Genomic DNA, 55940 nt, shown 5'->3' with positions numbered 1-55940 from the left:
CTTCCGGAAAGCGCCGTGATCACGGCCTGCGGCGCCGCCACACCACCACCACATCACACCGGAAAAATCCCGGAAAAGAAACGCCCACGGCATTGCGGCCAACACGCTGACGCAATTGACTGGGCTTCACAATGTGACGACTTTCGCTGTACAAAGGAAACCAGAGGAAAGCGGCATTGCCTCTCAACAGCCGTAAAGTCGGTATCTCCGCACGTCAGGGCGGCGATACCGCAGGAAAGGACCGATATCCGTGGCTCAACGCGTAGTGGTCACGCTCTTCGACGACATCGACGGAGGCGAAGCGGCGGAAACGGTCATGTTCGGCCTCGACGGTAAGACGTACGAGATCGACCTCAATGCAGCCAACGCAAAGAAACTGCGCAAGGCACTCGCCCCGTACGTGGCGGCCGGCCGCAAGCGCTCCGGCGGAGGCGGGGCCGGTGCGGGCGGGGGCTCGGGCGCGGGCAAGGCGCGGACCGCGCGCTCGACCTCGTACACGCACACCTCCCTCGAGCCCGACCCGGCGGCGGTACGCGCCTGGGCGCAGGCCCACAAGATGGACGTGCCGGCCCGGGGCCGCATCCCCAAGCGGGTGTACGAGGCCTTCCGCGAGGCGAGCTGAGACCGCCCGACGATCTTCGACTTGCGCGACACCCCGGGTGATCCGCTAGAGTCTGGATCACGCCGAGGGGCGAGGCCGGAAAAAGGCCCCACCTCACGGAGCGTGCGGGTGTAGTTCAGTAGTAGAACATCCCCCTTCCAGGGGGAAGGCGCAGTGTGCGATTCCTGTCACCCGCTCTCCATCACGTACCAACCACTCCGGTGGATCAGGTACAGTGGTGTTCGCACCGCCCGGTGAAAGCCGGTCGGGAGCACTGCGGACGTGGCTCAGTTGGTAGAGCATCACCTTGCCAAGGTGAGGGTCGCGAGTTCGAATCTCGTCGTCCGCTCAGAGTACGAAGGCCCCGGTCATCACGACCGGGGCCTTCGGCGTGTATTGGCCCAAGGGCCGGCCCGATGACATTTGTCATCGGGGACCGGTGACAGCGCGGCCTGCCGCCACGCGTCGTGCGGCGACAGCCTTGAGGCATGACCACCCACGTGATTGAGGCGGAGGACCTCCAACGCCGGTACGCCGGCGGCTTCGAGGCTGTGAAGGGGATCACCTTCTCCGTGACACGCGGCGAGATCTTCGCCCTGCTCGGCACGAACGGCGCCGGCAAGACCTCCACCGTCGAGCTGCTGGAGGGCCTCGCGGCCCCGAGCGGCGGCCGCGTGCGGGTCCTCGGCCACGACCCGTACCGCGAACGGCCCGCCGTACGCCCGCGGATCGGCATGATGCTCCAGGAAGGCGGCTTCCCCTCCGACCTGACGGTCGCCGAGACCATACGGATGTGGTCGGGGTGCACCAGTGGGGCCCGGCCGGCAGCGGAAGCGCTGGAGATGGTGGGCATGTCCGCCCGCTCCCGCGTACGCGTCAAGCAGCTGTCGGGCGGTGAGCGGCGGCGGCTCGACCTGGCGCTGGCGCTGCTCGGGCGGCCCGAGGTCCTGTTCCTCGACGAGCCGACGACCGGGCTGGACGCCGAAGGGCGGCGCGCAACCTGGGAGTTGGTGCGGGCGCTGCGCGAGGACGGCACCACCGTGCTGCTGACCACGCACTACCTGGAGGAGGCCGAGACGCTGGCGGACCGGCTCGCGATCCTGCACGAGGGGCGGATCGTGACGTCCGGCACCCCGGCGGAGGTCACCGCCTCCCGGCCGGCCCGCATCCGCTTCGTCCTGCCCGACGGCGTGCCCGCCGGGCGGCTGCCGCTGTCCCTCCTCGCGGCCGCCGAGGGACGGCGGGTCGAGATCCGGACGCACGCGCTGCAGGACGCGCTCGGCGAACTGCTGCTGTGGGCGCGGGAGAACGACGTACGGCTGGAAGGGCTGGACGCCCGGTCGGCCTCGCTGGAGGAGGCCTTCCTCGAGATCGCCTCGCGTAACGCTTCGCAGGGCTCCGGGCGGGACGCCTCAATGGAGAAGGTGGGTGCGTGACATGACCTCGATGACCGACCGCATGGGGGCCCTGGGGCGGGCCGAGCTGACGCTGCTCGTACGCAACCGGTACGCCCTCTTCGTCGCCCTCGGCATGCCGCTGCTCATGGTCGGCTTCATGCGCGGCTCGCTCGACCAGGTCGGCCTGGAGAAGACCGGCATGAGCGCGCTCGAAGCCTCGCTGAGCGGCGTCATCGTGATGGCGCTGCTGCTCGTCGTGTATCTCAACCTCGTCTCGGCGTACGTGGCGCGGCGCGAGGAGCTGGTGCTCAAGCGGCTGCGTACGGGCGAGGCGTCGGACCGGGAGATCCTCGCCGGGACCGCGCTGCCGGCGGCGGTGCTCGCGGTGGCGCAGTGCGCGCTGATGGTGGCGGCCGGGGCGGCGTTCCTCGACGTGCGGGCTCCGCAGCGGCCCGATCTCCTGGTGCTGGGAACGCTGTTGGGGGTGGTGCTGCTGGCGGGGCTCGCGGCGGCGACGGCCGGGTTCACCAGGACCGTGGAGAGCGCGCAGATCACGACGATGCCGCTGTTCGTGGTGTCGTCGATCGGGTCCGGGCTCTTCCTGCCGCTGGAGGTGTTCCCGGAGAACGTGGCCTCGGTGTGCGAACTGCTGCCGCTGACCGGCGTGATGACGCTCGTACGTGCCGGATGGCTGGGCGGCGGTGACGCGGGCGAGCTGGCCGGTGCGGCCGCCGCGGCGCTGGTCTGGATCGCCGTCTCGGTGTTTGCTGTGCGGCGGTGGTTCCGCTGGGAGCCGCGGCGCTGACGGCTCGCTGAGAGCTCGCTGGGGGGACGCATGAAGCTGACGGGGTGGTGGAGCCGGCGCAGCAATCCGGAGAAGGTCGAGCTCTACACCCGCTGGTCGTACCACACCTTCGCCCTGATCGAGGTCCTCTCCGTCGGGCTGGGGATGCTCAGCGGGACGCCGAACCCGTTGGGCGGCTGGCTGTTCCTGCTGGTGATCGGGCACTCCGTCCTGGGCGGTGTGCTCGCCTCCCGGGCCCTCGACTGGACCGTGGGGCGGCGGGCGCGCCCGGACCGGCTGATGACGGCGCACGGCGTCCTCTCGTGCCTGCTCGCGGTGGGCGCGCTGGCCCTGCGGCGGTTCGGCGTCCTGGAGGACACGGAGGCCGCCGGATACCTGGTGGCGGGGGTGCTGGGCTTCGGCATCGGCGGGCTGGTGCTGGGCCTGACGAGGGTGCGGCACATGCTGTACCTGGTCCTGGCGGCTTCGATGGGCACCGGGCTGGTCGCGTACGCGCTCGGGATGCCGCTCGCGGAAGTCGTCGGCTTCTCGGTGGGGAGCGCGATCGCCGGGCTGCTGCTGGCCTTCACCAGCGGCTTCTCGGGGTGGCTGCTGCGCGCGGTGTGGGAGCTGGACGCGGCGCGCGAGCTCCAGGCCCGGCTGGCGGTGGCGGAGGAGCGGCTGCGGTTCGGGCGCGACCTGCACGACGTGATGGGCCGCAACCTCGCGGTGATCGCGCTCAAGAGCGAGCTGGCCGTGCAGTTGGCGCGGCGCGGCGTGACCGAGCAGGCGGTGGAGCAGATGGCGGAGGTCCAGCGCATCGCGCAGGACTCGCAGCGAGAGGTACGGGACGTGGTGCGCGGCTACCGGGAGGCGGACCTGCACACCGAACTGGACGGCGCGCGCAGCGTCTTGGCGGCGGCCGGGATCACCTGTGGGGTCAGGGTGGAGGCGGCGGACACGGCGCTCCCGGCGCGGGCGCAGTCGGCGCTGGCGTGGGTCGTACGGGGGGCCACGACGAACGTGCTGCGGCACGGGGACGCGCGGCACTGCACGGTGGTGGTGGGCGCGGAGGAGGACTACGCGGTGCTGGTGGTCGAGAACGACGGAGCGGGGGCGGGGCCGGGTGCGGGGCCGGGTGCCGACGCCGTGGGGACCGGATCCGGGCTGGCGGGCCTCCGGGAGCGGCTCACCGCGCTGGACGGCACGCTGGACGCCGGCTGGGTGCGGGGCGGCCGGTTCCGGGTGACGGCCCGGGTGCCGGCGGTCGCGGGCCCTCCGAAGGAGACCTCGAAGGAGACCGCGGAAGAAACCCCGGAGGAGACCACGGAGGAGACCACGGAGGGAACCCCGAAGGAGGTGCCCGCACAGTGACCGGGGAACCGACAGGGGCGCCCGTGCGCGTGCTGCTCGCCGATGACGAGCACCTGATACGCGGCGCGCTGGCCGCGCTGCTCGGCCTGGAGGACGATCTCGTGGTGGTCGCCGAGGCGGCGTCCGGCCCCGAGGCGCTCGCCATGGCGCTGGCCCACCGGCCCGACGTGGCGGTGCTGGACCTCCAGATGCCGGGCGCCGACGGTGTGAAGGTCGCCACATCGCTGCGCACCGGGCTCCCGGCCTGCCGGACCATGATCGTCACGAGTCACGGCCGCCCGGGGCACCTGAAGCGGGCGCTCGCGGCGGGGGTGCGCGGCTTCGTGCCGAAGACCGTCAGCGCCCAGCGGCTCGCCGAGATCATCCGTACCGTCCACGCCGGGAACCGGTACGTGGACCCGGAGTTGGCGGCCGACGCGATCTCCGCCGGGGACTCGCCGCTGACCGCGCGCGAGGCCGAGGTGCTGGAGCTCGCGGCGGACGGGGCGCCGGTCGCGGAGATCGCGGAGCGGGCGTCGCTGTCACCGGGGACCGTACGGAACTACCTCTCCTCCGCCGCCTCGAAGCTGGGGGCCGAGAACCGTCATACGGCGGTGCGTCTCGCACGCGAGCGAGGTTGGGTATAGTGGTTCCGCGCGACAGCGCATGCGGACGTAGCTCAGTTGGTAGAGCGCAACCTTGCCAAGGTTGAGGTCGCGAGTTCGAGCCTCGTCGTCCGCTCCACAGTGAAAGCCCCCGGCCGGTCGGCCGGGGGCTTTCGCGTACTCACGCCCAGGTGGTGCCGGTCAGCCGCTCGTACGCCTCGATGTACTTGCCGCGCGTCGCCGCCACGACCTCTCCCGGGAGGGCGGGGGGCGGGCGCTCGCTCGTGCGGTCCCAGCCGGAGGCCGGAGAGGTCAGCCAGTCCCGTACGTACTGCTTGTCGTACGAGGGCTGGGCGTGACCCGGCTCCCAGGAGTCGGCGGGCCAGAAGCGGGAGGAGTCCGGGGTCAGGACCTCGTCGGCGAGGACCAGGCCGCCGTTCCCGTCGTGGCCGAACTCGAACTTGGTGTCGGCGAGGATGATGCCCCGGTCGCGGGCGATGTCGCGGGCGCGGGAGTAGACGGCGAGCGTCGTCTGGCGCAGCTGGGCGGCGGTCTCCGCGCCGACCTGGCGGGCGACCTCCTCGTACGACACGTTCTCGTCGTGGTCGCCGACGGCCGCCTTGGTGGCGGGCGTGAAGATCGGCGCGGGGAGTTCGGAGCCGTCGGTGAGGCCCTCGGGGAGCGCGAGGCCGCAGACCGTGCGGCTCTCGACGTACTCGGTGAGGCCCGAGCCGGTGAGGTAGCCGCGGGCCACGCACTCGACGGGGATCATGCGCAGGGACGTGCAGACGAGGGTGCGGCCGGCCCAGTCGGCGGGGGCGCCGGGCGGGAGCTCGGTCGACAGCACGTGGTTCGGGATCAGGTCGGCGAGCTGGTCGAACCACCACAGCGACAGCTGGGTGAGGACGCGGCCCTTGTCCGGGATCTCGGTGGGGAGCACCCAGTCGTACGCGGAGATGCGGTCGCTGGCGACCATGACGAGGTCGCCCGCCTCGTTCTGGTACAGGTCGCGCACCTTGCCGGTGTGCAGATGTACCAGGCCCGGGACCTCTACTGGTTCGGGCTTTTCGACGAATCCGGACACGGTTCCTCCCCGTGGTTCTGTCCCAACGCTCCGATTGTCCCGCATGCGGAGGCGCCGGCCTCGGCCAGGGGGTTCAAGGGGCTTTCAGGGGGCTTTCAGGGGGCTGTTTAGTCCCGTTTGCAGATCCGGTCCAGGAGGTTGGCCGTGGCGCGCTGGATGCGGAGGTCGACATGACCCGGGCGGTCCAGGGCCGGTGACCAGGCGAAGGTGCCCGAGGCGAAGACGAGGGCGCCGGAAGGGGCGCGGTAGAGGGAGGTCTCCTGGTGGCGCAGGGAGCCCCCGCGGTCCCGGTACGGGGAGTGGGCGAGCAGGATGCGGCGCTGGTGCTCGGGGAGGGCGGTGCGCGGGAAGTACCGGTCGGCCTCGCCGGCGACGAGGCCCGGCAACTCGTCGCCCTCGCCCGCGCCGGTGGCCTCCCAGAGCCAGTGGTCGGCGTTGCGCACGACCATGGGGTGGGGCTCGGGCACGTGGCCCGCGTACTGGATGCCGAGGAGCTGCTGCTCGGGACGGTCCACCTCGCGCCAGAGGGCCGGTTTGCCCGGGCCGCGGCGTTTTCGGCAGGTGAGGAGGCGGTCGGGGACGCCGGAGGGCGACGGGCCGAGCTCGACCTGCCAGTACATGGTGTTGGCGGAGAGGAAGACGAGCGAGGTGCCGTGGTCGCGCGCGGACTCGACGGTACGGCGCATGGGGACCGACCAGTACTCGTCGTGGCCCGGGAAGACCAGGCCCCGGTAGCGGGTCGGGTCGACGCGGCCGGCGTGCAGGTCGCGGGCGTCGGCGTAGGCGAGGTCGTAGCCGTACCGTTCGGCCCAGCGGATGAAGTCGTAGGCGTGGCCGACGTGGAGCGGGAGGCCGGCCCCGGCGTACGGGCGGTCGAAGGAGACGGTCGTCGCCGCGTCCTCCTCGCCGAGCAGGCGGCCGTCCTCGTCCCAGGCGTGGTAGAGGCTGGCGCCCGTGCGGCCGTCCTCGGGGTAGAGGTTGTACGCCTGCCAGGTGATGTCGGGGAGGAGCAGGAGCAGGTCGGCGGGGTGCTGGTCGCGGACCGTGAAGGGGATGTGGGAGCGGTAGCGGCCGTCGACGGTGGTCAGGACGGCGACGTACGCGCCGATCGACCAGTACGACGGCACCTGGAGGCGCCAGGAGAGCCACCAGTGGTGGCAGGAGACCGTGCGGTCGGCGGTGAGCGGGTCGGGCTGGACGATGCCGGGCAGGCGCGGACTGGTGGCGATCTTCGAGGCGCCGTCCCCGGCGTAGTGACCGATGCGATAGATGTCGACCGAGAACGGCTGGGGCGGGTCCACGGTGATGTGGAAGTCGATCGCCTCGCCGGGCGCGACCGCGCCGGTGGAGGCGAAGCCCTTGATCTGGCGGTGTACGTCGTCGGCGGAGCGCGGTCCGCCGTGGCCGCCGCGCGCGAGGGCGGGGTCGGCGTACCAGGGGACGACCTGGCCGGTGTCTCCGATGTACTGCTCGCTGCCGCGGAGCCAGGGCAGCGGGCCCTGACCGAACGGATCGGTCACGGCGTGGGCGGCCGCTCCCGATTCCCACCGCCGGATCTGTTCCGCCCCCATGGTGCGCCCCTCCCTTGAGTCCCCCGCGGTCCGATGATCGATTCGTGCACCGCTCGTGCGGTGGCTGTCAGTGCCGGTCCCCAGCACATCACATAACGCACGCAGTCCGTCACCGTTCGTCGTTAATTGGCGGGAACGGAGCACGGCATTCCGGTCTTACGGGGGTGATCCGGGCGCTGCTATGGGGGCGTGTGAGCGGGGTGGGTGCCGTCAGGCGAGGCGGACGGGCTTCTCGGGACGTACGCCCACGGCGGCGAGCCAGGCGCGCAGGGGCTCGGGGTCGGCGTCCTCCACGAGCGTGAGGACCGGCCCGGCGAGGTCGGCGCGCCGCTTGCCGTCGACGAGCAGGGCGGGCCCGTCCAGCCAGTCGAGACCGGGCGCGGCACCCGCCGTGTCGACGGCGGCGCAGCAGACCATGGCCGTGACGTGATCGACGAGCAACTCCCGCCCGCTGCGGGGCGGCTGGAGCGGGAACAGCGGCAGCTGTTCGCCGCCGGCCGTCGGCCAGCCGAGCACGAGCTCGGCGGAGGCGGAGGGGGAGGCCGAGGCGGAGGCGGGCGGTGCGGATCCCGGAGGGGGCGCGAGGGAGGCCGCGGGCGCGGGCGCGTCCGGTGCCTCGGGACCGCGCGGGGTCGGAGCCTCGGGGTCGGCGTCCGCCGCGACACCGGGCGACCCGGCGGCACCTGTGGCACCGGCAGTACCTGCGGCGCCGACGGGATCCGGCCAGGCAGCAACGGCCTCGGGGGCGGGGCCCTCGGGACCGGCCACCGAAGAAGCGGCCGGTGGATTCACGCCGGCGGCACCGGCGGCACCGGCGGTATCCGGCCACGCGGCCGCAGTGGCAGGCGCGGGCGCGGGCCCAGTCGCGGGCTCGGGTGACCGGGGGGCGGCCTCCTCGGCGGCGAGGGCCGCGGTGATGGCCTCCGCCAGGGGGTCGGCGGTCTGCGGGGCCGTGAGGTGGTCGAGGACGCGCTCCAGCGAGGGCTCGGTGGCCCCGCGGCGGACGCCCAGGCCGTCCAGGGCGCGGTGCAGGCGGGCCGCCTCGGTGCGCCACTTGCGGTCGACGACCTCGTCCGGGTACTGCTGCCAGTCCACCGGGGCCCAGTCGGGGCCCGCCATCGCGGGACCGCCGTGGAAGAGGCGGGCGGCGAGCAGCGAGGCGGCCTCGTCGACGAGCCCCGGCTCCTCCAGCAGGTCGCACGCGGGCCGCTCGCCCAGCCGGGAGGCGAACCCCTCGGCGAGCCGGTCGCGCCGCGACAGCTCGGTGAGCGCGGAGACCACGCCCGCGTCCAGCCGGCACGGCCAGCGGCCCATGCGCCACGCGGGCAGCGCGACCCGCGTCAGCAGCCGGTCCCAGCCCGCGTAGGCGAGCCCGACCTGCTCCTGGGCGACGATCCGCAGACCGTAGTCCACCGCCTGTGCACGCTCGGACGCGGCGGACGCGACACCCCGCTCCATCTCCGCGACGTGCGCCTGGCACCCCCGCAGCAGCAGCCGGGCGGCCGCCCCGACGAACCGCGCCCCCGCCCTCCGTACCGGATCGAGCCCCGGCCGGCCCGCGACCGCGACGGCCGCGTCCAGGCCGCGCACGAAACGGCGCGCCGCGGCTATGTCGGGGTGCGCCGACGGCCCCGTACCGGCCACGACCGGCGCCAGCACCGCCCGCAGCTCGGCCACGCGCATCCACCACAGGAAGGGCGAGCCGATGACGAGGACGGGCGCCGTGCCCTGACGGTGGGCGCCGGGTATGCCGTGCGCCCGGTGCGTACGGTCCTCGAGCCAGCTGTCGCAGTCGGGGGTCAGCGCTATCGCGGAGGGCACGGGCACCTCCAGCCGCCCGGCCAGGTCCTCGACGAGCCGGTACAGATCGGGTGCCGACTCCTCCGCGATCTCCACCGTCGGACTCAGCGCGGGCCGGGCCCGGGTGATCACGGCGCCGACGGCCACGGCCGCGAGCAGCACGATCACGGCGACGGCCGTCACCACCCAGCGCACCGCGTCCCAGCCGTCGGCGGTCAGGTGTCCGGTGGCGCTCCCGGCCCACAGGACGACCGCGAGGGCCGCGGGCAGCAGCGCGACGGCCACGGCGCGGCCGCGGAGGCGCAGCACGGCGAGGGCACGGGCGCGTGCGGCCCGCGCACCCCGCTCCTCACCCATTCCGGCATCGGACATGGACATGGCCGTACGTCACCCCCTCCTGCCCTGCGGCGGACTGCCCTGCGGTGGCGTTGCTCACTCCCCCACTGTGGCACCCGCCACTGACATCGCAATGCCGGTGGGCCAAGTGCCGGAACGCCTGCGCGGCACCCTAGTTGGGGTGTCGGCAGGCGTCATCCGGATGGCCCAGCCGTCACTCGATGGAATGGCTTTGGGCAAAGGTGTGGACGGCGCGGGCCGTCCCGGGGTTCACTGCGCGGTTACTCCCCGGCCGGGTGTTCGGCGGCCTTGCGTGCGATGTCCGTGCGGTGCTGCGCGCCCTCCAGACGGATGCGCCCGACCGCCGCGTACGCCCGCTCGCGCGCCTGCGCCAGGTCCTTGCCGGTCGCGGTGACCGACAGCACGCGCCCACCGGCGCTCACGACGGCGTCCCCGTCCCGCTTGGTCCCGGCGTGCAGGACGTACGCGTGCGGCGCGTCCTCGGCCGCGACCTCGTCCAGGCCCTCGATCACGTCGCCGGTACGCGGCGTGCCGGGGTAGTTGTGCGCGGCGACGACCACGGTGACGGCGGCGTCGTCGCGCCAGTTCAGCGGCGGCTCGGCGTCGAGGGTGCCCTGGGCGGCGTTCAGCAGGACGCCCGCCAGCGGCGTCTTGAGGCGGGCCAGCACGACCTGCGTCTCGGGGTCGCCGAAGCGGGCGTTGAACTCGATGACGCGGACGCCGCGCGAGGTCATGGCGAGGCCCGCGTACAGCAGCCCGGCGAAGGGCGTGCCGCGGCGGCGCAGCTCGTCGACGGTGGGCTGGAGGACGGTCGCCATGACGTCGTCGACCAGCTTGGGGTCGGCCCAGGGCAGCGGCGAGTACGCGCCCATGCCGCCGGTGTTCGGGCCCTCGTCGCCGTCGAGGGCTCGCTTGAAGTCCTGCGCGGGGGTGAGCGGCAGGACGGTGCGGCCGTCGGTGATCGCGAAGAGGGAGACCTCGGGGCCGTCGAGGTACTCCTCGATGACGACGCGGTCGCAGGAGAGCGCGTGCGCGCGGGCCTGCTCGATGTCGCTCGTGACGACGACGCCCTTGCCGGCCGCGAGACCGTCGTCCTTGACGACGTACGGAGCGCCGAAGGCGTCGAGCGCCGCGTCGATCTCGTCGGGCGTGGTGCAGACGTACGAACGGGCCGTGGGCACACCGGCGGCGGCCATCACGTCCTTGGCGAACGCCTTGGAGCCCTCCAGCTGGGCGGCCTCCTTGGAGGGGCCGAAGCAGGGGATGCCGGCCGCCCGTACGGCGTCGGCGACACCGGCGACGAGCGGCGCCTCCGGGCCGACGACGACCAGGTCGGCCTCCAGGCCGGTGGCGAGGCGGGCCACGGCGGCGCCGTCGAGGGCGTCCACCTGGTGGAGCTCGGCGACCTCCGCGATTCCGGCGTTGCCGGGCGCGCAGTGCAGAGCGGTGACGTCGGGATCGAGCGAGAGGGAGCGGCACAGGGCGTGTTCGCGGGCGCCGCCGCCGATGACGAGGACCTTCACGCCAGCCAGGGTAGCCCGCGGGGGCGGGTGCCCCTTGTGCGGGATGCCGAGGCCACCCCTCCTACTCGTTCGTATATTCCTCCACCACGGTGGCGCCGAGCTCGCGGACGATCAGCTCGTGGCCGGAGAGGGCCGAGTCGACGAGGTCGGGATCGTCGTCCTCCGGCATGTCATCCTCGGGCGCGACCTGCCGCGGCGCGGATGGGGACTCGGCGGCCCGCTGGGGCTGGGCCGAGGGCGTCTGCGACCGGGAAGCCGAGGCGGCCGGCCCCTGCGACGACTGCTGTACGGGGCGGGGGGAGGGCGCCTGCGGGGCGGGCGCGGCGGGGCCTGGCGCCTGGGGCGGGCGGCTGCCGTAGCCGCCGCCACCGCCTACGCCGCCACCGCCCGTGCCGCTGCCGCCGCCGTACGCCGGCGGGGGCGTGGCGCCGCCCGACGGGTCGATGATCGCCTCGATCTTCCACTGGACGTGGAACTGCTCGGCGAGCGCCTGCTTGAGCACGTCCTCGCTGCCGCTGCTCGCGAAGTTGTCCCGGGCGCCGGCGTTGAGGAAGCCGAGCTGGAGGGTGGTGCCGTCGAACCCGGCGACCTGGGCGTTCTGGCTCAGGAGGATCCAGGTGAAGCGGCGGCGGTTCTTGACCGCCTCCAGGATGTCGGGCCACATGTTCCGCACCTGGGCGGCGCCCTGGGCCGAGCCTCCGGGCGCGGCCGCGGGTGCGGGGGCCGGGGCGGGCGCGGGGGCCGGAGCCGCCGGGGCGGCGGCCTCGGACTGCGGCGGGGCCGTCTGAGCCGTGGGCCAGCCGCCGGGGCGCCGGGCCTCGCCCTGCGAACCGGGCGCGGAGGCGGTCGGCCAGGCGCCGGGCCGCGCGCCGGACTCCCGGGAGCCGGGGGCCGCGGCGGAGGGCCAGGCACCGGGACGGGCCTCGGCGGGGGGCTGCGGGGCGGGGGCGGGCGCGGGGGTAGGCGTGGGCGCGGGGGCGGGGGCGGCCTCCGCCGCCACAGGGGCGGGAGGAGCGGCGGGCGCGTCGCCGCGCACCGCCGCACGGGCGGCGGCGGGCCCGCCGCCCGGGGGCACCGGGGCGACCGGAGCGGCCGGGACCACCGGGGCGGCCTGGACATGGGCCTCGGGGCCGGGCACGTACCCCATGGCGGGCCCGGGCCCGCTCGGCTGGAAGGCGGTGGGGGGCACGACGGAGCCCCGCTCGAGCCGGTCGAGCCGGGCCATCATCGAGCGCTCGTCGCTGAACGCGGCCGGCAGCAGCACGCGCGCGCAGATCAGCTCCAGCTGCAGCCGCGGCGAGGTGGCGCCGCGCATCTCGGTGAGCCCGGTGTTGACGATGTCCGCCGCGCGGCTGAGCTCGGCGGCCCCGAACACGGAGGCCTGCGCCTGCATGCGCTCGACCACATCGGCCGGCCCGTCGATGAGCCCCTTCTCCGCGGCGTCCGGCACGGCGGCCAGGATCACCAGGTCGCGCAGCCGCTCCAGCAGATCGGCGACGAACCGCCGCGGGTCGTTGCCGCCCTCGATGACCCGGTCCACGACCTCGAACGCCGCGGCGCCGTCACCGGACGCGAAGGCGTCCACGACCGCGTCGAGGAGCGAGGCGTCGGTGTAACCGAGGAGGGCGGTCGCCATGGCATAGGTCACACCCTCCTCCGTGGCGCCGGCCAGCAGCTGGTCCATCACGGACATCGAGTCACGTACGGACCCGGCCCCCGCCCGCACGACCAGCGGCAGGACGCCGTCGTCGACGGGGATCTGCTCCTTGCCGCACACCTCGGCGAGATAGTCCCGCAGGGTCCCGGGCGGTACGAGCCGGAACGGATAGTGGTGCGTCCGCGAACGGATCGTCCCGATGACCTTCTCGGGCTCGGTCGTCGCGAAGATGAACTTGAGGTGCTCCGGAGGCTCCTCGACCACCTTCAGCAGGGCGTTGAAGCCCGCCGGGGTGACCATGTGGGCCTCGTCGATGATGTAGATCTTGTACCGGCTGCTCGCCGGCCCGAAGAAGGCCTTTTCCCGCAGGTCACGGGCGTCGTCCACGCCACCGTGCGAGGCGGCGTCGATCTCGATGACGTCGATCGACCCCGGCCCGTTCCGCGCGAGGTCCCGGCAGGACTGGCACTCCCCGCAAGGCGTGGGCGTGGGCCCCTGCTCGCAGTTCAGGCAGCGGGCGAGGATGCGCGCACTGGTCGTCTTGCCACATCCCCGCGGCCCGCTGAACAGGTACGCGTGGTTGACCCGGTTGTTCCGCAGGGCCTGCTGCAGCGGGTCGGTGACATGCTCCTGCCCGATGACCTCGGCGAAGGTCTCGGGACGATAGCGGCGGTACAGCGCAAGGGACGACACCCTTACGACGATATCGGGCCCCACCGACAACCGGCCCGCCCCGCGAAGCCCGCGACAAGCCCGGGACCCGCACACGCAAGCGCCCCCCACGCACCCGCCAGAGCCGACCTACCCTTGCTGCCTTCCGGCCCTGGGGGAGTTCAGTCAGATAGCGCCACGTGAGGGGCTGCGCCCAGCCTACCCGATCCCACGGGCCTGCGGGCCACCCCGGGGGTGCCTCCGGGCGGGGCGCGCGGGGGTTCCGGGATCGGGTTCGCGAGCACTCCTCAACGTCTTGTATTGTTTGCGGCGGAGGATTCGCCTAGAGGCCTAGGGCGCACGCTTGGAAAGCGTGTTGGGGGCAACCCCTCACGAGTTCGAATCTCGTATCCTCCGCCAGTGCCTCACCGGGCACGTTGTCGAAGGGCCCCGCAGCTTGCTGCGGGGCCCTTCGACGTTGTGCGTCCCGGTCTCGGTTTCCGCCTCGGTTCTCGTACAACCACTCGACCCCCTCCTGAGTCTGATCATGCACGGCAGTCCCGTTTCCGCCTTCTCATGGGGGTTCACCTTGCAGGTCCGCTCCACCGGCGCCCGTCTCGCCGCGGCCGTCACGGCCGTCCTCGCCGTCACGGCCCTCGGCGCCGGCACGCTGGCCACCGCCCCGGTCGCCTTCGCCGCCGCTCCGGGCTCCGTCCCCGGCGCCTTCTCCGGCTCCGGGTCGGCCGAGGCGGCCGACGCCCTTCCCGTCTACCCGGAGGGCACCGACCTCGGAGGTGTGGGCACCTCCGGTTTCCTCACCTACTCGTTCGCGCAGGACGGCGACCGTGAGCTGCTCTGGACGCCGTTCGACGGCGGTGCCCCGACCCCGCTGCAGGAGCCCGAGGGCGGCGGTTGGACCATCGGCGCCGACGACGTGGTCGTCCTCGGTGACGCCAACTGGTCCGCCCGGATGCGTACGCTCACCCTGCGCGACATGGCCACCCCCTCCGCCCCGGGCGTCGGCATCGACCTCGGCGCGCTGAACGGCAACTACGTGGCCGTGCTGAGCCCGACGAGCGTCCTCGCGCAGCTGACGAAGGACGACGGCACGGCGGAGCTGCACGTCGTGACCAAGGACGGCGCCTCGACGACCACCCGCAAGGTGGCCGGGCTGCCCGCGGACGCCACCGACTTCTTCGGTTCGAGGGTCCGGGACGGTTCCGTCCTGGTCGGGTACGAGACCGGTCCGGCGGACGCGCGGACCGGCGGACGGGCCATGGTCGACGTGGCCGCCGGGACGGTGACCGCGACCTACGCGGCCGCGGAGTCCGGGATCGGCTACGGCGGCCTGGAGTTCTCCGCTTCGCACGTGAGCTGGTACGAGTACGAGGCCGGCACCGGCGGGCTCATCCGGTCCGTCGACCGCGCGTCGGGCGAGGTGAAGCGGACCGTCCTGGGCGCCCACACCGCCGAGTGGTACACCTCGCTCGTGGGCGACTGGCTGGTCTACGGCAACCCCACGACGCCGGTCAAGGCCGTCTCCCTGAGCACCGGCGAGACCCGCGACCTCCTGGACTCCGGCTCCTCGTCGATGGCCGCCGGCGACGGCACCGCCGTGGTGCACGGCGCGCGAGCCGCCGACGGCGAAGGGCTGTTCCGGATCGCGGCCGGAACGGACGGCGCCCCGACGGTCACCAAGGTGGCGGCGACCGGCACCCCCGTCGCCGCCGGTGTGAAGATCGAGCAGATCCACATCCCCGAGGTGGCGTACCTCGACAAGACCGGCGGGAAGGTGACGCTGGGCTGGACGCTGTCGCGCCGCGACGCCTACCTGGACGTCACGCTCACGCACACCGTCACGGGCAAGGAGTTCCGGCAGCGTGTGAACGCCCCGGCCACCGGCACCCTCTTCAGCTACACCTGGGACGGCATCATCGGCGGAGTGGACGCGCCCAACGGCACGTACGCGGTGGAGGCCGAGGCGACGCCGCTCGACGGCGTCGGGGAGTCCGCCTACGAGGGCTTCCTCATGGCGGTCGCCCGGACGGCCAACCCCCACGACTACACCAACAACGGCTCCACCGACGTCCTCGCCCGGGACTCCGCCGGCGTGCTGTGGCGCGACGACCTGCTGGACCGGCCGGTCAACGGCCAGGTCAAGCCCGCCCAGCGCACGCGGATCGGCGCGGGCTGGCAGACGTACAAGCAGATCGAGGCCGTCGGCAACATCGCCGGGAACGAGGTCGGCGACCTGGTCGCCCTCGACGGCTCGGGTGTGCTCTGGCACTACCTCGGCAAGGGCGACGGCACCTTCACAAGCCGCGCCCGCGTCGGCGGCGGCTGGGGCATCTACAACAAGCTCACCGGCGGCTCGGACCTGAACGGCGACGGCCGCGCCGACCTCCTCGCCACGGACACCGCCGGCGTGCTGTGGTTCTACAAGGGCACGGGCTCCGCCACCGCCCCCTTCGCCGCCCGCGTGCGCGTCGGCGGCGGCTGGGGCGTCTACAACCAGCTCACCGCCGTCGGGAACATCGCCGGTACGGCCGCCGGTGACCTGGTCGCCCGCGACACCGCCGGAGTCCTCTGGCTGTACCAGGGCAACGGCAGCGGCGGCTTCTCCACCCGCGTGCGCGTCGGCAGCGGCTGGGGTGCCTTCACCCAGCTCGTCGGCGCCGGTGACGTCGACAGCGACGGGCGCCCGGACCTGATCGCGTACGGGGCGGGCGGCACGTACGTCTACCGCTCGACGGGCTCCACCACCGCGGTCTTCAGCCGTCAGGCGACGTCGCTGTACGCGGGCGAGGGCTCCAAGTTCAACAACATCGCATAACCGTTCGGCTTCCCGCACCGGCACAGAGGGCCGGACCGCTCCTGCGGTCCGGCCCTCTGGCGTGTGCCCGGCGGCAAAAGACCGGCGGTTAAAACACCGGTGGGGGGCCGGAGAGGTCCGGCCCCCCACCGGGGGTTCAGCTGGTGGCGCGGACGGCTCAGCCGTTCGCGTCGGCCTTGCGGCGGCGGACGACGATCATCGCGCCGGCGCCCAGGGCCACCGCGACGCCGCCCGCGAGGGCGATCTGCGGCATGGCCGAGGAGGAGCCCGTCTTGGCGAGGCTGCCCGTGGTGGTGGACACCGGCTGGGTGGACGTCACGCCCTGCGGCGTCGCGGCCGGAGTGCGCGGGGTGGTCCCGCTGGGCTTGGCGTCGTCGACCTTGCCCGGCTTGGTGCCCGCGGCCGCGATCGTGAAGGGGTACTCCTCGAGCTCCGGGGTGCCGCCGCAGGTGTCGTCGTCGTTGTAGTAGTCACCGGCGGCCAGGGCGATGCCCTCGCCTGCCGGGGCCTTGGAGTCGACGGTCAGGCGCAGCTTGATGTCGGCGTGGGTGCCGGCCTTCAGCGGGCTGATGGCGTCGATGTCGCCGAAGCCGTCGACGGTGTGCCACGTGGGGGAGGCGGTCGAGGACCACTGCAGGCGCAGCAGGTCGTCGATCGACTCCTCACCGGACGTGTCCATGGCGTGGACGCCGACGAGCGGGTACACCTCGTCCATCGTCTTGTCGGTGCCGTTGGTGACACGCAGGGTGAAGTTCACCGTCGTACCGGCGACGACCTTGGACGGCAGGCCGGTCACCACGGTGGTGAGCTCCGGCTCGGGGACGCAGTACCCCGAGTCGTCGTCATCCTCGTCGCCCTCGTCGCCCTCGTCGCCTTCGTCGCCCTCCTCCGCCTTGGCGTCGGCGAGCGCCTTGTCGGCGGCCTCCTTCGCCTTCAGGGCGTCGGCGGTGGCCTTCTGGGCCTGGCCGTAGACGCGGACCGCAGCGACCCGGGCGTCGTCCGCCGCCTCGTCGGCAGCCTCGGCCTTGGCGTCGGCGGCGGTCTTGGCCTCCGCGGCCGCCTTGGCCGCGGTCTCCGCGTCGTCGACGGCCTTCTGGGCGGCCGCCTTCTCCTCGTCCGTGGCCTCGGCGGGCAGCGCCTGCTGCTTGGCCTTGGCGTCGGCGAGGGCCTGGTCGGCGGCGGTCTTCGCGGCGGCGGCGGCCTCCGCCTCCTTCGCGGCGGCCTGGGCGGCGACGGCGTGCGGAGCGGTGTCCGACAGCGCCGCCTCCACGGCGGCGTAGGCGGCCTTCTCCGCGGCGACGGCGGCGTCGTACGCCTTCTGCGCCTCGGCGGCGGCCTTCTCCAGCTCCGCGATGGAGGCCTTGGCAGGCTTGGACTGCGACGCCGTCGGCTTGCTGTCGGCGTACGCGGGGGTGACGGACAGCATCACGACGGGCGTCGTCACGGCAGCGGCGACAGCCGTTGCGAGAATGCGTCGGATCTTCACTAGAGCCCTTTTCTGGGTCCGAAAGAGTGGGAGCGGCCACGGCGGGGTGGAGCTCACGCAGCGCGGCCGACGATGGGGTGATCGTATGACCGCGATAAAGGGGCGGACAGCTCAATTCCCTGGGGATTTCCGGCCGGACACGGCCCCGGCGACAGACATAGAAGGGCAACGGGGGCAGTTGCCCACGTTTCCGTGATTTCTCTGTGACTCATGTCACCAAGCGGGCTGGCCGGAGCCGGGATCCCCTGTGAGAGTGGCCCTGAGGGGGCGGCACCGCATCCGAGGAGCGACGGCATGAAGTACCTGGTCATGGTGCAGGGCTCGCAGGCGGACTACGAGGCGATGAACGGCGATGCCTCCGAGCGGTATCCCGCGTGGACCGAGGACGACGTCCAGACGATGTTCGCCTTCATGGAGAAGCTCAACGAGGCCCTCGTCCGCTCGGGCGAGATGCTGGACGGGCAGGGCCTGGCCGAGCCCGCCCGCACCCGCTTCGTCACGGCGGGCGAGGACGGGCGGCCGGTGGTCAGTGACGCTCCGTACGACCGGACCGAGACGCTGATCGCCGGCTACTGGGTGCTCGACTGCGACAGCCTCGACCGCGTCACCGAGATCGCCGCGCGCATCGCCCAGTGCCCCGTGCCCGAGGGCTCGCCCGACTATCCGGTCGTCATCCGGCCCATCCTGGAGAGCGGCCGCGACATCTGAACCCCCTCCTTCCCGGCCGTCAGTGCGCGTGCACGCCCGTCATCCGCGGCTTCGCCCGGGGTACGAGCACGAGGGCGACGACCGCGCTCGCCGCGCCCACCGCCGCGCAGACGGCGAACGCGGTGGCGAAGCCACCCGCCGTGCCGCCCTCGATGCCCGCCGCGGCGACGGTCGACAGCACCGCGACCCCGACCGAACCGCCCACCTCGTGGAAGGTGTTGACGACGCCCGACGCCAGCCCGGCCTCGTGGTGGCCCGTCAGCGCGAGCGCCGTGGCCGTGGCGGTGACGAAGACGGCCCCGATGCCGAACGACGCGACGACCAGCCCCGGCAGCAGCCCCGCGTACACGCTCGGACGGTCACCGAGCCAGGTCGGCGGTACGCACCCGGCGGCGGCGATCAGCAGCCCCGCGACGGCCGTCGGCCTGCTGCCGAGCCGCCCCACCAGCCGCGACCCGAGGTGCGCGCCCAGTCCGGTGGCGAGGGCGACCGGCAGGAAGACGAGCCCGGTGCGCAGGGCGCTGAACCCCCGCACGTGCTGGAGGTAGACCGAGCCGAGGAAGAAGAAACCGATCAGCAGGGCGGTCGCGACCAGCATCAGGAACGCCCCCGCGACCACCGGCCGCCGCGCGAACATCCGCAGGTCCATCAGCGGCGCCCGGCTCGCCCGCTCGACAGCGGCGAACGCCCCGTACAACGCGACCGACCCGAGCAGCGGCACCAGCGTGGCGGCCGCGCCCCAGCCGGAGTCGCCGGCCTCGACCAGGCCGTAGATCAGGGCGCCGGTACCGGCGGTGACGAGCAGCGCGCCCGGCAGGTCCATCCGCGCGGACCGAGACGACCAGGCCGGCCGGGACGGGCGGGGCGGGCGCGGCGGTACGACGGCGGGCAGCGCCACCAGCAGGGCCAGGCCCACCGGGACGTTGACGTAGAAGACCCACGGCCAGCCCGGCCCGTCCGTCAGGGCGCCGCCGAGCAGCACCCCGGCGGCGGACCCGGTGCCGCCGATCGCCGCCCACACGCCGAGCGCCTTGTTCCGCTCGGCGCCGTGGAAGGTGGTGGTCACGAGGGCCAGCGCGGCGGGCGAGAGCACGGCCGCGCCGACGCCCTGCGCGACGCGCCCGCCGATCAGCGCCACGGCGCTCTCCGCGAGCCCGGTGGCCAGGGACGCGGCGGTGAAGAGCGCCAGCCCGGCGAGGAGCGTGCGGCGGGCGCCGAGGGCGTCGGCGAGCCGGCCGCCGAGCAGCATGAGGCCGCCGAAGCACAGCGTGTACGCGGTGACGACCCAGGTCAGGGTCGTCCGCTCCAGGCGCAGATCGGCGGCCATGTCGGGCAGCGCGACGTTCACGACGGTGACGTCGAGGATCAGCATGAACTGCGCCAGGCAGATCAGCGCCAGGGCGGCCCAGCGGCGCGGGTGCGGCACCTCGTGCGACGCCCCGTGCGCGGCCCCGTCCGGTGCCCCGCCCGGCGCCTCGTGCGCGGCCCCGTGCCGCGACGCCTCGTGGGCGGCCCGGTCCGACGGCGGGTCGGCGTGCGAAGGAGAAGAGGTATGCGTCATGAAGTGAACTGTACGGTTCGGTTCATATGAACTCAACAGTTCAGTTGAACTCGTCCGTACACTTCCCGGTGCTAGCCTCACCGCATGCCAGCCGACGCCAAGCAGCCCCCCACCGGCCCGCGCGCCGCCCGCAAGCGGCAGGCCATCGTCGAGGCCGCCCGCGTGCTCTTCCTGCGCGAGGGCTTCGGCGTCGGCATGGACGCCATCGCCGCCGAGGCGGGCGTGTCCAAGGTGACCGTCTACAACCACTTCGGCAGCAAGGAAGCGCTCTTCACCGCCGTCATCGCGGGCGCGCTGGACGAGACCCTCGACGACGACTCCTCCGCCGCCCTCGCCCGGCTGGCCGACACCGAGGACGCCGGCGACCTGCGCACCGCCTTCCTCGACGCCGCGCGCGCCTGGGTCCACGCCGTCCGCGCCAACCAGGACGTCGCCGCCCTGCGCACCCTCGTCGCCACCGAGCTCCACCGCTTCCCGCAGCTCGGCGAGGCCTGGCGCACCCGCGGCCCGGCCGGCCACCACCCCGCCGTCGCCGACGCGCTGCGCACGCTGGCCGACCGGGGCCGGCTCGCCGTCCCGGACCTGGAGGCGGCGGTGGTCCAGCTGTACGCGCTGCTGGTCTTCCCGCACATGGTGTTCGGCCAGTACGGCGCCGACCTCGACGACGACCTGACGGAACGGCTCCTCACGAGCGGCGTCGACATGTTCCTGGCGTACTACGGCACCTGACGGCGCCTGCCCCCGCCCGTACGCCGTACTCCGTACGCCGTAAGCCACACCCGCCGTGCGGCCGCCACGCCCGGGCGGGATCATCGGGCCATGACGATCACCATCCGCCTGGCCCAGCAGCCGGAGGCCGACGAACTGCTGGCCCGCAGCCCCCTCGCCGCGCTCGTCGGGATGCTGCTCGACCAGCAAGTGCCCATGGAGTGGGCGTTCTCCGGCCCGTACACGATCGCCCGACGGCTGGGCGCCGAGGACCTCGACGCGCACGAGATCGCCGCGTACGACCCGGAGGAGTTCGTCGCGCTGCTGTCCGCCAAGCCGGCCGTGCACCGCTACCCCGGCTCGATGGCCAAGCGCGTGCAGCAGCTGTGCCAGTACCTGGTGGACGAGTACGACGGTGACGCGAGCGCCGTCTGGTCGGACGCCGCCACCGGCCGGGAACTGCTCGACCGGCTCCTCGCACTGCCCGGTTTCGGCAAGCAGAAGGCGCAGATCTTCCTGGCCCTGCTCGGCAAGCAGTACGGCGTACGGCCTGAGGGGTGGCGGGAGGCGGCGGGGGCTTACGGCGAGGAGGGCTCGTACCGTTCGGCGGCCGACATCACCGGGCCGGAGTCGCTCGCCAAGGTGCGCGCGTACAAGCAGGAGGTCAAGCGCGCGGCCAAGACCGCCAAGACCGCGACCGCCAAGACCGCCAAGACCGCCAAGACCGCCAAGACCGCCAAGACCGCCAAGACGACCGGAACTTCGGAGGCGGAGTGACATGTTCCGCAGCGAATCGTACGGAATAGCCAGTGAGTTGCGGCACATCTGTTCACAGATGGGGCGGAGATCGCTAGCTTCCCTTCCACCTCGTTCGTACCGGGAAGGACCTCTGTGAACGCAACCCCTCGCAGAGCCGTGGCCACCCTGGCCGCAGCCGCACTCGCGACCCCGCTCCTGCTGGCCTCCGCCTCCCCCGCTTCCGCCGGCCGCCCCACGCCCGACGCCGCCGCCGCCAAGGACGCCGCCAAGCTGTCCAAGAAGCTGGTCAGGGAGGCGTCCGCCAAGGACGCCTACAAGCACCTGCAGATGTTCCAGCGCATAGCCGACTCGGCCGGGGGCCACCGCGCCGCCGGCTCGCTCGGGCATGACGCCTCCGCGGCGTACGTGTACCAGCAGCTGAAGAAGGCCGGATACCAGGTCGAGTACCAGAAGTTCGACTTCGTCTACACCGAGACGCAGGCCGAGAAGCTCGCGGTCGTCTCGCCCTCGCCCCGCACCGTCGACATCAAGGCGATGACGTACACCGCCTCGACGCCCGTCGGCGGCATCAAGGCGGCCGTGGCCGCCGTCCCGGCCCCGGCGAGCGACACGACGCCCGGCTGTGAGCCCACCGACTACGCGACCGGCACCTTCACCGGCAAGATCGCCCTGATCAAGCGCGGCGGCTGCACCTTCGCCGACAAGCAGACCCAGGCCGCCGCGGCGGGCGCGGTCGGCGCGATCATCTACAACAACACCGAGGGCGCCATGTCCGGCACCCTGGGCGACCCGGCCGTCGGCAAGATCCCGACCGGCGGCGTCACCAAGGCGGACGGCGAGAAGCTCGCCGCCGACGCCGCCGCCGGGCCGGTGGAGGTGAACTTCGAGATCCGCCAGCTCCGCGAGACGCGCTCCACCAACAACGTCATCGCCGAGACGCAGCGCGGCAACGCCGCCAACACCGTGATGCTCGGCGCCCACCTCGACTCGGTGACCGCCGGCCCCGGCATCAACGACAACGGCTCCGGCTCCGCCGGTCTGCTCGACGTCGCCCTGAAGTTCGCCAAGTCCAAGGAGAAGGACCGCACCACCAACAAGGTGCGCTTCGCCTGGTGGTCGGCGGAGGAGAACGGCCTGCTCGGCTCCGAGCACTACGTCGAGCAGCTCAGCGAGCTCGACCGCAAGGAGATCAAGCTCTATCTGAACTTCGACATGATCGCCTCGCCGAACTACGGCCTGTTCGTGTACGACGGCGACAACTCCGACGGCGTCGGCGCGCCCGCCGGCCCGACCGGTTCCGCGCAGATCGAGCGCGACATCAACGAGTTCATGGACAAGCAGGGCCGCCCCCACGAGGGCACCGACTTCACCGGCCGCTCCGACTACGGCCCGTTCATCGCGGTCGGCATCCCCTCCGGCGGTACGTTCACGGGCGCCGAGGGCACCAAGACGGCCAAGCAGGCGGAGAAGTTCGGCGGCACGGCGGGGGTCGCGTACGACGCCTGCTACCACGCCGCGTGCGACGACATCGACAACGTCAACATGACGGCGTTCGACGCCAACATCGACGTCATCGCCCACAGCGTGGGTACGTACGCCCACGACCTCAGCTCGCTGCGCAAGCCGGTCGAGTTCGTCCCGACCGACGGTGACGCGGGCAGCGGCGGCGGCCTGCACGAGGACCACGACCACGAGGTGACGGAGTAACCCTCCGGCCGAGGCACCGCACCGAGCCCCCGCGTCCGCGCGGGGGCTCGGCTCGTGCCGGGTCGCGTTTTTCGGCACCACATCGGCCCCACGTGGCTGCGCCCGGCACCGCTCGCCCGGTAGGCTTTCCGTGTGATCTTCAAGCGCATCGGCAACGGGCGGCCGTACCCCGACCACGGCCGGGAATCCACCCGCGCGTGGGCGGACGTCGCGCCGCGCCCGGTCCGCCTCGACCAGCTGGTGACCACCAAGGGCCAGCTGGATCTGGAGACGCTCCTCGCCGAGGACTCGACGTTCTACGGCGACCTCTTCGCGCACGTCGTGAAGTGGCAGGGCGACCTCTACCTCGAGGACGGACTGCACCGCGCCGTACGCGCGGCCCTCCAGCAGCGTCAGGTCCTGCACGCGCGCGTGCTGGAGCTCGACTGAGCCTTCCGCCCCCCTGGGCCCTCAGTCTTTCGGGGGTATTCCCACCCATCCGGCCGCATCGGTTGATCGTTTAGTAGGCATAGTCACCGGGTCGCATTACGCTGCGCCCATGAGCATGCTCACTCCCCCGGGTATGGGCGGAAAGTACCGCATCACGGGTAACGCCTACCCGCGCATGCGCCGCCCCCGTCGCCGCAGCCGGATCGTGCTCGCGGCGGTCGCCGCGGTGGTCACCCTCGGCCTGGCCGGCTGGGGAACGCTCCAGCTCATCGAGGTCTTCGGTGGCGGTGGCCCCGGCGCCGACGGCAGGAAACGCACCACGGCGGCCGGCGCCGCCTGCAAGCCGGACAAGAGCCCCGCCGCGGTGGTGCGGGTGCCGCTCCAGCCGGCCCAGATCACGGTGAACGTCTACAACGCGACCCCGCGCGCGGGCCTGGCCAAGACGACCGCCGACGAGCTCAAGAAGCGGGGCTTCGCCATCGGCAAGGTGGGCAACGCGCCGACGGCGTACGACAAGAAGGTGCCGGGCGCGGGCCTCCTGTTGGGTGCCGCGGACGCCACCAAGGGCGCCTTCCCGGTCCTCGGTACGCAGCTGAAGGGCGCGGTGCTGAGGACGGACGCCCGCCAGACGGCGGATGTCGACCTGATCATCGGTACGGCGTTCACGGCGCTGACGCCCCCGCAGGACGCCACCGCCGCGCTCACCGCCCTGTCCCGCCCCGCCCCGGCCCCCTCCGGCTGCCCGGCGTAGGACCGGGTCCGGCTGCCCGGCACGCGTCGCGCCACCGCGCGAGCCGGGACGAGCCGGAGGGACGAGCCGGGACGAGCCGGAGGGACGAGCCCCGGGCCGCGAAGGTCAGTCGGCGGTGCCGTACATCCGGTCACCGGCGTCGCCGAGGCCCGGCACGATGTAGCCGTGCTCGTTGAGCCGCTCGTCGACCGAGGCGGTGACGACGGTGACCGGCGTGCCCGCCAGCTCGCGCTCCATCACCTCGACGCCCTCCGGCGCCGCCAGCAGGACGACCGCCGTCACATCGTCGGCGCCGCGCTTGATCAGCTCCTGGATCGCGGCGACCAGCGTGCCGCCGGTGGCCAGCATCGGGTCGAGGACGTACACCTGGCGGCCGGAGAGGTCCTCCGGCATCCGGGTCGCGTACGTCGACGCCTCCAGCGTCTCCTCGTTGCGGATCATGCCGAGGAAGCCGACCTCGGCGGTGGGCAGCAGCCGCACCATGCCGTCGAGCATGCCCAGACCGGCCCGGAGGATCGGCACGACCAGCGGCTTCGGGCTCGACAGCTTCACGCCGGTCGTCCGGGTCACGGGGGTCTCGATGTCGACCTGCTCCGTGCGCACGTCCCGGGTGGCCTCGTACGCGAGCAGGGTGACCAGCTCGTCGGCGAGCCGCCGGAAGGTCGGGGAGTCGGTGCGCTTGTCGCGCAGCGTGGTGAGTTTGTGCGCCACCAGCGGGTGGTCGACGACGTGGATCCGCATGGACTCCACAGTAGCCCGCACTGGCATCAACCCCGTCCGTGGAGGGAAGGTGGGGAGGTCAGGACGTCAGACACCTGGGGGTGGTGGTCGCGATGCCGGACCCGGTAGAGCCGGAAGGACCGGAACAGCCCGACGCCCCGGACGACGGCGACGACGCGCGCGGGAAGAGGGACGAGACCGACGCCGAGCGACGCCGTCGCCGCGCCCAGTTCCTCCGCGAACTGAACGAGGCCAAAGCCCTGCGCGACCGCGTGCAGCCGCGCCGCGCGAGGGCCGCCAGGATGCGTCAGGCGATGCGGATGCGGACCTTCCGCTGGTGATGCCTGGTGACACGGACCGGCGATCGGGCTCAGACTGGTGCACGACGCAAGAGCGGAACACCTCTCCTGAAGCCCTCGTATCTGCCACGATGCCGAGTGGGCGGGGCATTCAGGAGCGTGCCGCCCGATCGTCACACCTCTGATCAGTGGGAGAGTCACGGTGTACTTCGCCGCACTGCTCGCGCGCACCGAAGACGGGTGGGAAGCGAGCGACACAGAGCTCGACGATGTGGAGACCTTGTCGGATCTGACCGAGCTTGCCCGCGAGGCCTCGGTGGACGACGACACAGTGCTCGTCTTCATCGAGCAGGAGGACGCATGGTTCGGCATCGTCCGCGTGGAGGGTGAGGACGACCCTCGCATCTTCGTCTCGGACGGCGCGGCCGCCGCCCGTTCCTCGTACGGGGAGATCCTCACCAAGGAACTGCTCGGCGACGAACTGGACGACGACACCCCCGACCTGGACGCGCTGGACCTCGACGGCACCGAGGACGGCGAACCGGACGAGGACGAGGACGAGGAGGAAACGGAGCCCGCGGGCGAGACCGTGCCGGCCGAGCCGCTCGGCGACCTGCTGATCCTGGACGATCTGGGCATGTCCGAGAAGGAGCTGCTGAAGCTCGGCACCGACGCGCTGTCCGACATCGCGGACGCGCTCGGCGCCGCGGAGGTCCTGGAGGCGGTCCGCTAGTGCGGCCCCCGCACCACCCCGCGACGACCATGACGACCGTTCCCGACCACGGCTCCGACCACGGCCCCGACCACGGCCCCGATCCGGATCCCGTACGGGAGCCGTGGCGGAGCGCCATGCGCCGGGCGCTGGAGGAGGCCGAGCGCGCCGCGCTGGCCGGCGATGTACCGGTCGGCGCGGTCGTGCTGTCCCCGGACGGCACGGAGCTCGCCGCCGGCCACAACGAGCGTGAGCTGACCGGCGATCCGACGGCGCACGCCGAGGTCGTGGCGCTCCGCCGGGCGGCCGAGCGGCTCGGGGAGTGGCGGCTGCCCGGGTGCACGCTCGTCGTCACGCTGGAGCCCTGCGTGATGTGCGCCGGCGCGCTGGTGCAGTCGCGCGTGGAGCGGGTGGTGTTCGGGGCGCTGGACGAGAAGGCCGGCGCGGTCGGCTCGCTCTGGGACCTCGTACGCGACCGACGGCTCAACCACCGGCCCGAAGTGGTCCACGGGGTGCTGGCGGACGAGTGCGCGGCGCTGCTGACGCGCTTCTTCCGCGACCGCTGAGGAGTCGTCGGCGCAGCCGTCGACGGGATCGTGGCGCGACCGCCGACGCACCACCAACGCGCCGCCGACGACGGTCCCGGCTATCGATTTCAGCGAACCGGCACCCTTGGGCTAAGCTCTCTCTCGGTAGCGTGTCCGAGCGGCCGAAGGAGCTCGCCTCGAAAGCGAGTGTGGCGCAAGTCACCGAGGGTTCAAATCCCTCCGCTACCGCTCTCTTGTGAAGGGCCCCGTGCGCAGGACGCGCCGGGGCCCTTCCTCATGCGCTCGGTTAGACTCACCCGACCACCGGGACGATCACAGGGGAAGACGGGGGACACCGGGCCGATGGCGCAAGCGAAGAAGGTTACGCTCTACATCCTCGTCGTCTTCGTCCTGTACTCGATCATCAACTCTCCCGAGCGCTCCGGCGAACTCGTGAAGGTAGGGTTCGAAGGCATTTCGAGCGCCGCCCAGGGTGTCGGCGACTTCATGACCGAGCTCATCAAGTAGGAGTCCGCTGTGATCCGCCACCTGGTCCTGTTCAAGCTCAACGACGGCGTGCAGCGCGACGAACCGCGTGTGGTCGAGGGCGTGAAGGCGTTCGAGGAGCTCGGCGGACTCATCCCCGAGCTGAAGGTCTGGGAGTGCGCCTGGAACATCACCGACCGGCCGATCGCGTACGACTACGCCATCAACTCGGCGGTCGAGGACACGGACGCGCTGAAGCGGTACATCGAGCACCCGGCTCACCAGGCGGCCGCCGGCCAGTGGCGTGAGTTCGCCACCTGGGTGATCGCCGACTACGAGTTCTGAGTCCGCCGCAGCCCCGCGCCTTCGCGGCACCGCGCTTTCCGAGCCCCGCACCGGTCACTTCCGGTGCGGGGCTTGCCGTATGCCCCCACGCCGCCCCCCACAACACGGGGTTATCAGGTGCTTGCACACAGTGGACATGTCTTGTGATGCTATGACCGCTTTTGACGGATCGGTTGACCGTACTTGATCGCAAAGGGGTGGCGTGAACGTGCCGGCCAGTACGACGCCTCACCAGGTGCCGCCCCAGAACGAGTCGAGCGAGTCCGAGCCCCGCCCCCGCCCGTCGGGGCGGGCCGCCGACACCCGCGCACTCACCCAGGTGCTCTTCGCCCAGCTGAAGGAGCTGGAGCCGGGCACACCGGAGCACAACCGGGTGCGCGGGGCGCTCATCGAGGCGAACCTCCCCCTGGTGCGGTACGCCGCCGCCCGCTTCCGGTCCCGCAACGAGCCGATGGAGGACGTCGTCCAGGTCGGCACGATCGGGCTGATCAACGCGATCGACCGCTTCGACCCGGACCGGGGCGTGCAGTTCCCGACGTTCGCGATGCCGACCGTCGTCGGCGAGATCAAGCGGTACTTCCGCGACAACGTACGCACCGTCCACGTGCCGCGCCGGCTGCACGAGCTGTGGGTGCAGGTGAACGGCGCGACCGAGGACCTGACGACCGCTCACGGGCGCTCCCCGACGACCGCCGAGATCGCCGAGCGGCTGAAGATCTCCGAGGAGGAGGTCCTCTCCTGCATCGAGGCCGGGCGCTCGTACCACGCCACCTCGCTGGAGGCCGCCCAGGAGGGCGACGGGCTGCCGGGGCTGCTGGACCGGCTCGGGTACGAGGACCCCGCGCTGGCGGGCGTCGAGCACCGCGATCTCGTACGCCACCTCCTCGTACAGCTGCCCGAGCGCGAGCAGCGGATCCTGATGCTCCGCTACTACAGCAATCTGACGCAGTCCCAGATCAGCCAGGAGCTGGGGGTCTCTCAGATGCACGTGTCAAGGCTCCTCGCACGGAGCTTCGCCCGATTGAGATCCGCAAACAGGATCGAGGCATAGCTGAAACGGGTAGACCCTTTCAGCCCCACTTCAGGCGGTGAAAAAGCCGCACACCCCCTGTTTCCTGCGCAGATTTGCCCCCATAGTGTCGACAAGTCACTACAGCGTGTTGCCGACATGTGACATTCTGCTGGAACCGCGTTTGCCGCAGTCTCGGCTCCGGTATTCAGGTGGAGGCTGCGTTCCTCCGATGGTCGCGGCCCACGCGACCGTCCGCGACCTCAAGGGGGTGGCATGTCCGCAGAACAGGGCAGCTCGAAGGTGCTCACGCTCACGCCCGTGCCGGAGCTCATGTCCGCGCCCGGGCTCGCGTCGGTGCCGGTGCCGGCACAGGTCGGGATCACCGAGGTCCCGGACACCATGGAGGCCATGGCGGCCATCGACGCCCCGCAGCCGGCCGGCGAGGTCGCCGAGGTCGCCGTCGTCCCGCACGCCGTGAGCGCGCCGGAGGCCATCGACACCCGCACGCTGTCCCGCTCCCTGTTCCAGCGGCTCGCCGTCCTCGGCCAGGACAGCCCCGAGCGCACGTACGTCCGGGACACGCTCATCGAGCTGAACCTGCCGCTCGTGCGGTACGCCGCCGCCCGCTTCCGGTCCCGCAACGAGCCCATGGAGGACATCGTCCAGGTCGGCACGATCGGCCTGATCAAGGCGATCGACCGGTTCGACTGCGAACGCGGCGTGGAATTCCCGACCTTCGCGATGCCGACCGTCGTCGGTGAGATCAAGCGCTTCTTCCGCGACACCTCGTGGTCCGTGCGCGTGCCGCGCCGCCTCCAGGAGCTGCGCCTGGCGCTCACAAAGGCGAGCGACGAGCTGGCGCAGAAGCTCGACCGCTCGCCGACCGTCCCCGAACTGGCCGCCGTGCTCGGCGTCTCCGAGGACGACGTGGTCGACGGTCTCGCGGTCGGCAACGCCTACACGGCCTCCTCACTGGACTCCCCGTCCCCGGAGGACGACGGCGGCGAGGGCTCGCTCGCGGACCGCCTCGGGTACGAGGACAGCGCCCTGGAGGGCGTCGAGTACCGCGAGTCGCTCAAGCCCCTCCTCGCCAAACTCCCGCCCCGCGAGCGGCAGATCATCATGCTGCGCTTCTTCGCCAACATGACCCAGTCGCAGATCGGCGAGGAGGTCGGCATCTCGCAGATGCACGTCTCGCGGCTGCTGACGCGGACGCTGGCGCAGCTGCGCGAGGGGCTCATCTCCGACTGAGGCGCCGCCCCTCCCGACGTCGAAGGGGGCTCATCGGTGCGGACCGCACCGGTGAGCCCCCTTCGTCATGCGCGCGTGTACGGGGATCAGGCCAGCGCCAGCCAGGCCACCGCCGCGACGATCACCACGACCGCCACGACGCCGGCGATCAGGCCGGCCCGGGGGCCGGACGAGGTCGTCGCCGCCGGCTGCTGCCGCTGCGGCGTGCCCTCGTCGACGAAGGCGCGGAACATCTGGGTGCTGCCCGCGGGGTCGTAGTTGCCGTCGGAGCCCTGCGGGGCGTGGGGGTTGTGTGCCATGGGGCAGGACCCTAGCGAACCGGCGAGCCGCGCCCCAACCTCCGTCCGCCCTCCACCCGAACTCCGCTCGAAGTCCGCCCACCGCCCGCCCGTCGCGGCCCTCCTTTGCCAGGACTTTAGGCACCTTCGCCCCTTTTTAGTTTGCCTGTAGCAACCAACATCTTCTATGGTTGCCCTAAGCAACAAGATGTTCGGGGGTGCCTGCCCATGGCCGAGCGGAGTCAGTACGAGGAACTGGCCCGGCAGCTGAGCGCCATCGGCGCCGTCAAGCGCGGACTCTCGCGGCTCCTGCCCGCCGAGTGCCCCGCCGGCTCCGCCGCCGTCCTGGCGCTGCTCGACCGCTACGGAGAGATGCGGATGAGCCGCCTGGCCGAGCTGCTCGCCGTCGACATGTCGGTGACCAGCCGCCATGTGGCCCACGTCGCCGACCGCGGCTGGATCGAGCGGCTGCCCGACCCGGGCGACCGGCGCTCCCGCATCCTGCGGCTGACGGGCCCGGGCAAGGAGCTGCTCGACGACCTCGGGCGGCGGTCGGCGGACCTGTTCGCCCACCACCTGCAGGACTGGTCCGACGACGAGGTCGGACAGCTGAACGCGATGCTGGCCCGCCTCCGGAGCTCCTTCGGAGACTGCCGGCCCCACGCCACACGTACACAAGCGTAAGGAAGTTCATGGCTACGACCACACCATCCGGTGTGCGGGGCGGCCACCACGCCAAGACCCGAGACGGTGGCGGCGACGGCACGCCCATGACGCACCGGCAGATCATGGAGGCGCTGTCCGGGCTGCTGCTCGGCATGTTCGTCGCCATCCTGTCCTCGACGATCGTCTCCAACGCCCTGCCGGAGATCATCTCCGACCTCGGCGGCGGCCAGAGCGCGTACACCTGGGTCGTCACGGCCGCCCTGCTGTCGATGACCGCCACCACCCCGCTGTGGGGCAAGCTCTCCGACCTCTTCTCCAAGAAGCTGCTGGTGCAGCTCGCCCTCGTCATCTACGTGGCGGGCTCGGTCGTCGCCGGTCTGTCCCAGAACACCGGCATGCTCATCGCCTGCCGCGTCGTCCAGGGCATCGGCGTCGGCGGTCTGACCGCCCTCGCCCAGATCATCATGGCCGCGATGATCTCCCCGCGGGAGCGCGGCCGTTACAGCGGCTACCTCGGCGCCACCTTCGCCGTCGCGACCGTCGGCGGCCCGCTGCTCGGCGGCGTGATCACCGACACCGACTGGCTCGGCTGGCGCTGGTGCTTCTACGTCGGCGTGCCCTTCGCCGTCATCGCGCTCATCGTGCTGCAGAAGACGCTGAAGCTGCCCGTGGTGAAGCGGCAGGTCAAGGTCGACTGGGCGGGTGCCCTCTTCATCAGCGCCGCGGTCTCGCTGCTGCTGGTCTGGGTCACCTTCGCCGGTGACAAGTACGACTGGCTGTCGTGGCAGACGTACACCATGGTCGCCGGCTCGGTCGTGCTCGGCGCGGTCTTCCTCTTCGTCGAGTCCCGCGCGAGCGAACCGATCATCCCGCTGCGGCTGTTCCGCAACCGCACCATCGCCCTCGCCTCGCTCGCCTCGCTCTTCGTCGGCGTCGCGATGTTCGCGGGCACGGTCTTCTTCAGCCAGTACTTCCAGCTGGCGCGCGACAAGTCGCCGACGATGTCCGGCGTCATGACCATCCCGATGATCGCCGGCCTGTTCGTGTCGTCGACCGTCTCCGGCTGGATCATCACGCGCACCGGCCGCTGGAAGGCGTGGCTGGTCGCCGGCGGTGTGCTGGTGACGGCGGGCCTCGGCCTGCTGGGCTCCATCCGGTACGACACCGAGTACTGGCACATCGGGGTCTTCATGGCCGTCCTGGGCCTCGGCCTCGGCATGATGATGCAGAACCTCGTCCTGTGCACCCAGAACCAGGTCGCCCCCGCCGACCTCGGCTCGGCGTCCTCCGTGGTCACCTTCTTCCGTTCGCTCGGCGGCGCCGTCGGCGTCTCCGCGCTGGGCGCGGTCATGGCCAACCGGGTCACCCACTACGTCAAGGACGGCCTCGCCGACCTCGGCCCCCAGGGCGCGGCCCTCGGCCACGGCGGCACGGGCGGCGGCGGCATCCCCGACCTGGACGCGCTGCCCGCCCCCATCCGCACCGTCATGGAGAGCGCGTACGGGCACGGCGTCGCCGACGTCTTCCTCTACGCGGCGCCCTTCGCGCTCATCGCGTTCCTCGTCACCCTGTTCATCAAGGAGGTCGCCCTGAAGAGCCACGCGACGCCGACGCCCGAGCCGGCGGCGGCTCCCGCCGCCGAAGCGTCCGAGGCCTCCGCGGCCCCCGAGACGGCCCTGGTCGCCCCCGCGGGCGGAACCCCCGTCACCGGCACCGTCCGCACCGCCGACGGCACGGCCGTCGCCCGCGCCGCCGTCACCCTCATCTCCCTCGGGGGCCGGCAGCTGGGCCGCTCGGTCGCCCACGCCGACGGCACGTACGCGCTCGAAGCCCCCGGCTCCGGCTCGTACGTCCTGATCGCCTCCGCCGACGGCTACCAGCCGCAGGCGTCCACGGTCGTCGTCGGCGCGGAGCCGCTGGGCCACGACGTCCTGCTCTCCGGTACGAGCGGCCTCGCCGGCGCGGTCCGGGCCGCCGAGGGCGGGGAGCCCGTCGAGGGCGCGATGGTCATCGTCACCGACGTACGCGGCGACGTCCTCGCCTCCGGTACGTCGGCGCAGGACGGCACCTTCGCCTTCGGCGAGCTGGTGCCCGGCGCCGTGACCGTCGCGGTGAACGCCGACGGCTACCGGCCGCTCGCCCTGCCGGCCGAGATCGGCGGCCAGGGCGTGACCCGGGTCGAGGCGCTGCTGGAGGCCGGAGCCCGGCTCCAGGGCACCGTACGGGCCGGGGCGGACCACCGCCCGCTGGCCGACGCACGCGTGACGCTCGTCGACGCGGCCGGCAACGTCGTCGCCACGGTGACGACCGGCGAGGACGGCGCGTACGGCTTCGCCGACCTGAACGCGGGCGAGTACACGCTCATCGCGACCGGCTACCCGCCGGTGGCCGGCGCGCTCACCGTGACCGGACACGGCCTCGACGGCCACGACATAGAACTCGCCCACCCCGGCGAGTGACCCACAGCTCGGGTGGATCGAGCGGAGACACCCGATGAGGGGGCGGCAGGCAGGGGACGGCCTGCCGCCCCTGCTTTCTTTCGTACGAGGAGAGAACCCGCATGGCACTGCACGCACACGTACGCACCCGCGACGGCTGGCCGGTCCAGCACGCGGTGGTGACCGTGACCGACATGACGGGCGCCCAGGTGGCGCGGGCCGACGCCGACCCGGACGGAGCCGTCGTCGCGGAGGCGCCGCTCGCGCCGGGCCCGTACACCGTGGTCGTCACGGCGCTCGGGTACGCCCCGGCCGCGCGCACCGCGCTGGTCACCGGGCACGGCCGGGCGGAGCTCGGCACGGTGGTCCTGGCCCGCGCGGGCGGCGTCGAGCTGCCGCCGCCCGGCGCCTGGACCCTGGACCCGGCGCACTCGTCGGTCGGCGCGGTGGCGCAGCACCTGGGCATCTCCAGCGTGCACGGCCGCTTCACCGACTTCGGCGGCCGCATCGAGATCGCGCCGGACCTCGCGGCCTCGCGCGTGGACGCGGTGATCGCGGCGGCCTCCATCGACACGGGCAACGGCCTGCGCGACAAGCACCTGAAGTCGCCGGACTTCCTGGACGTGGAGACGTACCCGGAGATCACCTACCGCAGCCACGGCCTGACCCCGGCGGGCCCGGACCGCTGGACGGTCCACGGCTCCCTCACCCTGCGCGGCATCGCGCGCGAGGTGGACCTGTCCCTGACGTACCTGGGCACGGGCCCGGACCCGTGGGGCGGCACGCGCGCGGCGTTCCACGCGACGGCGGAGCTGCGGCGCGAGGACTTCGCGATGAACTACAACCAGGTGGTGCAGGCGGGCATCGCGGCGATCGGCACGACGGTACGGGTGGAGCTTGACATCCAGGCCGTACGCGGCGAGCGGCTGCCGTAAGGCCCACGTCGGCGCTCTGGCCGCCTGCCGGACGGCTCCGTACGCTGCGGGCCATGGACTGGACAGCACTGGTCAGCACGGCGGTTGGGGCAGGTATCGGTGTCGGCAGCACCTTGCTCGCCGACCGCTTCCGATGGAGACGGGATGCCGGGGAGCGGGACAGGGAGACGCTCCACTCCACCTACGCCCAGTTCCTGGAGGCACTGACGCATGCCCGGGACCTGATCAGCCACGCGAGCCGAGACCCGGGCGTCACGGAGGGGGATCGGAAGGCGGTGGCCACCGCGCTGCTCGATCACGGAGTGCACGTCAAGCAGTACCAGTGAGAACTCCTGGCTCCGGCTCCCGTCGTGGCGAAGGCCAGGGACGCCGCCGAGAAACTCGCCGTGTACCGGGATGTGGTGGTGGCAGGCGCACGGCGCGACGATCCCGCGTGCGCGCAGGCACGCCGCGCCTTCCGGTCGGCTCGTGAGGAGCTGATGGAGTCGATGCGCGTCGCCGTGGTGCGCGACGCCGAGCGCCGCGCACCCTGACCGTCGCACGGCGGCGCGTCAGGGCGTCATCGCCTCGATGCCGGCGATCAGGAGCTTGAGCGCGAAGTCGAAGTCGCGCTCGCGCATCTCGTCGACGGTGTCGCCGCCGCGGGCCTCCATCAGCTCGGTGGCCCGGCGGAAGTCCTCCTCGAAGCCGGGCCGTTCATGGATCGCGGCCAGCGCCTCGCGGTAGTACGCGTCCTGGCTCATGCCCGCGCTCGCGCACCGCTGCATGAACTGGCCCTCGATCGTGCCGAATCCGTACACGAACTGGAAGACCGCCTGGGTCGCGCCCGTCTGGGCGTACGTCGGCAGACCGGTGTTGCCGATGACCCGCTGGACGCAGAGCGCGAACGCCAGCGAGTTGGGGCCGATGTTGAGGAACCGGCCGACCAGCGGCGCCACCCAGGGGTGGCGGACCAGCAGGGCGCGGTAGCCGACGGCCAGCGCGCGGAGCTCGATCCGCCAGTCCGGGTCGCCGGTCGTGGCGTCGGGCAGGTCGAGCTCGCCGAAGACCGCGTCGATGGCGAGCTCCAGCAGGTCGTCCTTGGTGTCGACGTACCAGTAGACCGACATCGCCGTGACGTCGAGCTCCGCGGCGAGCCGCCGCATGGAGAACTTCTCCAGCCCTTCGGCGTCCAGCAGCCGGACCGCCGCGGCGGTGATGCGGTCCCGGTCGAGACCGGAGGGCTGGTCGGCGGTGCGCTCCGCCCCGCGTTCGGCCGTGCGCTCCGCCGTGCGCTCGGCCTGGCGTTCGGCCTTGCGGCCCGCCGATCGCGCGGCTCTGCCGCCCTCCAGCCAGACGCTCGCACGGGCCGGGTGCTTCGCGCGGTCGGCTGCCGACACCATGGGCTGTCCTCCTCGAATCCTGGCCCTGATGCTATGCCCGCCGCCTGCTGTGCCAGGCCCGGCTATGCCGCCCCGCTACGCCCGATCGCGCTCGGCGGCGTCCGGTTCGGCCCCGTCCGGTCTGGCCGGGCCCGGCTGGGCGCTTCCCCGCTCCGCACCGCCCCGCTCGGCGCGGTGCAGCAGCACCGCCGCCAGCAGGCCGCCGGCCAGCACCGCGACCGCGCCGACCAGCTGGCTGGTCTCCAGACCGGCGGCGAACGCGTCCGCGACCCGCGCCCGGTCGGCCGGCCCGTCGGCCGCGGCGAGCGCCGCGGGGAGCGAGACGGCCGCCACCCCCGCCCCGGCGACCGCCGCCGTGAACCGCGCGTTGAGGACGGCGCCAAGGACGGCGACGCCGAGCCCGTTGCCGAACTCCCCGAGCGTGCCGTTGATCCCCGCGCCCACGCCCGCCTTCTCCGGCGGTATCGCGCTCATGATGGCGTTGCCCATCGCGGGCATGGCCAGCGCGACACCCGCGCCCATGACCACGAGCCCGAGCAGCATGCCGCCGTACCCGTGCGCCCCGCCCAGGACGGCGATGGCGGCGAGCCCGGCGGCGACCAGGGCCATGCCCAGCGCGATGGTCCGCGGCGTACCGAGCTTCGGCAGCAGCCGGGCGCCGACGCCCGTCAGATTGAGGACGACGATGGTCAGCGCGAGCGGCGCCGTCCGCAGGCCCGCGTCGAGCGGCCCGTACCCGAGCACGAACTGCAGGTGCTGCGTCAGCAGGAAGAGCGAGCCCGTCATGCCGAACGCGACGAGGATCGCGCCCGCGACGGCGCCGACGAAGCGCTGGTTGCGGAAGAAGTGCATGTCCAACATGGGGTGCGGGGTGCGCAGCTCCCAGACCGCGAAGACACCGAGGACGGCCGCACCGAGGACGGCGGCGACCACGACCCGGCCGGAGGCCCAGCCGTGCTCGGGCCCGGCGATGATCGCGTACACGACGGCGGTCATGCCGATGGTGGACAGCACGGCGCCGAGCACGTCGGGCCGGTCGCCCTGCTTGTGCTTCGACTCCGGTACGAGCGCGGCGACGGCGGCCAGCCCGAGGACCGCGACCGGGATGTTGACGAGGAAGATCGCGCCCCACCAGAAGTGGTCGAGCATGAACCCGCCGAGCAGCGGCCCGGCGGCGAAGCCGAGGGAACTGACCGTGGCCCACAGGCCGATGGCCTTGACCCGCTCGGCCTCGTCGAAGACCTGGACGACGACGGCGAGGGTCGTGGTCATCAGCAGCGCGCCGCCGATCCCCATACCCGCGCGGGCGGCGATCAGCTGCGCGGACGACTGCGCGAGTCCGGCGGCGAGCGAGCCGACCCCGAAGAGGGCGAGACCGAGGAGCAGCATCTTCCTGCGGCCGTAGCGGTCGGCGGCGTTGCCGGCGGTGAGGAGGAGGCCGGACTGGACGAGGGAGTACGCGTTGATCATCCACTGCACGTCGGAGGTCGAGGCGTGGAGCTCGCCGGTGAGGGAGGGGATCGCGACGTTGAGGACGGTGTTGTCGAGCAGCACGGTCAGCTGGGCGAGGCAGATGACGCCGAGGATCAGCCAGCGCTGCGGGTGCCCGCCGCTGCCGGTGGGCGGCGCGGCGGGATGGGGCTCGGCGCTTGTCGCCGTCATGACGGGAGCTCCTTATACGGTGTACGAGACTCGGGCCCGTACACCGTACAAGTGACCCTTCTACGCCGTACAACGATTTATGCGGCCGGCTTGATGAGGTACCCCGCACCCCGCCGGGTGTGGATCATCGGCGGCCGTCCGGCGTCGAGCTTCTTGCGGAGGTAGGAGATGTAGAGCTCGACGACGTTGGCCTGTCCGCCGAAGTCGTAGCTCCAGACCCTGTCGAGGATCTGGGCCTTGCTCAGCACCCGCCGCGGGTTGCGCATGAGGTAGCGCAGCAGCTCGAACTCCGTGCCGGTCAGGTGGACGGCCTGCCCGCCGCGCGACACCTCGCGGCTGTCCTCGTCCAGGACCAGGTCGCCGACGACGAGCCGCGAGCGCCGCGCGGCGCCGGACCGCCGGGTCAGCGCGCGCAGCCGCGCGACGACGTCCTCGATGCCGAAGGGCTTCGTGACCTGGTCGCCCGCGCCGGCCGCGAACCCCGCGACCCGCACCGCCGCCCCGCTCGCGTCCCTCGGCGTCAGGAACAGCACGGGCACCCCGGGCAGTTCGCGCCGTACGCCGCCGACCACGGCGGGCCCGTCCATGTCCGGCAGCGTCACGTCCAGGACGACGGCGTCGGGCCGGAACTCCCGGGCGGCCCGCACCGCCCCGGCGCCGTCCCCGGCGCAGCGCACCTCCCACCCCTCGTACCGCAGGGCCGTGGACAGCAGTTCGGCGAGCGATGCCTCGTCGTCGACGACGAGGACGCGGAGTCCGGTCTCGGTAGGCATGGACTCACGATGGCGAAGGAGCCTGAGAGAAGCCTTGGCCGTCCCTGTGATTTCCCTGAGAAAGGCCGGAGAGGCCGGAGAGGCCGGAAAGGCCAGAAGGCCGTCGGATCCGTCGGACGCCCCTCAGAAGAGCCCGGGCTGCTCCCCACGCGGCACGGGGACGACCGGCACGGTGACGGCGGCGTCGGCATCGGCGTCGCCCGGAACGAGGTCCCACCCACTGATCAGCCGGGTGTCGAGGACGATTCGGCGCCCGTCCCCGGCGAGGAGGTGCACGTCGGGCCCCGCGACGGCGACCACCGTCCCGCGCACGCTCCCTCCGGCGACGAGCTCGCCGACGACACCGTCCACGGCGTCGACCCGCTCCAAGCCGAAGACCTCGGCGAGGTCGACCACCCGCGGCTCGGCCGCCCGCTCCAGGGTCTCTCCCCAGCCGGACACCCCGGCGGCCCGCAGGTACAGCGCCTCCACCTCCGCCGCCCGCTCGCCCGCGTCGGGCAGCCGTACGCGCGCGGCGCGCTTGGCGGCGTACGGGATGCGGTCCGGCACCCCCAGCGCCGTACCGAGCACCTCCTCGGTCCGCCGCGCCGCCATCAACGGCCCGCGCCCGAGCCAGGTGTACGCCACCGCCCCTTGCTCCAGCAGCCGCACGTCACCCCGCTCCTCCGCGGTGATGCCGACCTTGACCATGCCGGGGCCGAACCACGCGAGGTACACCCGGTACGTCCTCGGGTCGTCCGCCGCGGCGTCCGCCGCCACGGAGTGCGCCCGGTCCAGGCGGGCGCACTCGGCGCACCGGCCCCCGGTACTGCGCCCGCCCACCACGGCCCCCACGACGCACGGCCGCCCGCGCGCCCCGGCGCACCGCCGCTCCCCGACGGCCCGGAAACCGATCTCGCGCCCGTACGACAGCGGGCTGACCCGCCCCCGCTCCCACACGAGCACGGGCCGGCGCTCCTGCCACCGCAGCCCGACGGCCCTGGTCACCGCCGGTACCTCAGCCCCGGTACCGCAGGCGCGGCGCGGACCCGGTGTCGTGCAGGTCCCGCAACACGGGCCGCGCCTCCCGCGCCGCGCGCAGCACGGCCGGGTCGAAGTCCGCCACGACGACCTCCCGCTTGTCGGGCCCGGCCTCGACCACGAGCCGCCCGTCGGGCCCCCACACCCCGCTGCCGCCGCAGGTGTGCCAGCCGCCCGTCACGCCCACGTGGTTGGCGAGCACGGTGTACACGGTGTTGTCGAACGCCCTGGCCGGGAACCACATGCGCGACTCGTGGTACCCGTTGCCGACCCCGAACAGCGCCCCCACCACGTACGCGTGACACCCGTCGAGCGCGGCGGCCCGGGCGTGCTCGGGGAACCCGGAGTCGTAACAGACGCCGATGCCCAGCCGCCACCCGTCGACCTCGACCGTGCAGCCGGCCTCCCCCTGCCGGTACACCTCGCGCTCCGCGGCGAACAGCGTCTGCTTGTCGTACCGCCCGGCGAGCCGCCCTTCGTCGTCGACGACGAGCGCCGACACGTACAGCTCCCCCGCCTCGTGCACGGCGGCCCCCACCACCCCGACGACCCCACCGTCCCGGCACGCCTCCCGCACCGGATCCAACCGCCCGTCGTCGACCTGCACGGCGCACCGCTCCGGCTCGGCGGCGATCAGCCCGGGCTCGTACCCGGTCAGGAACTTCTCGGGGAACACCACCACCCGCGCCCCACTCGCGGCGGCCTCCCGCACCATGTCCGCGACGACGGCGGCATTCGCCCCGACGTCCCCACCGACGGGACACGCCTGCGCGGCGGCGACGCGCAGGACCTGTGAGGGCAGTTGATCACTTCGCATGCGGGCCAACCTAGTGCCCGGAGGAGTCTTCATCGATCAGTCGGGCGCGGTGGCAGAGGTCTGGTAGTCCAGGTCCGGATCGGGCGGCCCACACTGCAGGATCGCGTCCACCGCGGGCCACACGGCGAGAGGCACGTCGTAGCAGTACAGCATCCAAGGGTCGTCCGCGTCCGGCTGGATCACCTCACGCAACTGCGCTATCTGCTCCGGGCTGATGGGGCGCTGCGTGCGCAGAAACTCGTCTTCCTTGCTGTATCCGTCCAGCCACCAGACGACATCCGGCTGTTCCATGTCCATCTCCATCGGTGGATCGTACGAGGAGGCGCCGAACGCCGATCGAGCGGTCCCGGCCTTCTCAGCGCCTATCGAGCAGCATCACGTCATGGAGGTCCGCACCCTCGCCCCCCGGACGCGCCTCGCCGATCTTGCGGTATCCCCACGCCCGGTAAACCGCCGACGCCCGGCCCCCGGCCTTTGGAGGGCCGGGCGGCCGCGTACGCCTCGTGGGCGACCGCCGCCTCGGCCGGTCCGAGCGTGGGCGGCTCAGCGGATCACGCGTCGGGGTTCATGCCCAGGGCGGTCTTCTTCAGCCGGTCGATCTGGAGCTTCGCGAGGTCGTTGTAGTTCGGCTTCTGCACGAAGGTGCCCTGGCCGTTCACCACGGCGACGACGCTGCCGATCCGCATCATGATCATGCTCTCGCCGTCGGCTTCCTCGAAGGCCTCGGTCTCCTCGGCCCCCGCGTCGACCTTCACCATCTTCGCGTTCTTCCCGTCTTGCCCCGCCTTGCGGCGCTCCTCGGTGACCAGGGCCTTGTACGTGGCCTTGGCGTCGTCCGGGCTCTGGAAGGCGAGGAGGCCGAAGACGACCTCACCGTCGTAGTCGGAGCTGTCGCCCCGGTCGCCGGCGTCCGTGTCGAAGTCGGTGCTGCCCATGCTGAGCAGCCCGCCGCAGTTGGACTCGGTCGAGTCGCTGCACGCCTCGACGGCCTCGTCGCCGACCTCGACCTCGATGTCGTCACCCGTGAAGCCCTGAGGAGCGCTCGCCTTGCTGGGGAGGGCGGTGCGGACCATGTCCGGCGTCAGCGTGACCGGGGGCTTGTCGTCGTCCCCGCGGAAGGCGTCCAGACCGTCGTCCGAACCACCACACCCCGTCAGTACGGCCATCAGCACCACTCCGGCCGCGATCCCCCGTGTCGCCTTGCTCAACGTCAACCCCTCGTAGCTCTTGATCACTTGACGTGGACACTCAAGCGCATGAGCGCTGGGCGCATCAAACGCGTCTCACGTCTCACGTCTCACAGGAGGCCGGTGGGGATCGGCGGATGAGAAGGGGGCAACGCCAGAGGCCCCGGACTTTCGTCCGGGGCCTCTGGCTCGCTGTGCACTCGGCAGGATTCGAACCTGCAACCTTCTGATCCGTAGTCAGATGCTCTATCCGTTAAGCTACGAGTGCTTGTGCTTCCCGGGTTTTTCTTCCCGGTCGGCGTTGCGGGAACAACATTACATGACCTGCGCCGTGACGCGAAATCCATTGTCCAAACACCCCCTGACCTGGGCAAATACCCCCGCCAGAAGATCCACGGGGCGGGAGACCGGGAGTCCGGGCACCCCGGATCACGCAAGAAGAGGGCCGCGCGTGCACCCCCGGAGCCGCCGGGCCGCCGAGCCGGCCGGTGGGCAGGCGATCGGGTGAAACAGCCGGCGCCCGGTGATCACGACCCGGGAGCGGTCGCGCCGGGCGGAGGACCCCCGGAACGGCCGAAGCCCCGGCCGTGGGGCCGGGGCTTCGGATGGAGCTGGCGGAGGCGGAGGGATTTGAACCCTCGATGGGCTTTAAGGCCCAAACCGCATTAGCAGTGCGGCGCCATAGACCGGACTAGGCGACGCCTCCAAGCCTGCACACCCACGCGAGCGCGAGTGGTGCGTGCGTGCAGATGATGACACAGCCCAGGGGGGTGTCACCAATCGCTCCCCACGGTACTAGGCGCGCAGGGCGCAGAGCAAAGGGTTACGGGTTGCGCAACGCGCGGGGTGGTGGAGCGTTAGTGAGGTGAGGGATGCCAGGGCTTCCGGACCCCACGTCCGGCAGCCGGGGTGTCCCGACGGTTTCGTGGTTCCGTACCCCTGGAGTTCGTATGCTGCGCCGTCTCGTCCTCACCACCGCCGCGTCCCTCGCCGCCCTCGGCGCCGCCGCGCCCGCCGCGCTGGCCGGTACGACCGGGCCCCTCGTCCCCGACCTGCCGACGGTGCCCCTGCTCTCGGCCGCGACCGACAAGCTCACCGTCACCGTGGCCGGCTCCGGGAACGCCGCGCTGGACGGCACCTTCGAGCTGGAGTGCGGGACGCGTACCGCCACCGGCACCCACCCCAAGGTGCAGGGCGCCTGCAACCGGCTGGAGGAGCTGTCACAGGAGGGCAAGGACCCGTTCGCGCCCGTCGGCAAGGACCAGCTGTGCACCATGCAGCACGGCGGCGACGCGACCGCGCACATCACCGGCACCTGGCGCGGGGAGCAGGTGGACGCCCACTTCCAGCGGACCGACGGCTGCGAGATCCAGCGGTGGGACGCCCTCGAGCCCGTACTGCCGAAGCCCGGCGCATAAGGGCGTTATAGGGGCGACAATCGTGCCGGTCCTGGCCGGAACCCGCACAGAACCTCCGCCGCGCCCGTCGCGCCTGCCTTTAGACTCCCTCCAGTGACAGGCCCCGGCCCGGGGGGTGGCAGTAGGTCAGTGGGAGGAAGCGTCGTCGTGAGCAGCAGGCCATCCCGAGGCGCTGCTCGCCTCGCAGCCATACTCGACGCGCTGCCGGACGGGCTCGTGCTCGTCAACGCGAACGGCACGGTCGTCAACGCCAACACCATCGCCCTGGAGATGTTCGAGACCCCGGGGACCGCCCTGGTGGGGCGCGGGTTGCTGGACCTGCTGCCGGCCTTCGACTCCCGGCTCATCCCCGGCTCGATGCGCCGCCCCGAGGCCGCCGACGCGCGCGGACGGACCAAGCCCGCCCGCATGATCGCGCGGCGTACGGACGGGAGCGAGTTCCCGGTCGAGGTCACCAGCGCCAGCCTCGAGGACGGGCGCGAGGCGTACGACTCGTACGGCGCGAACCCGCGGCCGTACACCGGCGACGAGCTGCTCATGCTCGTCGTCCGCGACCTGTCCGGGACCGTCGACACCGAGGCCGAGCTGGCCCGTTCGCAGCGCCAGACCGAGATGATCCTGCGCGCCGCGTCCGAGGGCGTCGTCGGCACGGACACCGACGGGCGGATCGTGCTCGTCAACCCGGCCGCCGCGCAGATCCTCGGCTGGCGCGCCAGCGACCTGGGCGGCAAGGAGCTGCACCCGCTGATGCTGCACTCGCGTGCGGACGGCGAGCCCTTCCCGTACGACGAGTCGCCCCTCGCCGACACGCTCCGCTCCGGGCGCAAGCACCGGGTGCGGGGCCAGGTGGTGTGGGCGAAGGACGGGTCGCCGGTGCCGGTGGACCTGACGACGGCGCCGGTACGGGACGGGGACCAGCTCGTCGGCGCGGTGATGACCTTCACCGACCGGCGGCCGTACGAGGAGCTCGTCGAGAAGCACACCGCCGAGGTCACCGAGCTGACCGAGAAGCACGCCACCGAGATGGCCAACCTCAGCGAGCGGCTCTCCGTCGAGGTCGAGCGGCGCGAGGAGCGGTACGCCGCGCTCGCCGCCCGCCACGCCCAGCTGGCCGCCGTGCTCGGCGAGTCGCTGCGCGGGCCGCTGGAGGAGCTGCGGACCGAACTGGGCACGCTCGCCGCCGACCCGGCCGGGCAGCTGTGGCCCGAGGCCAACCAGATCCTGCACCACCTGGCCGCCGGGTACGCCCGGATGACGACCCTCGTCGACAACGTCCTGGGGTACCAGCGGCTGGACGTCGGCGACGAGGAGCTGCGCAAGGACAAGACGCTCCTCGACGCGATCGTCGCGGCCGGTGTCGAGGGCGCGGTGGAGCTCATCGGCCCCGGGCGCGTGCAGTTCGCCGTGCACGCGCCGCCCATCGAGGCCGAGGTCGACGGCGTACGGATCTCGACGGCGCTCGCGCACCTGATCGCGGACGTGGCCGGGGTCGACTCCACCGGCAAGGCCCGGGTCGCCCCGGGCGCGGGCGGCGGGTACGTCGACTCGACGATCGTCGTCGCCGCCGCTCAGCGCGGTGACGTCGTACGCATCGAGGTGCGCGGACCGTACGCCGGGGGCGACCCGGTGCACGAGCCGATCGTGCGCGGGATCGTACGGGCGCACGGCGGCGTGCTGCAGCCGCACGACGTGCCGGGCATGAGCGGGCACGCGTACGTACTGGAGGTGCCGCTGGGGGCCGGGGCCGGTGCCGTGAAGCCCACCTCGTCGGCGCTGGCCATCGCGGGGCCCGAACCGGCTGCGGGTGAGGCGCCGGAGGGCGGGACCGCGGACACCGAGCCCGCGCAGACCGGGCCGACCGGGCCGGCCGGGCCGGCCGGGCCGAAGGCGGCTGCCGCTCCTCCCGTCACGCCCGTCTTGCCTGCTCAGCAGTCGGGCGACACCTCCGGTGGCGGTACGTCCGGTGGCGGGCGGCGGCGGGCGCGGCGGGCTTCGACGGACGCGTTCCTGGAGAGCCCGGTGCGCGCCGAGGACCCGGTGGCCCTGCCGCCGACCGGGCGCCGGCGCGGGAAGCCGAGCCCGGCGGAGGCCGAGGCTCCGGCCGAGGGCGCGGTCATGACGGCCGCCGAGAGCGCCCAGGGCCGCGCGGCGCGCGGGCAGACCGTGCCGCCGCAGGGTGTGCCCGTGGACGCGGCGTCGCCGGTACCGGCCGCGGGGCTCGCGGCCCTGCCCGCGCCCGCGCAGCACCCGCAGTCCCCGCAGCCCGCTCCGACCGGGCGCCGTGCCCGGCGGGCGCTCGGCACCGCGCAGGAGCGTCCGGCGTCGCCGCCCGAGGGCGCGCGCACGGCGTTCGCGCTGCCGCCCGCCCAGGCGGACCGCCGCGCCGACGACGAGGGCCGCCACGACGCGGTACGGGATGCCGCAGCCGGCGCCGAGGCCGTACGCCCGGAGCCGGAGGCCGATCACACGCCGCCGCAGCCGCACCCGGTGCAGCCCCCGGCGCCCGCGCCGTCGGGTCGGCGCCGCGCGGTGCAGGACCCGGCCTCGGGAGCCGGGGCCGGGACAGGGGCCGGGACCGGGACCGGGACCGGGACCGGGACCGGGACCGGTTCCGTACCGCTGCCGCCGGAGACGCCGGCCGGTGCCGCACCGGACGACACGGGCAGTTCGACGCAGGGCCGCGCGTTCAGCGTGCGCACGCTCGGGCAGGGCGTGCCGTTCGCGCAGCAGATCCAGCCGCCGGTCCCGCCCCAGGCCCAGCCGCCCGCACAGCCCGCCGCGGCCACTCCCTCCGGACGCCGCCGCAAGCTGGCGACGCCGCCCGCGGAGGGCGAGCGCCCCGTACCCCCGCAGCCGCAGCCCCAGGCCCCGCCGCAACCGCAGCCGCAGCCGCTGCTGTCCCCGCCCGCCGAGGGCCGCGCCTACGAGATAGGAGCGCCCGACGCGAACGCGGCCGAGGGCCCCGAGCCGCTCGACGGTCCCGGCGGCGCGGTGGAGGTGGCCAACCAGCCCGCCCCGCAGCCCGTCGACGACGAGCTGCCGCCCGAGCCGCTGGACAACCCTCGCCGACTGCTGGTCTGGCCCGCGCCGGACGTCTCCACGCAGGAGGCGCTGAGCGAGCGCGGCTACCGGCCGGTGATCGTGCACTCGCGCGAGGAGGTCGACGCGCAGATCGCCGCGTTCCCGGCGGCGCTGTTCGTGGACCCGCTGACGGGGCCGATCACGCGCACGGCCCTCCAGTCGCTGCGCCAGGCGGCGGTGGCGGCCGAGGTGCCGGTGCTGCTCGCCGCGGGCCTCGGGCAGGCGACGCGCGAGGCGGCGTACGGCGCCGATCCGGCCGTACTCCTCAAGGCCCTGGCTCCGCGCGACAGTGAGCAGCACCCGTCCCGCGTGCTGCTGATCGAGCAGCACGAGGAGATCGCGCTCGCGCTGACGGCGGCGCTGGAGCGGCGCGGGATGCAGGTCGCGCGGGCGGACGCCGACACCGACGCGGTCACGCTCGCCGCGCAGATGCGGCCGAACCTGGTGGTGATGGACCTGATGCAGGTACGTCGCCGGCGCGCCGGGATCATCGACTGGCTGCGCGCGAACGGGCAGCTGAACCGCACCCCGCTCGTCGTCTACACCTCGGCCGGCCTGGACGAGGCGGAACTGCCGAAGCTGGCGTCCGGCGAGACGGTGCTGTTCCTCGCGGAGCGGTCGACGAGCCCCGAGGTGCAGTCGCGGATCGTGGACCTGCTGGCGAAGATCGGCACGAACTAGGGCAACTCCCGGAGCCGGGGCGCCCCCGCCACGCGGAAGCGCCCCGATTCAGGTCCTCAGAGCTGGGTGACGTCCAGCTCCCCGTCCGCGTACTGGCGGCGGATGACCTTCTTGTCGAACTTCCCGACGCTCGTCTTCGGGACCGCCGGGACCACCGCCCACCGCTCCGGCAGCTGCCACTTGGCGATGGCCATCTCGTCGGTGAGGAAGGCGCGCAGCGCCGCGTAGTCCGCGCTCGCGCCCTCCTTCAGGACCACCGTCGCCAGCGGGCGCTCGCCCCACTTCTCGTCCGGTACGGCGACGACGGCCGCCTCCGCGACCTCCGGATGGGCCATGAGGGCGTTCTCCAGCGCGACGGACGAGATCCACTCGCCGCCCGACTTGATGACGTCCTTGGCACGGTCGGTGAGCGTGAGGAAGCCGTCCGGGCTGATGACCCCGACGTCGCCGGTCTTCAGCCAGCCGTCCGCGCTGAACTTGTCCTCCGGGCGCAGCGGTTCGCCGTTCGCGCCGCCGTAGTACGCGCCCGCGATCCAGGGGCCGCGTACCTCCAGCTCGCCCGCCGACTCGCCGTCCCACGGCAGGTGGTCGCCGCCGGGGCCGACGAGCCGGGCCTCGACGCCGGCCGGGAAGCGGCCCTGGGTGATGCGGTACGGCCACTCCTCCTCGGCGGAGAGGCCGGCCGGCGGGTTCGCCATGGTGCCGAGGGGCGAGGTCTCGGTCATGCCCCAGGCGTGGCAGAGGCGTACGCCCAGCTTGTCGTACGCCTCCATGAGCGCGGGCGGGCAGGCGGCGCCGCCGATGGTGACGCGGGCCATGGAGGAGAGGTCGCGGGGGCGGGCGGTGACCTCGGCGAGCAGGCCCTGCCAGATGGTGGGGACGGCAGCGGCGTGCGTGGGCCTCTCGCTCTCGATCATCTCGGCGAGCGGGGCGGGCTGCAGGAAGCGGTCGGGCATCAGCATGTTGACGCCGGTCATGAAGGTGGCATGGGGCAGGCCCCAGGCGTTCACATGGAACTGGGGCACGACGACCAGGGTCGTGTCCTTGTCGGTGAGCCCCATGGACTCGGCCATGTTGACCTGCATGGAGTGCAGGTAGATGGAGCGGTGGGAGTACACCACGCCCTTGGGGTCGCCGGTGGTGCCGGAGGTGTAGCACATGGCGGCGGCGGACCGCTCGTCCAGTTCGGGCCAGTCGAAGGTGTCGGGGCGGTCCGCGATCAGCTCCTCGTAGTCGTGGACCCGGGGCGCGGCGGAGTCGAGGAGGGAGCGGTCGCCGGGGCCGGAGACGACGACGTGCTCGACGGTGGGGAGGTGCGGCAGCAGCGGGGCGAGGAGCGGGAGGAGGCTGCCGTTGACGAGGACGACGCGGTCTTCGGCGTGGTTGACGATCCAGATCAGCTGCTCGGCGGGCAGGCGCAGATTGAGGGTGTGGAGGACGGCACCCATGGACGGGATCGCCAGGTATGCCTCGATGTGCTCGGAGTTGTTCCACATGAGGGTGGCGACCCGCTCGTCGCCCGTGACGCCGAGCTCGTCCCGCAGGGCGCCCGCGAGCCGGGCGGCGCGCGCTCCGGCCTCCGCGAAGCTGCGGCGGTGCGGCGCGGCGGGGTCGCCGGTCCAGGTGGTGATCTGCGACGTCCCGTGGATCGTCATCCCGTGGTGCAGGATGCGGGTCACCGTCAGCGGTACGTCCTGCATGGTGCTCAGCACGGCGTCCTCCCGTTGGGCGCAACGTGGCGTTAAGGGTGTGCAGATTCTGCGCACATACCACGCGGTATGTCACTACCCGGGAGTAGACGGGCCGACGGAAGTCGCGGCGGTCACCGTACGGGCGACAGCTCCGGGTCCTCGCGGAGCTTGCGCAGCGCCCGCGAGACGGCGCTCTTGACGGTGCCCACCGACACCCCGAGCACCTCCGCCGTCTGCGCCTCGCTGAGGTCCTCGTAGTACCGGAGCACCACCATCGCCCGCTGGCGGTCGGGCAGCTTCACCACCGCGCGCCACATCGCGTCGCGCAGCGCCTGCTGCTCGGCCGGGTCGGGCTCGGGCAGCCCGTGCGGCTCCGGCAGCTCGTCGCAGGCGAACTCCTCGACCCGGCGCTTGCGCCACTGCGAGGTACGGGTGTTGATGAGGGCGCGGCGCACGTACCCGTCGAGGGCGCGGTGGTCCTCGATGCGCTCCCACGCGACGTACGTCTTGGCGAGCGCGGTCTGCAGCAGGTCCTCGGCGTCGTTCGGGTTGGCGGTCAGCGACCGCGCGGTGCGCAGCAGCACGGGGCCCCGGGCCCGTACGTACGAGGAGAACGACGGGTATCCGGTGGCGGCGGTGGAGGCTCCGGTACAGACGGTGCCGGCGGTCGCGGTCATGGGTCCACGCTAGGTTCGGCCACTACCCCACAGGATCGCCCGCAGGTCCCGACCCGGGCTCCGCCTCAAGTTGTAGGGCCGCGCCGGAACCCACCTCCTGTGGGTGGAGGACGGCAGGCCGATGGTCAGGGTTCACCCGCGTGAGCCCGGTCGCCCGGCCGCTCCGACGGCCGGAAAGAGAAGCGGAACCGGCCGGATTCGAACCGGCGTCCTCGCGGTTTTGGAGACCGCGCGCGACGACCTCTGCGCTACGGCTCCGCCTCGACGGGCATCCTAGGCACGGGCCGCGTCCGGAAACACGGAGGGCGGACCCTCACCGGGGCCCGCCCTCCAAAGGTCCTTCTCCGAACCACTGCGGTGGGTGTGGGATTTGAACCCACGGTGACATCGCTGCCACGACGGTTTTCAAGACCGTTCCCTTAGGCCGCTCGGGCAACCCACCTTGCTCCGCCCCAGCCGCCCGGAAGCGGCTGTGGAGCGGGCTACAGACTACCGGCTGACGGGGGCTCGGTGGTGAGGTGCAAGGGGGTCAGCTGTCGCCCTCGCGTTCGCCGAGGGTGACCTGGACCGTGGTTTCCTTGCCGGCGCGCTGGTACGTCAGGGGGATCGTGTCGCCCGGCTTGTGGGTCCAGATCTCGCTGATCAGGGTGGGGCCGCTGTCGATCACGCGGGTGCCGAACTTGGTGATCACGTCGCCCGGCTTCAGGCCCGCCTTCGCCGCCGGGCCGCCCGGGGTGACCGCGGGGGTGCCGCCGGCGCCCTGCTCGGCGATGGTGGCGCCCTCGCCCTCCTCCGTCATGTTCACGGTCGCGCCGATCACCGGATAGACCGGGCGGCCGGTCTTGATGAGCTGCTCCGCGACGTTCTTGGCCTGGTTGACGGGGATCGCGAAGCCGAGGCCGACCGAGCCCGCCTGGGAGGAGCCGAGCCCGCCGCTGCCCGGAGACTGGATCGCGGAGTTGATGCCGATCACGGCGCCCCGCGCGTCCAGGAGCGGGCCGCCGGAGTTGCCGGGGTTGATCGAGGCGTCGGTCTGCAGGGCGCTCATGTACGAGTTCTTGCCGCTGGAGCCGTCGCCGGAGGCGACCGGGCGGTTCTTGGCGCTGATGATGCCCGTGGTGACCGTGTTGGAGAGGCCGAAGGGCGCGCCGATCGCGATCGTCGAGTCGCCGACCGCCACCTGGTCGGAGTTGCCGAGGGGGAGCGGGGCCAGGCCGGAGGGGGCGTTCTTGAGCTTGATGACCGCCACGTCGTAGCCCTGGGCGCGGCCGACGACCTCGGCGTCGTACTTCTTGCCGTTCGAGAACGTCGCGGAGAGGGTGCCGCCCTCCGCCGCCGACGCCACCACGTGGTTGTTGGTGAGGATGTGGCCTTCCTTGTCGTACACGAAGCCGGTGCCCGTGCCGCCCTCGGCCTCCGAGCCGCCGGCCTTGGCCTCGATGGTCACGACGCTCGGCAGCGCCTTGTTCGCCACCGCCGCGACCGTGCCCGGGTCCCGCTTGAAGGCGGGCGCGTCACCGGCGGCGACGGTGGTGGAGGAGATGGAGCTGTCGTTACGCTCCGCCGCCCAGTAGCCGATGCCGCCGCCGACACCGCCCGCCACCAGGGCCGCCACCAGCACGGCCGCGACCAGGCCGCCCCGGCGGCCGCGGCCGGGGGTGTGGCCGGGGGCCGGGGCGGGCGGGACCGGGGAGCCCCAGCCGCCGGTGGCGGGCGTGACCGGAGGGGCGGGGGGCGGCGGGGGCAGGGGCGCACCCCCCGCGGGCGCGGCCGGAACGGCCGTGGTCTCCGCGGGTGCGGCGGGGGTGCCCGCGGGGGCCGTCGGCACCGCCGCCGTCTCCGTCGTGGGCGACGCGGACGGCGCGGACGGCGCGGACGGCGCGGGCGCCTGGTCGGAGGGCATGGACGGGGAAGGCGGAGAGGGCGGGGAGGGCGGCACGGGAGGTGTGGACGCAGTGCCCTCGTTCTCGGTGCTCACAGCTCGGTCTCCTCGGTTTCCACGTCGTCTTGCGGCAAGGGTTCCAGTCAGCTTTTCCCACAGGCCGTCAGGCCACTGTAAGCCGGAGCTGTGTGTTGCGCGCCCCTCCTTTACTTGGGGCGAACCGGGCACCCGCCCGGTGTCTGGCACCATGACGCGGTGACCCACGCACGGCAGCAGCCCCCGATCCAGGTCGTCGCTCACCGAGGCGCCTCCGAGGACGCGCCGGAGCACACGCTCGCCGCGTACATCAAGGCCATCGAGGACGGCGCCGACGCCCTCGAGTGCGATGTGCGGCTCACCGCCGACGGCCACCTCGTCTGCGTCCACGACCGCCGCGTCAACCGCGTCTCCAACGGCCGCGGCGCCGTCTCCGCCCTCGAGCTCGCCGACCTCGCCGCCCTCGACTTCGGCGCCTGGAAGGACATGGAGGAGAGCCCGGACTGGCGCGACCCCCAGTTCACCTCCGTCCTCACCCTCGAACGGCTCCTCGAACTGGTCGCCGACGCCGGCCGTCCCATCGAGCTCGCCATCGAGACCAAGCACCCCACCCGATGGGCCGGCCAGGTCGAGGAGCGGCTGATCGAGCTGCTCCGCCGCTTCGGGCTGACCCAGCCCCGGCCGGGAGCGGCCTCCCCCGTACGGGTCATGAGCTTCTCCGCACGCTCGCTGCACCGGGTGGCGGCGGCCGCGCCCGCCCTCCCGACCGTGTACCTGATGCAGTTCCTGTCGCCCCGGGTCCGCGACGGGCGGCTGCCCGCCGGTTCGCGGATCGCCGGGCCGTCCATCCGGATCCTGCGCAACAACCCCGCGTACATCTCCCGTCTCCACCGCGCCGGCCACCGCGTCCACGTCTGGACGGTGGACGAGCCGCGGGACGTCGAGCTGTGCGTGGCCCTCGGCGTGGAGGCCATCATCACCAACCGCCCCCGGCAGGTTCTGTCCCAGCTCGGCCGGCTGTAACAGCGGCCACTTCCGTTACGGGGAGTGCTCCGGCGCGTTCGGACCGTAGGCGCGCGTGCCGAATGCGTCACCGTATGCGGACTGGCCGGTTTCCGGTCCAGGCCAATGGGGCATCCACACCGTGGCGTGGGGCGAAGGAGGTCTCGGGGGTGGCGTTGGTGGTGGCACAGGAGGTGCCCACGTCGTCGAGCATGGCCGTACCCCATGGCCCTGCGGGCGTGGGGGAAGCGCGACACCGGATGCGGCGGGAACTGCGTCGCGGCGGGGTGTCCGAATCGGTCGTCGACGACGCCGTACTCGTCCTATCGGAACTGCTCAGCAACTCCTGCCGGCACGGCAGGCCGCTGGGCCGGCGGGAGGTCGGGGACGGTGACGTCCTCGCCGCCTGGCGCGTCGACGCGAGCGGCGCGCTGACCGTCGAGGTGACGGACGGGGGTGGTCCCACCCGGCCGGTTCCGGCCACGCCCTCGGTCACCGCACGCGGCGGCCGCGGGCTCAACATCATCAGCTCCCTCGCCCAGGACTGGGGCGTACGCGACGGCGCGGCCGGCGAGGTCACCGTGTGGGTCCTGCTGACGGAGGGGAACCGCCGCGACGATTTCGCTACGCGCGTCACCGGGCCGGCGACCGCGACGACCGGACCGGGGTTCGATTTCCTCGACGCGTACGACGCGTACGACCCCCTGTGAGCGCGGTGAGCGTGGCGAGCGCGGTGAGCGTGGTGAACCTGGCGAGTGTGGCGAGCGTGGTGAGTGTGGCGAGTGCCGGAAGCGCTGCGGCCCGCCTGAGCCCAGCGGCGGCATCGCCGCCGTGGTCGGCGTGAGCCCAGCGGCCGGCGTGAGCCCTGCGGCCCGCGTGAACCCAGCGGCCGGCATCACCACTGCGGCCGGCGTAACCGCCGCGGTGGGCCGGCGGGTCCGTCGCTGAGCCTGCCGGCCGCCGCGTGCGGCTAGGCTCACGGCCGGCAACACACCACCGCACCGCCACCACGGGAGAAGCCACACACATGGGCAAGAAGCGACCCCAGACCAAGGCCGGGAAGCCGCAGGCTCAGCTGAAGGGCGGGGCCCGCGCCGGAGGCGCTGATGAGCACGTTCCGGTCGTCGGGGCCCGCGAGCCCTGCCCGTGCGGTTCCGGCCGCCGCTACAAGGCCTGCCACGGCCGCGCCGCCGCCCACGCGGTGACCGAGCTCGTCCAGCGGCCCTTCGAGGGCCTGCCCGGCGAGTGCGACTGGGTCGCCCTGCGCGAGCTGGTCCCGGCCGCGACCGCCACGCTGCACCTCAAGGACGGGCTGCCGGAGGGCGTGCCGTCCGTGACGCTCGCGACCGTCCTGCCCATGGCCTGGCCGGCGCTGCGCCGCGACGACGGCTCGGTCCTCCTCGCGCTCCAGAACGACACCTCGTCCGGCGACCTGAGCCGGGACCTCGCCGACACCCTCCAGCGCGCCCTGGCCGCCCAGCCCGGCACGCCGGTCCCCGCGCAGAGGGTTTCGGCCGAAGGCCCGCGCCTCCAGGACCTGCTGGATCCGGGCGCCTCCTTCGAGCCGGCCGTCCACACGGGCTTCGAGTTCTGGGTGCCGGACTCCGAGCAGAGCGCGTCGCCCGAGGTGGCCGCGTCCCTGGAGCGGGCCAACGCCGCCGCCATCCCCACGGTCCGGCTCTCCGGCGTGGACGCCGCCTACTGGTGCGAGACACCCGAGAAGAACCACCTGCGCTGGGTCATGCCGCACCCCGAGGAGCAGCTCCTCGACGCGCTCGCCCGGCTGCACGCCGCCGGCACGTCCTCGCTGGGCGAAGGCACCCGCCTGGTCGGCTCGTTCCGCGCGCACGGCCTGGTGGTCCCGGTGTGGGACCTGCCGAGCGCGATGGGGGCGAAGGAGTGCGAGCAGCCGGCCGCCGAGTTCGCCGAGCGACTGGCGGGGGCGCTCGCGGTGGACGCGCCGCTGAGCCCCGAGGAGCGCCGGGCGCGCGGTGGCCTCACCAACCGCCAGGTGACGCTGAGCTGAACGCGTGGCGGTCGCGACATGCCGATCGGTCGGTGACGTCCGCCACAACGCCCTCAATCGCAGGTAAATACCTGACCGAATAACAGAGATCGAATTTGCGAACAGCCGATCTCTTGTTACGGTGCTGGAAGCCCGGTCGCTGGTGCATCCCCCGTCGCCAGCGACCGGGCGCTTCACTTTTTGCGGAATGGCATCTTCCGCTTCTTCGCCGCCGGTCGCGTCAACGCCCGGAACGCGCGGGCGAGTTGGCCACCGCGCTCCCCGATCGCAGCAGCAGCGGACTCGTCTCCGCGTCACCGCTCCCCGCGAACTCCGCCACCGCCGCGTATTCGCCCGGCTTTCCGCGCCGCGGCTCTCTCGGCGTCTCACACGCGCCCGGCTCATCGTCCGCCGGCACCGCGCAATGCGTGCGCACCGTACGGCCGCCCGGGCCCATCAGCGCCAGCACGGCGGCCAGTTCACCACCCGTCGCATTGCGGTAATACGTCCGCGCCCACGTCTCGGGCCCCTCGTCGAGGACGCACGTCTGCGCCTCGACGCCGTCCGGAGAGACGAGCTCGGGGCCGCACCGGGCGGTGGCGCCCCGTACGGCCGCACCACCGTGCGCGGAGGAGTCGGGGCCGGGGTCCGGAGACCCGGCCGGGCCCGCGGACGCCGCCAGCGGCAGCGACGCGGCGAGAACCACGACGGCCCCGATCCCGATCGTGCGGAGATTCATGGCGGCCCCTTCTCGACGGTGCGCCGACGATATCGACGGACGGCGGGCGCCCGGCGGACCGCGCACCCGATTCCCGTACAACCGGGCCCCGCTCACACCCGTACGAGTGACACCGGGGTGCCTCGGTACGTCAGGACCTCAGTACCGCAGCCGGCTGCCGCCGTCCGGCGTGCTCGTGCTCGCCTCGACCAGCGCGTCCACGACCGCCTCCACGTCCGGCAGCCACGGCGACGCGGACCCGGCGAGCGGCGCCCGCTCCCAGCGCACCTGGTCCGTCCCGGCAGCGGACGGCGGCAGCAGCAGATAGCCGCCCTCCCCGTGGAAGCGCAGCGAGCTCGGCACCCGGTCCTTGGCGTAGAGCAGCTCGCCGAGCCGTTCGAGCGTGTACGGGGCGACCAGCAGCGACCACCGCGTCGGCGTGGCCACCACCGGGCCGAGCCGGACGCCCATCGCGTCCAGCGCCGCCACGGCGCGCGCGCCCGCGACCGCGGGCAGGCTCAGCGCGCACGGCGCGCGGCCCCCGGTGGCGAGGACGACCGGGGCGTCGGGGCGGTTGGTCCACCACCAGCGCACCATGCGCGGGTCCGTGGTGGCCGCGAAGAGCTCCGGGTCGAAGGGGTGTGCGCCGGGTACGACGCACTCGGGGTCCGGGCAGGCGCAGGCGCCGCCGCGCTGCCGCTCACCGCGACCGCCGGCCGCCGCGAGTCCCACGCCGGGGAGTACGGGCCAGCGCCATTCGGTGGCGTACAGCAGCGCCGCGTCCACGTGGGCAGGCCTCCTCTCGCGCCGGAACCGGAGCCTGCGTCGCCTTCCGAGGATCTCGCGCATGAGCGCTCGTTCCTTTCCGTTGAACGCCGAGGGCCACATCTTCACGTGCTGTGCGTGCGTCGTGCGTGCAGGGCAGCACGTGCGTGTTTCTTCACCGTGCGTACGAGCCGTGCGTACGAGCCGTGCGTACGAGCCGTGCGTACGAGCCGTGCGTACGAGCCGTCGTACCGCCACCCGGCCTGGTGCTCCTGCCGGTGGCATACGCCGGCCCCTCTTCGCCTGCGGCAAGCAACACCGCTGGGGGCCGAGCGGGGGCTGTCATCCCCCCGGGCCGTCGTCCCGTGGGCTGTCGTGCGTTTCACGCGTGGCGAGGGGTGGCACGCTCATGGCGCTCGCTGCCGCCCCGTTCGGCTCCGCCCCGCACTCGGGGGCGGGGTGAGGCCTTTGGTGGTAGGGACGCCGGGGCTTCCCTCGAAGGTTCCGAGCCCGCCCCAACTGCCCCTGGCCGTCACCGTCTACGTACCCGGTTACGTACCCAGCCCGCTCGGAATGACGCTCGGCCCGGACCGTCGTCCCCCGACTCGGGTCCCGGGCAGGGCCCCTTTCGAACGGGCTCAGTCGACCGCAAAAGCCGTCCACAGGGGGCATTTTTGAGCCAAGTTCGGCCCCTTGTAAATACGTCGGTGAACACCGCGCGTCCCGCCGGGACAATGCTGGACATCCCCTTACTTCTGCGTGTACATGTGGTTGCAGTGATAGCGGCGCAGAATGACATGGGGGTTTGCGATGCTATTGAGCGAAACGCACCAGCCGGAAAGCCGGCTGCCATGAGCGCCCCTCACGTGCCGAAAGTGGCTGGAATCGATCCCACGGTCCCCGCCCCCGCGCACACTGCGACGCCCTCCCTGCCGGGCATCCCGACCCCGCCGACCGCTCCCGCCGGTACGGCCACGGGCCCGCCGTCCGGCCCCGCGCCCGCCGCGCTGATCCAGGACCGCCTGGCGGGCTGGGTCTCCGACCTCACCACGCTCCACGAACTCACCGAACGCCTCACCCGCACCGCCACCCTCGACGACGCCCTGCACGAACTGCTCCGCGCCGGTGCCGCCCTCGTCGGCGCCCGCC

At 72.8% G+C, this 55940-nt stretch carries 51 protein-coding genes, 9 tRNA genes, 1 other RNA gene and 1 pseudogene (1 of these 62 cut by a window edge); 35 read left to right on the top strand and 27 right to left on the bottom strand.

All coding sequences use genetic code 11. The annotated features are described in order from the left end of the window. Nucleotides 1–250: 250 nt before the first annotated feature. From AC07FJ_RS16160 to AC07FJ_RS16125, 8 genes are all read left to right on the top strand, one after another. Complete coding sequence (locus AC07FJ_RS16160; protein WP_479049396.1) at nt 251–622, top strand: histone-like nucleoid-structuring protein Lsr2; 372 nt, start codon at nt 251–253, stop codon at nt 620–622. Between the two features lie 104 nt (nt 623–726). Continuing rightward, a tRNA-Gly gene (locus tag AC07FJ_RS16155) sits at nt 727–798 on the top strand. 79 nt (nt 799–877) lie between these two features. Next, nucleotides 878–950: transfer RNA gene (locus AC07FJ_RS16150), tRNA-Gly, on the top strand. A gap of 139 nt (nt 951–1089) precedes the next feature. Beyond that, nucleotides 1090–2037, top strand: coding sequence for an ABC transporter ATP-binding protein (locus tag AC07FJ_RS16145; RefSeq protein WP_479049394.1), 948 nt, complete (start codon nt 1090–1092; stop codon nt 2035–2037). A 1-nt stretch (nt 2038) separates the two neighbouring features. Further along, nucleotides 2039–2803, top strand: a complete 765-nt coding sequence (locus tag AC07FJ_RS16140) for an ABC transporter permease (RefSeq protein ID WP_479049392.1) — start codon at nt 2039–2041, stop codon at nt 2801–2803. Between the two features lie 30 nt (nt 2804–2833). Beyond that, on the top strand, nt 2834–4156 hold the full coding sequence (locus AC07FJ_RS16135) for a sensor histidine kinase (RefSeq protein ID WP_479049390.1): 1323 nt from the start codon (nt 2834–2836) through the stop codon (nt 4154–4156). Then, a complete protein-coding gene (locus tag AC07FJ_RS16130) occupies nt 4153–4782 on the top strand; it encodes a response regulator (RefSeq protein ID WP_479049388.1) in 630 nt (209 codons plus the stop codon). Before AC07FJ_RS16135 ends, AC07FJ_RS16130 begins: the two co-directional genes overlap by 4 nt. A gap of 21 nt (nt 4783–4803) precedes the next feature. Next, nucleotides 4804–4879, top strand: a tRNA-Gly gene (locus tag AC07FJ_RS16125). A 42-nt stretch (nt 4880–4921) separates the two neighbouring features. Here the strand turns inward: AC07FJ_RS16125 and AC07FJ_RS16120 are convergent. The 6 genes from AC07FJ_RS16120 to ffs all read right to left on the bottom strand — a co-directional run bounded on the left by AC07FJ_RS16120 (nt 4922) and on the right by ffs (nt 13596). Beyond that, entirely contained in the window at nt 4922–5824 is a 903-nt protein-coding gene (locus AC07FJ_RS16120) for a phosphoribosylaminoimidazolesuccinocarboxamide synthase (RefSeq protein WP_479049386.1), read from the bottom strand. 107 nt (nt 5825–5931) lie between these two features. Further along, nucleotides 5932–7395: a N,N-dimethylformamidase beta subunit family domain-containing protein gene (locus tag AC07FJ_RS16115; protein ID WP_479049384.1), complete on the bottom strand. Its 1464-nt coding sequence runs from the start codon at nt 7393–7395 to the stop codon at nt 5932–5934. 210 nt (nt 7396–7605) lie between these two features. After that, nucleotides 7606–9567, bottom strand: coding sequence for a M48 family metalloprotease (locus AC07FJ_RS16110; protein WP_479049382.1), 1962 nt, complete (start codon nt 9565–9567; stop codon nt 7606–7608). A 245-nt stretch (nt 9568–9812) separates the two neighbouring features. Further along, entirely contained in the window at nt 9813–11075 is a 1263-nt protein-coding gene (gene purD, locus AC07FJ_RS16105) for a phosphoribosylamine--glycine ligase (RefSeq protein ID WP_479049380.1), read from the bottom strand. A 61-nt stretch (nt 11076–11136) separates the two neighbouring features. Continuing rightward, complete coding sequence (locus AC07FJ_RS16100; RefSeq protein WP_479049378.1) at nt 11137–13425, bottom strand: DNA polymerase III subunit gamma and tau; 2289 nt, start codon at nt 13423–13425, stop codon at nt 11137–11139. Between the two features lie 72 nt (nt 13426–13497). Beyond that, nucleotides 13498–13596, bottom strand: an RNA gene (gene ffs / locus AC07FJ_RS16095) — signal recognition particle sRNA small type. A gap of 119 nt (nt 13597–13715) precedes the next feature. Between ffs and AC07FJ_RS16090 the strand changes: the two genes are divergently transcribed. Next, nucleotides 13716–13803 (top strand) — tRNA-Ser (locus AC07FJ_RS16090). 169 nt (nt 13804–13972) lie between these two features. Continuing rightward, the gene (locus tag AC07FJ_RS16085; protein ID WP_479049376.1) at nt 13973–16216 is read left to right on the top strand and encodes an FG-GAP repeat domain-containing protein; all 2244 of its coding nucleotides are present in this window, start codon (nt 13973–13975) and stop codon (nt 16214–16216) included. A gap of 157 nt (nt 16217–16373) precedes the next feature. Here AC07FJ_RS16085 and AC07FJ_RS16080 read toward each other — a convergent pair whose 3' ends face one another. Further along, nucleotides 16374–17702: an LPXTG cell wall anchor domain-containing protein gene (locus tag AC07FJ_RS16080; RefSeq protein ID WP_479049374.1), complete on the bottom strand. Its 1329-nt coding sequence runs from the start codon at nt 17700–17702 to the stop codon at nt 16374–16376. A 294-nt stretch (nt 17703–17996) separates the two neighbouring features. On the opposite strand from AC07FJ_RS16080, the gene AC07FJ_RS16075 reads away from it, so the two are divergent. Further along, the gene (locus tag AC07FJ_RS16075; protein ID WP_468285834.1) at nt 17997–18410 is read left to right on the top strand and encodes a YciI family protein; all 414 of its coding nucleotides are present in this window, start codon (nt 17997–17999) and stop codon (nt 18408–18410) included. Nucleotides 18411–18429: 19 nt separating this feature from the next. Here the strand turns inward: AC07FJ_RS16075 and AC07FJ_RS16070 are convergent, their stop codons facing one another. Next, a complete protein-coding gene (locus AC07FJ_RS16070; protein ID WP_479049372.1) occupies nt 18430–19971 on the bottom strand; it encodes an MFS transporter in 1542 nt (513 codons plus the stop codon). Between the two features lie 84 nt (nt 19972–20055). On the opposite strand from AC07FJ_RS16070, the gene AC07FJ_RS16065 reads away from it, so the two are divergent. The 5 genes from AC07FJ_RS16065 (at nt 20056) to AC07FJ_RS16045 (ending at nt 24325) form a co-directional block, all read left to right on the top strand. Next, on the top strand, nt 20056–20700 hold the full coding sequence (locus tag AC07FJ_RS16065; RefSeq protein ID WP_479049370.1) for a TetR/AcrR family transcriptional regulator: 645 nt from the start codon (nt 20056–20058) through the stop codon (nt 20698–20700). A gap of 90 nt (nt 20701–20790) precedes the next feature. Then, a complete protein-coding gene (locus AC07FJ_RS16060; protein ID WP_479049368.1) occupies nt 20791–21456 on the top strand; it encodes an HhH-GPD-type base excision DNA repair protein in 666 nt (221 codons plus the stop codon). Nucleotides 21457–21570: 114 nt separating this feature from the next. Then, nucleotides 21571–23145 (top strand): M28 family metallopeptidase, encoded by a 1575-nt coding sequence (locus AC07FJ_RS16055; protein ID WP_479049366.1) that lies wholly within the window; start codon nt 21571–21573, stop codon nt 23143–23145. A gap of 132 nt (nt 23146–23277) precedes the next feature. After that, nucleotides 23278–23574, top strand: coding sequence for a type II toxin-antitoxin system VapB family antitoxin (locus AC07FJ_RS16050; RefSeq protein ID WP_289921192.1), 297 nt, complete (start codon nt 23278–23280; stop codon nt 23572–23574). Between the two features lie 109 nt (nt 23575–23683). Continuing rightward, nucleotides 23684–24325: a LytR C-terminal domain-containing protein gene (locus AC07FJ_RS16045; protein ID WP_479049364.1), complete on the top strand. Its 642-nt coding sequence runs from the start codon at nt 23684–23686 to the stop codon at nt 24323–24325. Between the two features lie 105 nt (nt 24326–24430). Here AC07FJ_RS16045 and upp read toward each other — a convergent pair whose 3' ends face one another. Further along, entirely contained in the window at nt 24431–25066 is a 636-nt protein-coding gene (gene upp / locus AC07FJ_RS16040; RefSeq protein ID WP_290114833.1) for a uracil phosphoribosyltransferase, read from the bottom strand. 92 nt (nt 25067–25158) lie between these two features. Here upp and AC07FJ_RS16035 point away from each other — a divergent pair, with 92 nt between their 5' ends. The 8 genes from AC07FJ_RS16035 (at nt 25159) to AC07FJ_RS16000 (ending at nt 29677) form a co-directional block, all read left to right on the top strand. Continuing rightward, the gene (locus AC07FJ_RS16035; RefSeq protein WP_479049362.1) at nt 25159–25386 is read left to right on the top strand and encodes a hypothetical protein; all 228 of its coding nucleotides are present in this window, start codon (nt 25159–25161) and stop codon (nt 25384–25386) included. Between the two features lie 160 nt (nt 25387–25546). Further along, nucleotides 25547–26077, top strand: a complete 531-nt coding sequence (locus AC07FJ_RS16030) for a tRNA adenosine deaminase-associated protein (protein WP_479049360.1) — start codon at nt 25547–25549, stop codon at nt 26075–26077. Between the two features lie 29 nt (nt 26078–26106). Next, a complete protein-coding gene (tadA, locus tag AC07FJ_RS16025) occupies nt 26107–26622 on the top strand; it encodes a tRNA adenosine(34) deaminase TadA (RefSeq protein ID WP_479049358.1) in 516 nt (171 codons plus the stop codon). Between the two features lie 125 nt (nt 26623–26747). Next, nucleotides 26748–26832: transfer RNA gene (locus AC07FJ_RS16020), tRNA-Ser, on the top strand. A 114-nt stretch (nt 26833–26946) separates the two neighbouring features. Beyond that, nucleotides 26947–27111: a hypothetical protein gene (locus tag AC07FJ_RS16015; RefSeq protein ID WP_356644878.1), complete on the top strand. Its 165-nt coding sequence runs from the start codon at nt 26947–26949 to the stop codon at nt 27109–27111. A 9-nt stretch (nt 27112–27120) separates the two neighbouring features. Then, a complete protein-coding gene (locus tag AC07FJ_RS16010; RefSeq protein WP_361423929.1) occupies nt 27121–27414 on the top strand; it encodes a Dabb family protein in 294 nt (97 codons plus the stop codon). A gap of 235 nt (nt 27415–27649) precedes the next feature. Then, the gene (locus AC07FJ_RS16005; protein WP_479049525.1) at nt 27650–28465 is read left to right on the top strand and encodes an RNA polymerase sigma factor SigF; all 816 of its coding nucleotides are present in this window, start codon (nt 27650–27652) and stop codon (nt 28463–28465) included. Between the two features lie 234 nt (nt 28466–28699). Continuing rightward, nucleotides 28700–29677 carry an RNA polymerase sigma factor SigF gene (locus AC07FJ_RS16000; protein ID WP_479049356.1) on the top strand — a complete coding sequence of 326 codons (978 nt, stop codon included), beginning with the start codon at nt 28700–28702 and terminating at the stop codon, nt 29675–29677. 86 nt (nt 29678–29763) lie between these two features. On the opposite strand, the gene AC07FJ_RS15995 is transcribed toward AC07FJ_RS16000, so the two are convergent. After that, the gene (locus AC07FJ_RS15995; protein WP_479049354.1) at nt 29764–29976 is read right to left on the bottom strand and encodes a hypothetical protein; all 213 of its coding nucleotides are present in this window, start codon (nt 29974–29976) and stop codon (nt 29764–29766) included. A 207-nt stretch (nt 29977–30183) separates the two neighbouring features. Here AC07FJ_RS15995 and AC07FJ_RS15990 point away from each other — a divergent pair, with 207 nt between their 5' ends. The 5 genes from AC07FJ_RS15990 (at nt 30184) to AC07FJ_RS15970 (ending at nt 34527) form a co-directional block, all read left to right on the top strand. Continuing rightward, nucleotides 30184–30639, top strand: a complete 456-nt coding sequence (locus tag AC07FJ_RS15990; RefSeq protein WP_361423938.1) for a MarR family winged helix-turn-helix transcriptional regulator — start codon at nt 30184–30186, stop codon at nt 30637–30639. Between the two features lie 86 nt (nt 30640–30725). After that, nucleotides 30726–33080: an MFS transporter gene (locus AC07FJ_RS15985; RefSeq protein ID WP_479049524.1), complete on the top strand. Its 2355-nt coding sequence runs from the start codon at nt 30726–30728 to the stop codon at nt 33078–33080. 101 nt (nt 33081–33181) lie between these two features. Next, a complete protein-coding gene (locus AC07FJ_RS15980) occupies nt 33182–33994 on the top strand; it encodes a YceI family protein (protein ID WP_479049352.1) in 813 nt (270 codons plus the stop codon). 53 nt (nt 33995–34047) lie between these two features. Continuing rightward, on the top strand, nt 34048–34320 hold the full coding sequence (locus tag AC07FJ_RS15975) for a hypothetical protein (protein WP_479049350.1): 273 nt from the start codon (nt 34048–34050) through the stop codon (nt 34318–34320). 24 nt (nt 34321–34344) lie between these two features. Next, nucleotides 34345–34527, top strand: a complete 183-nt coding sequence (locus tag AC07FJ_RS15970) for a hypothetical protein (RefSeq protein ID WP_479049348.1) — start codon at nt 34345–34347, stop codon at nt 34525–34527. Nucleotides 34528–34545: 18 nt separating this feature from the next. Here the strand turns inward: AC07FJ_RS15970 and AC07FJ_RS15965 are convergent, their stop codons facing one another. The 10 genes and pseudogenes from AC07FJ_RS15965 to AC07FJ_RS15920 form a co-directional block, all read right to left on the bottom strand. Continuing rightward, nucleotides 34546–35376, bottom strand: coding sequence for a TetR/AcrR family transcriptional regulator (locus AC07FJ_RS15965; protein ID WP_479049346.1), 831 nt, complete (start codon nt 35374–35376; stop codon nt 34546–34548). A gap of 75 nt (nt 35377–35451) precedes the next feature. Further along, complete coding sequence (locus AC07FJ_RS15960) at nt 35452–37038, bottom strand: MFS transporter (protein ID WP_479049344.1); 1587 nt, start codon at nt 37036–37038, stop codon at nt 35452–35454. Nucleotides 37039–37115: 77 nt separating this feature from the next. Continuing rightward, nucleotides 37116–37811 (bottom strand): response regulator transcription factor, encoded by a 696-nt coding sequence (locus AC07FJ_RS15955; protein WP_479049342.1) that lies wholly within the window; start codon nt 37809–37811, stop codon nt 37116–37118. Nucleotides 37812–37934: 123 nt separating this feature from the next. Next, the gene (locus tag AC07FJ_RS15950) at nt 37935–38798 is read right to left on the bottom strand and encodes a DUF2797 domain-containing protein (protein ID WP_479049341.1); all 864 of its coding nucleotides are present in this window, start codon (nt 38796–38798) and stop codon (nt 37935–37937) included. Nucleotides 38799–38808: 10 nt separating this feature from the next. Then, nucleotides 38809–39648: a carbon-nitrogen hydrolase family protein gene (locus AC07FJ_RS15945; protein WP_479049339.1), complete on the bottom strand. Its 840-nt coding sequence runs from the start codon at nt 39646–39648 to the stop codon at nt 38809–38811. A 36-nt stretch (nt 39649–39684) separates the two neighbouring features. Beyond that, nucleotides 39685–39951 (bottom strand): DUF7683 domain-containing protein, encoded by a 267-nt coding sequence (locus AC07FJ_RS15940; RefSeq protein WP_479049337.1) that lies wholly within the window; start codon nt 39949–39951, stop codon nt 39685–39687. A gap of 52 nt (nt 39952–40003) precedes the next feature. Then, nucleotides 40004–40108: pseudogene (locus tag AC07FJ_RS15935) on the bottom strand (GNAT family N-acetyltransferase); the annotation flags it as partial. Nucleotides 40109–40199: 91 nt separating this feature from the next. After that, nucleotides 40200–40856, bottom strand: coding sequence for a hypothetical protein (locus AC07FJ_RS15930; protein ID WP_479049335.1), 657 nt, complete (start codon nt 40854–40856; stop codon nt 40200–40202). A 174-nt stretch (nt 40857–41030) separates the two neighbouring features. Continuing rightward, a tRNA-Arg gene (locus AC07FJ_RS15925) sits at nt 41031–41103 on the bottom strand. A 344-nt stretch (nt 41104–41447) separates the two neighbouring features. Then, nucleotides 41448–41541, bottom strand: a tRNA-Ser gene (locus AC07FJ_RS15920). Nucleotides 41542–41785: 244 nt separating this feature from the next. On the opposite strand from AC07FJ_RS15920, the gene AC07FJ_RS15915 reads away from it, so the two are divergent. Next, nucleotides 41786–42253 carry an SSI family serine proteinase inhibitor gene (locus AC07FJ_RS15915; RefSeq protein WP_479049333.1) on the top strand — a complete coding sequence of 156 codons (468 nt, stop codon included), beginning with the start codon at nt 41786–41788 and terminating at the stop codon, nt 42251–42253. Between the two features lie 147 nt (nt 42254–42400). Then, the gene (locus tag AC07FJ_RS15910; RefSeq protein WP_479049331.1) at nt 42401–46015 is read left to right on the top strand and encodes a PAS domain-containing protein; all 3615 of its coding nucleotides are present in this window, start codon (nt 42401–42403) and stop codon (nt 46013–46015) included. A 56-nt stretch (nt 46016–46071) separates the two neighbouring features. Here the strand turns inward: AC07FJ_RS15910 and AC07FJ_RS15905 are convergent, their stop codons facing one another. From AC07FJ_RS15905 to AC07FJ_RS15885, 5 genes are all read right to left on the bottom strand, one after another. Then, nucleotides 46072–47727 (bottom strand): long-chain fatty acid--CoA ligase, encoded by a 1656-nt coding sequence (locus AC07FJ_RS15905; protein ID WP_479049329.1) that lies wholly within the window; start codon nt 47725–47727, stop codon nt 46072–46074. A 110-nt stretch (nt 47728–47837) separates the two neighbouring features. Then, entirely contained in the window at nt 47838–48383 is a 546-nt protein-coding gene (locus tag AC07FJ_RS15900) for a SigE family RNA polymerase sigma factor (protein WP_479049327.1), read from the bottom strand. Between the two features lie 183 nt (nt 48384–48566). Continuing rightward, a tRNA-Trp gene (locus tag AC07FJ_RS15895) sits at nt 48567–48641 on the bottom strand. A gap of 97 nt (nt 48642–48738) precedes the next feature. Further along, nucleotides 48739–48825: transfer RNA gene (locus AC07FJ_RS15890), tRNA-Ser, on the bottom strand. An 87-nt stretch (nt 48826–48912) separates the two neighbouring features. Next, entirely contained in the window at nt 48913–50361 is a 1449-nt protein-coding gene (locus AC07FJ_RS15885; RefSeq protein ID WP_479049325.1) for a S1C family serine protease, read from the bottom strand. A 159-nt stretch (nt 50362–50520) separates the two neighbouring features. Between AC07FJ_RS15885 and AC07FJ_RS15880 the strand changes: the two genes are divergently transcribed. The 3 genes from AC07FJ_RS15880 (at nt 50521) to AC07FJ_RS15870 (ending at nt 53329) form a co-directional block, all read left to right on the top strand. Beyond that, the gene (locus AC07FJ_RS15880) at nt 50521–51324 is read left to right on the top strand and encodes a glycerophosphodiester phosphodiesterase (protein ID WP_479049323.1); all 804 of its coding nucleotides are present in this window, start codon (nt 50521–50523) and stop codon (nt 51322–51324) included. 62 nt (nt 51325–51386) lie between these two features. Beyond that, on the top strand, nt 51387–52013 hold the full coding sequence (locus tag AC07FJ_RS15875) for an ATP-binding protein (RefSeq protein ID WP_361423991.1): 627 nt from the start codon (nt 51387–51389) through the stop codon (nt 52011–52013). A 317-nt stretch (nt 52014–52330) separates the two neighbouring features. Next, a complete protein-coding gene (locus AC07FJ_RS15870) occupies nt 52331–53329 on the top strand; it encodes a DUF5926 family protein (protein WP_479049321.1) in 999 nt (332 codons plus the stop codon). 220 nt (nt 53330–53549) lie between these two features. Here the strand turns inward: AC07FJ_RS15870 and AC07FJ_RS15865 are convergent, their stop codons facing one another. Beyond that, nucleotides 53550–54047, bottom strand: a complete 498-nt coding sequence (locus tag AC07FJ_RS15865) for a hypothetical protein (protein WP_479049319.1) — start codon at nt 54045–54047, stop codon at nt 53550–53552. A 138-nt stretch (nt 54048–54185) separates the two neighbouring features. Beyond that, complete coding sequence (locus tag AC07FJ_RS15860) at nt 54186–54875, bottom strand: bifunctional DNA primase/polymerase (RefSeq protein WP_468285900.1); 690 nt, start codon at nt 54873–54875, stop codon at nt 54186–54188. A 650-nt stretch (nt 54876–55525) separates the two neighbouring features. On the opposite strand from AC07FJ_RS15860, the gene AC07FJ_RS15855 reads away from it, so the two are divergent. After that, a protein-coding gene (locus tag AC07FJ_RS15855) for a PP2C family protein-serine/threonine phosphatase (RefSeq protein ID WP_479049522.1) crosses the window boundary here: on the top strand, nt 55526–55940 show its beginning. The gene runs 1190 nt beyond the window's last position; only the first 415 of its 1605 coding nucleotides appear in the window; its start codon is at nt 55526–55528; its stop codon lies off the right edge, out of view.

Source organism: Streptomyces sp. NPDC045998, assembly GCF_056430285.1.
This window is presented reverse-complemented; position numbering and strand designations above follow the sequence as displayed.

What these genes read in the sequence shown, in the direction of transcription:
- AC07FJ_RS16145 (WP_479049394.1), top strand. Translation starts at nt 1,090, where the DNA reads ATGACCACCCACGTGATTGAGGCGGAGGACCTCCAACGCCGGTACGCC.
- AC07FJ_RS16140 (WP_479049392.1), top strand. Translation starts at nt 2,039, where the DNA reads ATGACCTCGATGACCGACCGCATGGGGGCCCTGGGGCGGGCCGAGCTG.
- AC07FJ_RS16135 (WP_479049390.1), top strand. Translation starts at nt 2,834, where the DNA reads ATGAAGCTGACGGGGTGGTGGAGCCGGCGCAGCAATCCGGAGAAGGTC.
- AC07FJ_RS16115 (WP_479049384.1), bottom strand. Translation starts at nt 7,395, where the DNA reads ATGGGGGCGGAACAGATCCGGCGGTGGGAATCGGGAGCGGCCGCCCAC.
- AC07FJ_RS16110 (WP_479049382.1), bottom strand. Translation starts at nt 9,567, where the DNA reads ATGTCCGATGCCGGAATGGGTGAGGAGCGGGGTGCGCGGGCCGCACGC.
- AC07FJ_RS16075 (WP_468285834.1), top strand. Translation starts at nt 17,997, where the DNA reads ATGAAGTACCTGGTCATGGTGCAGGGCTCGCAGGCGGACTACGAGGCG.
- AC07FJ_RS16070 (WP_479049372.1), bottom strand. Translation starts at nt 19,971, where the DNA reads ATGACGCATACCTCTTCTCCTTCGCACGCCGACCCGCCGTCGGACCGG.
- AC07FJ_RS16065 (WP_479049370.1), top strand. Translation starts at nt 20,056, where the DNA reads ATGCCAGCCGACGCCAAGCAGCCCCCCACCGGCCCGCGCGCCGCCCGC.
- AC07FJ_RS16060 (WP_479049368.1), top strand. Translation starts at nt 20,791, where the DNA reads ATGACGATCACCATCCGCCTGGCCCAGCAGCCGGAGGCCGACGAACTG.
- AC07FJ_RS16045 (WP_479049364.1), top strand. Translation starts at nt 23,684, where the DNA reads ATGAGCATGCTCACTCCCCCGGGTATGGGCGGAAAGTACCGCATCACG.
- upp (WP_290114833.1), bottom strand. Translation starts at nt 25,066, where the DNA reads ATGCGGATCCACGTCGTCGACCACCCGCTGGTGGCGCACAAACTCACC.
- AC07FJ_RS16035 (WP_479049362.1), top strand. Translation starts at nt 25,159, where the DNA reads ATGCCGGACCCGGTAGAGCCGGAAGGACCGGAACAGCCCGACGCCCCG.
- tadA (WP_479049358.1), top strand. Translation starts at nt 26,107, where the DNA reads ATGACGACCGTTCCCGACCACGGCTCCGACCACGGCCCCGACCACGGC.
- AC07FJ_RS16015 (WP_356644878.1), top strand. Translation starts at nt 26,947, where the DNA reads ATGGCGCAAGCGAAGAAGGTTACGCTCTACATCCTCGTCGTCTTCGTC.
- AC07FJ_RS16000 (WP_479049356.1), top strand. Translation starts at nt 28,700, where the DNA reads ATGTCCGCAGAACAGGGCAGCTCGAAGGTGCTCACGCTCACGCCCGTG.
- AC07FJ_RS15995 (WP_479049354.1), bottom strand. Translation starts at nt 29,976, where the DNA reads ATGGCACACAACCCCCACGCCCCGCAGGGCTCCGACGGCAACTACGAC.
- AC07FJ_RS15990 (WP_361423938.1), top strand. Translation starts at nt 30,184, where the DNA reads ATGGCCGAGCGGAGTCAGTACGAGGAACTGGCCCGGCAGCTGAGCGCC.
- AC07FJ_RS15985 (WP_479049524.1), top strand. Translation starts at nt 30,726, where the DNA reads ATGACGCACCGGCAGATCATGGAGGCGCTGTCCGGGCTGCTGCTCGGC.
- AC07FJ_RS15980 (WP_479049352.1), top strand. Translation starts at nt 33,182, where the DNA reads ATGGCACTGCACGCACACGTACGCACCCGCGACGGCTGGCCGGTCCAG.
- AC07FJ_RS15975 (WP_479049350.1), top strand. Translation starts at nt 34,048, where the DNA reads ATGGACTGGACAGCACTGGTCAGCACGGCGGTTGGGGCAGGTATCGGT.
- AC07FJ_RS15965 (WP_479049346.1), bottom strand. Translation starts at nt 35,376, where the DNA reads ATGGTGTCGGCAGCCGACCGCGCGAAGCACCCGGCCCGTGCGAGCGTC.
- AC07FJ_RS15960 (WP_479049344.1), bottom strand. Translation starts at nt 37,038, where the DNA reads ATGACGGCGACAAGCGCCGAGCCCCATCCCGCCGCGCCGCCCACCGGC.
- AC07FJ_RS15955 (WP_479049342.1), bottom strand. Translation starts at nt 37,811, where the DNA reads ATGCCTACCGAGACCGGACTCCGCGTCCTCGTCGTCGACGACGAGGCA.
- AC07FJ_RS15945 (WP_479049339.1), bottom strand. Translation starts at nt 39,648, where the DNA reads ATGCGAAGTGATCAACTGCCCTCACAGGTCCTGCGCGTCGCCGCCGCG.
- AC07FJ_RS15940 (WP_479049337.1), bottom strand. Translation starts at nt 39,951, where the DNA reads ATGGAGATGGACATGGAACAGCCGGATGTCGTCTGGTGGCTGGACGGA.
- AC07FJ_RS15915 (WP_479049333.1), top strand. Translation starts at nt 41,786, where the DNA reads ATGCTGCGCCGTCTCGTCCTCACCACCGCCGCGTCCCTCGCCGCCCTC.
- AC07FJ_RS15900 (WP_479049327.1), bottom strand. Translation starts at nt 48,383, where the DNA reads ATGACCGCGACCGCCGGCACCGTCTGTACCGGAGCCTCCACCGCCGCC.
- AC07FJ_RS15875 (WP_361423991.1), top strand. Translation starts at nt 51,387, where the DNA reads ATGCGTCACCGTATGCGGACTGGCCGGTTTCCGGTCCAGGCCAATGGG.
- AC07FJ_RS15870 (WP_479049321.1), top strand. Translation starts at nt 52,331, where the DNA reads ATGGGCAAGAAGCGACCCCAGACCAAGGCCGGGAAGCCGCAGGCTCAG.
- AC07FJ_RS15865 (WP_479049319.1), bottom strand. Translation starts at nt 54,047, where the DNA reads ATGAATCTCCGCACGATCGGGATCGGGGCCGTCGTGGTTCTCGCCGCG.
- AC07FJ_RS15860 (WP_468285900.1), bottom strand. Translation starts at nt 54,875, where the DNA reads ATGCGCGAGATCCTCGGAAGGCGACGCAGGCTCCGGTTCCGGCGCGAG.